The organism is Gardnerella sp. c10Ua_31, from assembly GCF_055700915.1.
On the sequence record NZ_JANUYG010000004.1, the window covers coordinates 1 to 57671 of the forward strand.

The 57671-nt window shown below is 43.5% G+C and carries 40 protein-coding genes and 1 riboswitch (1 of these 41 running past the window's edge); of the genes, 26 read left to right on the forward strand and 14 right to left on the reverse strand.

Annotated features, from left to right (window positions below):
- The first annotated feature begins 75 nt into the window (after positions 1-75).
- A riboswitch (TPP riboswitch) is annotated at positions 76-167 on the forward strand.
- From thiM to NYP55_RS06290, 7 genes are all read left to right on the forward strand, one after another.
- Positions 156-1673, forward strand: a complete 1518-nt coding sequence (gene thiM / locus NYP55_RS06260; protein WP_472781746.1) for a hydroxyethylthiazole kinase — start codon at positions 156-158, stop codon at positions 1671-1673. It overlaps the preceding riboswitch by 12 nt.
- Before the next feature lie 5 nt (positions 1674-1678).
- The gene (locus tag NYP55_RS06265; RefSeq protein WP_415680554.1) at positions 1679-3376 is read left to right on the forward strand and encodes a bifunctional hydroxymethylpyrimidine kinase/phosphomethylpyrimidine kinase; all 1698 of its coding nucleotides are present in this window, start codon (positions 1679-1681) and stop codon (positions 3374-3376) included.
- Between the two features lie 757 nt (positions 3377-4133).
- Positions 4134-5036, forward strand: a complete 903-nt coding sequence (locus tag NYP55_RS06270; RefSeq protein ID WP_004133305.1) for an efflux RND transporter periplasmic adaptor subunit — start codon at positions 4134-4136, stop codon at positions 5034-5036.
- A complete protein-coding gene (locus NYP55_RS06275) occupies positions 5033-5743 on the forward strand; it encodes an ABC transporter ATP-binding protein (RefSeq protein WP_004131316.1) in 711 nt (236 codons plus the stop codon). The genes NYP55_RS06270 and NYP55_RS06275 overlap by 4 nt, the downstream gene beginning before the upstream one ends.
- Entirely contained in the window at positions 5727-6938 is a 1212-nt protein-coding gene (locus tag NYP55_RS06280; RefSeq protein WP_101889841.1) for an ABC transporter permease, read from the forward strand. Before NYP55_RS06275 ends, NYP55_RS06280 begins: the two co-directional genes overlap by 17 nt.
- Before the next feature lie 27 nt (positions 6939-6965).
- Positions 6966-7490, forward strand: coding sequence for a hypothetical protein (locus NYP55_RS06285; RefSeq protein WP_004131320.1), 525 nt, complete (start codon positions 6966-6968; stop codon positions 7488-7490).
- 117 nt (positions 7491-7607) lie between these two features.
- Positions 7608-8009, forward strand: a complete 402-nt coding sequence (locus NYP55_RS06290) for a transcriptional regulator (RefSeq protein WP_004131321.1) — start codon at positions 7608-7610, stop codon at positions 8007-8009.
- Between the two features lie 181 nt (positions 8010-8190).
- Here the strand turns inward: NYP55_RS06290 and NYP55_RS06295 are convergent, their stop codons facing one another.
- The 4 genes from NYP55_RS06295 to NYP55_RS06310 all read right to left on the reverse strand — a co-directional run bounded on the left by NYP55_RS06295 (position 8191) and on the right by NYP55_RS06310 (position 12072).
- Positions 8191-8562, reverse strand: coding sequence for a hypothetical protein (locus tag NYP55_RS06295; protein ID WP_004133309.1), 372 nt, complete (start codon positions 8560-8562; stop codon positions 8191-8193).
- Positions 8563-8723: 161 nt separating this feature from the next.
- Complete coding sequence (locus NYP55_RS06300) at positions 8724-9884, reverse strand: hypothetical protein (RefSeq protein ID WP_004133315.1); 1161 nt, start codon at positions 9882-9884, stop codon at positions 8724-8726.
- Entirely contained in the window at positions 9881-10552 is a 672-nt protein-coding gene (locus tag NYP55_RS06305) for a response regulator transcription factor (protein WP_004131325.1), read from the reverse strand. Before NYP55_RS06305 ends, NYP55_RS06300 begins: the two co-directional genes overlap by 4 nt.
- 257 nt (positions 10553-10809) lie before the next feature.
- A complete protein-coding gene (locus NYP55_RS06310) occupies positions 10810-12072 on the reverse strand; it encodes an MFS transporter (protein WP_472781747.1) in 1263 nt (420 codons plus the stop codon).
- 290 nt (positions 12073-12362) lie between these two features.
- On the opposite strand from NYP55_RS06310, the gene NYP55_RS06315 reads away from it, so the two are divergent.
- From NYP55_RS06315 to NYP55_RS06340, 6 genes are all read left to right on the forward strand, one after another.
- Complete coding sequence (locus NYP55_RS06315) at positions 12363-12488, forward strand: hypothetical protein (RefSeq protein ID WP_004131337.1); 126 nt, start codon at positions 12363-12365, stop codon at positions 12486-12488.
- A 207-nt stretch (positions 12489-12695) separates the two neighbouring features.
- Positions 12696-13967 carry an ABC transporter substrate-binding protein gene (locus NYP55_RS06320; protein ID WP_004131339.1) on the forward strand — a complete coding sequence of 424 codons (1272 nt, stop codon included), beginning with the start codon at positions 12696-12698 and terminating at the stop codon, positions 13965-13967.
- A gap of 84 nt (positions 13968-14051) precedes the next feature.
- A complete protein-coding gene (locus NYP55_RS06325) occupies positions 14052-14957 on the forward strand; it encodes a carbohydrate ABC transporter permease (RefSeq protein WP_004118115.1) in 906 nt (301 codons plus the stop codon).
- A complete protein-coding gene (locus tag NYP55_RS06330) occupies positions 14957-15778 on the forward strand; it encodes a carbohydrate ABC transporter permease (protein ID WP_004112888.1) in 822 nt (273 codons plus the stop codon). The genes NYP55_RS06325 and NYP55_RS06330 overlap by 1 nt, the downstream gene beginning before the upstream one ends.
- A gap of 33 nt (positions 15779-15811) precedes the next feature.
- Positions 15812-17191: a glycoside hydrolase family 13 protein gene (locus NYP55_RS06335; protein ID WP_060785711.1), complete on the forward strand. Its 1380-nt coding sequence runs from the start codon at positions 15812-15814 to the stop codon at positions 17189-17191.
- A gap of 29 nt (positions 17192-17220) precedes the next feature.
- Positions 17221-18276 carry a LacI family DNA-binding transcriptional regulator gene (locus NYP55_RS06340; protein WP_004133320.1) on the forward strand — a complete coding sequence of 352 codons (1056 nt, stop codon included), beginning with the start codon at positions 17221-17223 and terminating at the stop codon, positions 18274-18276.
- A 145-nt stretch (positions 18277-18421) separates the two neighbouring features.
- On the opposite strand, the gene NYP55_RS06345 is transcribed toward NYP55_RS06340, so the two are convergent.
- Entirely contained in the window at positions 18422-19951 is a 1530-nt protein-coding gene (locus NYP55_RS06345) for an aminotransferase class I/II-fold pyridoxal phosphate-dependent enzyme (protein WP_081090809.1), read from the reverse strand.
- A gap of 297 nt (positions 19952-20248) precedes the next feature.
- Between NYP55_RS06345 and NYP55_RS06350 the strand changes: the two genes are divergently transcribed.
- The gene (locus tag NYP55_RS06350) at positions 20249-20515 is read left to right on the forward strand and encodes a hypothetical protein (RefSeq protein WP_016839851.1); all 267 of its coding nucleotides are present in this window, start codon (positions 20249-20251) and stop codon (positions 20513-20515) included.
- Positions 20516-20571: 56 nt separating this feature from the next.
- Here NYP55_RS06350 and NYP55_RS06355 read toward each other — a convergent pair whose 3' ends face one another.
- The gene (locus NYP55_RS06355) at positions 20572-21408 is read right to left on the reverse strand and encodes a nitroreductase family protein (RefSeq protein WP_004131346.1); all 837 of its coding nucleotides are present in this window, start codon (positions 21406-21408) and stop codon (positions 20572-20574) included.
- Between the two features lie 122 nt (positions 21409-21530).
- On the opposite strand from NYP55_RS06355, the gene NYP55_RS06360 reads away from it, so the two are divergent.
- Entirely contained in the window at positions 21531-22364 is an 834-nt protein-coding gene (locus tag NYP55_RS06360) for a histidine phosphatase family protein (RefSeq protein WP_472781748.1), read from the forward strand.
- Between the two features lie 152 nt (positions 22365-22516).
- Entirely contained in the window at positions 22517-23860 is a 1344-nt protein-coding gene (locus NYP55_RS06365) for an ABC transporter substrate-binding protein (RefSeq protein ID WP_004131351.1), read from the forward strand.
- 298 nt (positions 23861-24158) lie between these two features.
- On the opposite strand, the gene NYP55_RS06370 is transcribed toward NYP55_RS06365, so the two are convergent.
- Entirely contained in the window at positions 24159-25178 is a 1020-nt protein-coding gene (locus NYP55_RS06370; protein WP_004133324.1) for a LacI family DNA-binding transcriptional regulator, read from the reverse strand.
- Positions 25179-25522: 344 nt separating this feature from the next.
- Here NYP55_RS06370 and NYP55_RS06375 point away from each other — a divergent pair, with 344 nt between their 5' ends.
- The 3 genes from NYP55_RS06375 to NYP55_RS06385 all read left to right on the forward strand — a co-directional run bounded on the left by NYP55_RS06375 (position 25523) and on the right by NYP55_RS06385 (position 27983).
- Positions 25523-26377, forward strand: coding sequence for a carbohydrate ABC transporter permease (locus tag NYP55_RS06375; RefSeq protein ID WP_004131357.1), 855 nt, complete (start codon positions 25523-25525; stop codon positions 26375-26377).
- Entirely contained in the window at positions 26374-27207 is an 834-nt protein-coding gene (locus NYP55_RS06380) for a carbohydrate ABC transporter permease (RefSeq protein WP_004131359.1), read from the forward strand. Before NYP55_RS06375 ends, NYP55_RS06380 begins: the two co-directional genes overlap by 4 nt.
- A gap of 161 nt (positions 27208-27368) precedes the next feature.
- The gene (locus tag NYP55_RS06385; RefSeq protein WP_004131361.1) at positions 27369-27983 is read left to right on the forward strand and encodes a DUF624 domain-containing protein; all 615 of its coding nucleotides are present in this window, start codon (positions 27369-27371) and stop codon (positions 27981-27983) included.
- Positions 27984-28199: 216 nt separating this feature from the next.
- On the opposite strand, the gene malQ is transcribed toward NYP55_RS06385, so the two are convergent.
- The 6 genes from malQ to NYP55_RS06415 form a co-directional block, all read right to left on the reverse strand.
- The gene (gene malQ, locus NYP55_RS06390; protein ID WP_004133327.1) at positions 28200-30464 is read right to left on the reverse strand and encodes a 4-alpha-glucanotransferase; all 2265 of its coding nucleotides are present in this window, start codon (positions 30462-30464) and stop codon (positions 28200-28202) included.
- Between the two features lie 261 nt (positions 30465-30725).
- A complete protein-coding gene (locus tag NYP55_RS06395) occupies positions 30726-33608 on the reverse strand; it encodes a hypothetical protein (protein WP_102705117.1) in 2883 nt (960 codons plus the stop codon).
- A 419-nt stretch (positions 33609-34027) separates the two neighbouring features.
- A complete protein-coding gene (gene pulA / locus NYP55_RS06400; protein WP_415697339.1) occupies positions 34028-36025 on the reverse strand; it encodes a type I pullulanase in 1998 nt (665 codons plus the stop codon).
- 113 nt (positions 36026-36138) lie between these two features.
- Positions 36139-37059, reverse strand: a complete 921-nt coding sequence (locus NYP55_RS06405) for a sugar ABC transporter permease (protein WP_004131368.1) — start codon at positions 37057-37059, stop codon at positions 36139-36141.
- Positions 37056-38459, reverse strand: a complete 1404-nt coding sequence (locus NYP55_RS06410) for a carbohydrate ABC transporter permease (RefSeq protein ID WP_004131369.1) — start codon at positions 38457-38459, stop codon at positions 37056-37058. The genes NYP55_RS06405 and NYP55_RS06410 overlap by 4 nt, the downstream gene beginning before the upstream one ends.
- A gap of 159 nt (positions 38460-38618) precedes the next feature.
- Complete coding sequence (locus tag NYP55_RS06415; protein ID WP_016798848.1) at positions 38619-39848, reverse strand: extracellular solute-binding protein; 1230 nt, start codon at positions 39846-39848, stop codon at positions 38619-38621.
- Between the two features lie 489 nt (positions 39849-40337).
- On the opposite strand from NYP55_RS06415, the gene NYP55_RS06420 reads away from it, so the two are divergent.
- Entirely contained in the window at positions 40338-42035 is a 1698-nt protein-coding gene (locus tag NYP55_RS06420) for an alpha-amylase family glycosyl hydrolase (protein ID WP_472781749.1), read from the forward strand.
- A gap of 300 nt (positions 42036-42335) precedes the next feature.
- Complete coding sequence (locus NYP55_RS06425) at positions 42336-43109, forward strand: TraX family protein (RefSeq protein WP_174191410.1); 774 nt, start codon at positions 42336-42338, stop codon at positions 43107-43109.
- Here the strand turns inward: NYP55_RS06425 and NYP55_RS06430 are convergent.
- Positions 43093-44109, reverse strand: a complete 1017-nt coding sequence (locus tag NYP55_RS06430) for a LacI family DNA-binding transcriptional regulator (RefSeq protein ID WP_032840205.1) — start codon at positions 44107-44109, stop codon at positions 43093-43095. The genes NYP55_RS06425 and NYP55_RS06430 overlap by 17 nt on opposite strands.
- Positions 44110-44366: 257 nt before the next feature.
- On the opposite strand from NYP55_RS06430, the gene NYP55_RS06435 reads away from it, so the two are divergent.
- From NYP55_RS06435 to NYP55_RS06455, 5 genes are all read left to right on the forward strand, one after another.
- Positions 44367-45755 (forward strand): extracellular solute-binding protein, encoded by a 1389-nt coding sequence (locus tag NYP55_RS06435; RefSeq protein WP_128832155.1) that lies wholly within the window; start codon positions 44367-44369, stop codon positions 45753-45755.
- A gap of 70 nt (positions 45756-45825) precedes the next feature.
- Complete coding sequence (locus NYP55_RS06440) at positions 45826-46761, forward strand: carbohydrate ABC transporter permease (RefSeq protein ID WP_004113799.1); 936 nt, start codon at positions 45826-45828, stop codon at positions 46759-46761.
- Positions 46758-47591 carry a carbohydrate ABC transporter permease gene (locus tag NYP55_RS06445; RefSeq protein ID WP_004124111.1) on the forward strand — a complete coding sequence of 278 codons (834 nt, stop codon included), beginning with the start codon at positions 46758-46760 and terminating at the stop codon, positions 47589-47591. Before NYP55_RS06440 ends, NYP55_RS06445 begins: the two co-directional genes overlap by 4 nt.
- Positions 47592-47660: 69 nt before the next feature.
- Positions 47661-50429 carry a glycoside hydrolase family 31 protein gene (locus NYP55_RS06450; RefSeq protein ID WP_472781750.1) on the forward strand — a complete coding sequence of 923 codons (2769 nt, stop codon included), beginning with the start codon at positions 47661-47663 and terminating at the stop codon, positions 50427-50429.
- Positions 50430-51033: 604 nt separating this feature from the next.
- A protein-coding gene (locus tag NYP55_RS06455) for a peptidase (protein ID WP_472781751.1) crosses the window boundary here: on the forward strand, positions 51034-57671 show its 5' portion. The gene runs 589 nt beyond the window's last position; only the first 6638 of its 7227 coding nucleotides appear in the window; the start codon lies at positions 51034-51036; the stop codon falls past the right edge of the window.

Below are 57671 nucleotides of genomic sequence, written 5' to 3' on the forward strand. Positions count from 1 at the left end.
CTCTCGCGCTACGCTCTAAGCGAAAAGGTAGGTCGTCGCGCGCGTAAATAACGTCATAACGAACATATATAGTCAAATATGGGTTCGGGGTGCGCGAAAGCGCTGAGATTATACCCGTTGAACCTGATCTAGTTAGTACTAGCGAAGGGAAAATCATGACTACTGTGTCGTGCTCTAAAAATAGTGAATTCTCAACTAATGCTCGTTGCAAGCAATTCGTTCAAGATGTACGTGAATGCATCGAAGCTTTGCGCGCAAAAAATCCGCTAACACATTGCGTAACGAATAATGTTGTTCAAGAAATAACGGCAAACGTTCTGCTAGCTGCTGGTGCATCGCCAGCAATGGTCGTAGACGCAGAAGAAGCTGAAGTATTTGCTCAAATCGCATCTGGTGTATTAGTAAACATTGGAACGTATAGGCCAGTAGACAAAGAATCTATGGATGCTGCAATTCGCGGAGCTGTAAAAGCACACACTCCATGGGTTCTTGACCCAGTTGCAGTTGGCGGTTTAGCTCCACGCACGCAATACGCGCGCGAAATCGTTAAAAGTCATCCTACTGTAATTCGTGCAAATGCTTCCGAAATCTTAGGTTTAGCTGGAGAAGAAAGCGGCGGTAAGGGAGTAGACGCTGGAGACTCCGTTGATTCAGCAGTTGCAGCTGCTAAGAAGCTAGTTAAACTCTATGGCTCGGTAGTGGCTATTTCTGGCGAAAAAGACGCTATTTATGGTCACGGATGCTCGGCACGAGTCTCGGGCGGTCACGAGATAATGACGAAAGTAGTCGGAACGGGCTGCTCTCTTGGCGCATTGGTGGCAGCATACGTTGGAGCAAATCGAAATCGACCTTTTGCAGCAACAGTTGCCGCTCACGTGCACGCTGCTGCAGCAGGAACTTGGGCAGCACAACGCTCAACATCGCCAGGTACATTTAGAACATTATGGATGGATGCGCTTATGGATTTGAGCGCAGACGAGATGCTGAAACTAGCGAATATTGAATTTGAACTCGACCCTGTTGATTGGTCTTTATACTTTATAACAGACCCAAAGATGAGCAATCGAGCAGAAGAAGATATTGCAGTTGATTGCGTTAAAGGCGGAGCAAGCGTAGTTCAATTGCGCGATAAGTACGCAAATAGCGAAACTTTTAATAATAAAGCTCAAAGCTTGCGAGACAAAATGCTTGCTAATGGTTGCGGAAACGTGCCGATTTTTGTTGACGATCGTATAGATTGCGCTAAAAGCTTAGGACTCAACTTGCATGTTGGGCAAACAGATACGCCTTATATTGAAGCGCGTAAGTCTATTCCTGCAGAATGGATGGTTGGGCTTTCTATAGAAAAGTTAGAACAGTTAGATTACGTTTATAACGAATGTGCTAAAGAAAATGTGGCATTGCCTGATGTTATTGGAATAGGTCCGATTTGGCCTACTGCCACTAAGCCAGACACTGCTCCTGCTTTAGGTGTTGAAGGAGTAGAAAAGATTGCTAAACGCGCTAAAGAACTCGGCATTAGTACGCTCGGAATTGGCGGCGTTAACGAAAATACGGTATTCCCTATTAAAAGCACTTCAATAGATGGTTTATGCGTAGTATCTGCTCTAATGCTTGCGCAAAATCCTTGCGAAGAAGCGCGCAAATTACGCGATGCTATTACGAAGGAATAAAAATAATGAATAATCAATTTTCGCAAGCTCAAGCACCTTTGCAATCAATTTCTAAATTATATGATTCAAGCCTAAGGCCATCTTCTTTGCCATTTTTAGAAGACCCGATTATTCCACGCGTACTAAGTATTGCTGGAACTGATCCAACAGGCGGAGCTGGAATCCAAGCTGATCTAAAGTCAATCACGGCATCACATGGATTTGGAATGTGTGTAACAACTAATTTGGTTGCTCAAAACACTTGCGGTGTGCGCGAAGTTTATACTCCTCCAACCGACTTTTTGCAAGCGCAACTAGAAGCAGTATTTGATGACGTAACTATTGATGCTGTAAAAATCGGCATGCTTGGAGACAAATCATATATTAGCCTAGTTCAAAATTGGCTTAAAAATCATCCTGTTCCTGTTGTTGTGTTAGATCCAGTTATGGTAGCAACTTCGGGAGATAGGCTGCTTGAAAAGTCTGCAGAAGATGCAATGCGCGAGTTTGCGCCTCTTGCGGATGTTATTACGCCAAACATACCTGAACTCGCAGTATTATGCGATAAACAGCCTGCATCCAATTTTGAAGAAGCTTATGCTCAAGCAAGCGAGTGGAGTGCAAAAAACAATACTATTGTTATTGTTAAAGGCGGCCACTTAACAAGCGAAGATGCTGGAAATACTGTTGTGTTCCCAGATGGTCACAGAGTGCACGTTCCTTGCCCTAGAGTTGATACAACAACAACGCATGGCACTGGCTGCTCGCTATCTTCTTCTCTAGCTACGCGCATAGGATTAGCGTTGCGAGAAGGAAAGAAGCTAAGCGATTACAGTACTGTAGCGAATGCTTTAGCGTGGTCGTCAAGATGGCTTAACGAAGCTATTGCTTGCGGTAAAGATTTGCATGTTGGAAAAGGTCATGGGCCTGTGAACCATGCGGCTCGTAATTATCGTTTGGAATTAGATTCTTCGTCAACTCCTTGGGAGCATATGCAAGCGAATGGCTTAGATGGATTAACTCCGCAAAGCGTAGTCGTAAAAGCTCATAGCAAGGCTAGAAAGCCAAATGTGGAGCCGTGTGGTCCTTGGACTCAAGCGTTATGGGATGCTAGTGCAGATGTTGATAACAACATTATGAAAATGCCATTTATTGAGGCTTTAGGCAATGGAACGCTTGACTCTGACTTGTTTGCTTTCTACATAAGTCAAGATTCTGAATACTTGAAGCGTTATTCGCGCGCGCTAGCTGCTGTTGGAGCTAAAACGCCAGATAATGAGGCTAGAGTGCATTGGGCTACGGGCGCAGCTATGTGCATAGAAGCGGAATCGCAGTTGCACAGAGATTGGCTTGGAAGCAGAAATATAAGCATTGATGCGCCTTGCTCGCCAGTAACATTAGCTTACGTAAATCACTTACTTGCTTCTACAATGGCAGAAGACTACGTGATTGGAGCTGCATCCATATTGCCATGCTATTGGCTTTATGAAGAAGTGGGGCAAATTTTAGTCAAAAATAATACTCCTGAAAACCCATATCATGATTGGATTTCAATGTATTCTTCTCATGATTTTGAGTCAGGTGTAAGAATGGCGGTTAAATTTGTTGAGAGAGCTTTTGAAGAAGCTGGCCCACAGGCTCGAATTCTTGCTGCTCAAGCATATATGACTTCATGCATTTACGAGTATGAATTCTTTAATCAAGCTCATAGAGCATTGAGGTAGATGGTTTGATAGCTTGATAACTTGATAGCGCTGATGCGTTGACTTCGTCTTTATTAACAAAATCTAGAAGATTTGAAGACGTGTCAAAGCGTCAGCGCATTTTTGTAATACGCATGTCTATTACTGTGCTATGTCTGTTATTGTTGATTTTCTGAGTAGCGCAAATGTGCAGGCGATTTGCTTAAGACTTAAATCGTGAGTAGTAAAAAGTTACCTAAATTCGCTAGCACTATCTTCCTATTTTTTCTATCTTATTATCTTCCTATCTTGCAAAACCCAAAGTACTTTGGAAAATATCAGATAGAATTGCCAAATATGCCCTATTTTCACTAATTCTATCTTGCAAAACCCAAAGTACTTTGGAAAATATCAGATAGAAGTGTGTGCATTGCGGTTATGGATCTATTCGATTTTTTGCTTAACGAGGATAGCCTTAAGCGGTGATTTAATAGAGTGATATTAGATCTCTGAGCAAGTCAATCACTCAGTAACGTATAAACTCTATGCAAAATAGATTATTCTCTGGTATTACGCAAGCTTCAAGAATCATAAATAAAAATCATCATTTAGTATGATGCAAACTCTTTACGGCGATTATAGGCTATTAACCAAAAGCTGAAATTCTAAATAAAGTGGTAATCATGAAAGCGTTAATTGTAGCGTTACCGAGCACTTTATTTATTTTGGATTAGTTTGAGAGGCTCGTTTCAACGCATTCTATGCGTTTACGAGTTTGGTGAGTAAGGAGCTTTGTGTTATGCGTAAGTTTACGAAAGTATTCTTGTTGGCTGCTCTGCCGGCGTGTTTGCTTACTGCATGCGCTGGTAGAGCAGTTGATGATAGTCAACAGCAGGCATCACATGATTCAGTTCCACTTATTTCAGTCAAAAAACAGCCTTTAACACAAGTTGTGTCGGGTAAAGCAACAATAGAACAATCGTCTACCTTTGTTATCACTGCTGTAAGTAGAGGGAATTTTTCTCCATCGGTAAAAGCAGGAAGTGCTGTAAAAGCTGGAAGTATTTTAGGCTACAATGCTGGTAACAAAGTTATTGCTCCCGTAGACGCTAAAGTTGTGTCAGTAGCTGAATCATCTGCGGACATGCCTAAATCTTTCCCGCTATTCACTCTTAAATATGAAGGTTTTTCAATAAGCCTTAACGCAAAAGCTTTACTTCGTTCTGCAGATATTGCAGATGTTAAAGGTCGCTTCCAAGTTGAAGACGGTGTTGGACCAACCAATTGTTTGCAAATAGTACAAAGCGGTGGAACTTCTACCGATGTTGCAGCCTCGGGTAGTAGCAAGAATGATAATGCTGATTCAACTCAAACAGATGAGTCGAGTGCGCAAAGTAAACCCAGTGTATCGTCAAAAGTTTTAACGTGTTTAATAGATAAAAGCGCAGAAGTAGAATCAGGTCAAAATGCGACTCTTGTTTTTAATGGCAAGCATAAACAATCGGTTCTAACTCTGCCTGTTAGTGCGGTTGCTGGAAGAGTCCAAAAAGGCTTAGTCTCATACAAGAAAGGCGATAAATGGGAGCGTAAAGAAGTTGGTCTTGGAATCAGTGACGGCGCTAATATTGAAATTACGTCTGGTTTGCATGAGGGTGATGTTGTAGCAGGTGTTTCTCCTGATCTCATTCCAGGAGTGCAATGATTATGGAGAACAATCCTGTTCCACTGGTTGAATTACAAGATGTGTCAGCGCGTGTAAAACTAGGCAATGGCGAATGGCTTACCACTGTCAACTCTGTTTCTATGCTACTTAACCAAGGTGAAACATATGCGGTAGTTGGCAGGTCTGGATCTGGCAAAACGAGTCTTATTTCTATTATTGGATTTTTGAATAAAAATTTTACTGGAAAATATTATTATTCTGGCAAGTCAATCCAAAAGTGTAGTGATAGTACAGTATCGCATATGCGCGCTAGAAATATTGGTTTTGTTTTTCAAAACTATTCGCTTATTAAGCATTTAAGCATTAGAGAAAATGTTGAGTTGCCGCTTTTATACGCAGGACTACAACAAAGCAAGCAGACAAGAAGAAAAACGATAGAAGAAGCATTATGTGCTGTTGGATTGCAAGATAAACTAAACGAATACCCTGGAAGGCTATCAGGCGGTGAACAGCAGAGAGTCGCGATAGCGCGTGCCTTAGTTACTAATCCCGAATTACTTATTTGCGATGAGCCAACTGGCGCGCTCGATAGTAGTACGGGAGAAAAAGTGCTTCAAGTGTTGCATGATCGTGTTCAAGAATCTGGAACAACATTACTATTAGTCACTCATGATATGAAAGTGGCTCGTTCTTGCTCTCACATTTTTACTATGGAAGGCGGTGTTCTTTATGATTATGCTGCTTAAAGATTTGCGCCTGTCTCCTATGAGATCCTTCCTCACAGGTTTTTCAATGTTTATTGGCATCATTGCCGTTATTGCGTCAGTGCTTATCGGCACGGTTGGTAAGGACTATCTTATTGCAACTAACGAACAGCTAAACGGTCGTAGACCAACATACGAGATTACTTTTTCAGCACAAAATTTTGACGAATATTCAGTATTTAACAAATTCTTAAATCGCATTGAATCCGCAAACCGTAACGCTAACGTTATGCTACAACCAAACACTGGACTACTGTTTAGCGCTTCTATGCCAGCCTCGAAGAGTGTAAAAATAAGCAAAGAATATAAGACCAGCAATCTTCAATATGTTGATGCTGTTTACACTACGGCAGGATACAACAAAGTTTATAACTTACCTATTGTAAGTGGAAGATGGTTTAGTAATAGCGATAAAAGCAACGCATTAGAAATGGTAGTAAACCAATCTGCTAGCAAAAGATACAAGATCGGTGAAGTAGCATTTATTACTTCTCGCAAAACAACACAAATGAGTCCTATAAGGATTGTTGGAGTCGTGAACGATGGCGTAGACTCAGCAAAAGTATACGTGAATATTCTAGGATTATTACGTTACGCTCCAACTCTTTGGGAATATTCTGGAAAAGAAGCTCAAGGCTCAATCTACTGGTTGAATAAAGAAAATCGTTCTCAAAAATCAATTAAATCTTATGTTTCAGATGCTCTTTATGACTGTTGTGGTGGACAAGTAAACGAAATTAGAAGACATGATAATAGTGATGATTACGAGAATGTTATAACAGTATTGCAATTAAGTTTTGCTATCGTAGCAGCATTATTGCTTTTTGTTTCCGCGTTAGGTTTAATCAATATTGGTTTAGCATCGTTGGAACAGCGCACACATGAACTGCTTATACGTAGAGCCTTGGGTGCTACTAGATGGTCGATTGCTTCACTCGTGTTAGGCAGTGCGATTATTTTAGCACTAATAGTTTCGATTGCTGCCGTCGCTGTTTCTTTTGGTCTTGTGTCTATAGCATCAAGTTTTTGGGATGCATCAAGTCCAGTTAGTCCGCCAGTTTACCCATATGAAGCTGCTATTGGAGCTGTTATTGCGGCTTTTATAACAGCACTTGCTGGAAGTGTGGTGCCGGCAATAAAAGCATCGCGTTTACAGCCAGCATTAGCATTGCGTTAATTTTCAAAAAATAAGAAAGAAGGAATAATGAATAATCATACTATTGGTAAAGCAACTCTTATTGTTGGTGTGCTTAGTGCGATTCTTATGTTTAATGCGTGTGGAGGAGTAGGCAACAATAATGCGAGCGGTATGGGTGGCGCGCGCTCGCAAAATAGTTCACCTAGAGAGACTGTTGATTTTGCTCATATAGAGAAGGAATATCAGGAGTCCGTTGCAAAGCTTAGTTGGCCTGAAAAATATAAAGCTCCTGCAAACTTGGTTGGAGAAGAAAAAGACGCTCAGTTCCAGAGTGGATATGGCGATACGCAAGCATCTAATTATTATCAGTGTGCTTGGGAGCGGCAATGGTTAGACACGTATGCTAGTAATGAACAAGCGGCAAGTAAAGCTTTGCGTGAGCTCGAAAAAGTGCCTAGCATGCCGTTTATGGGTCCAGACCGTTGTGATGATGCAACGAGAAACTTTTTCAAAGAGCACATGCGTAAAGCAAAACTAGGAGATCCGTCAGGATTCCAACAGGATGTGCAAACTAATTGTCCTGTGATGTAATTGCATTTGTATAACTTCATTGTGCTGATTTTGTATGCAATGCCTATTTACTTAATTGATAAATAGGCATATACTTATGTGTGTGAAGCGAAAAGAGTTGGAGAAAAGACTTAATCAATGAGTGCTACTGAGCATGATGATGCAACGACTTGTTTACAAATGGTGACCGCTATAGCTCGCAGATGCGATGGCTGGTGGGCTATAGAAGTGTCAGAAATACCAGGATTATTTACTCAAGTACGTAGACTTGATCAGGTTGCAGCAATGGTAAAAGACGCTGCTGCAACTTTAAATGTTAAAGTCAATGGCGTGAAAGTAACTCCGAAACTTAGTGAGCAAGATGAGCTTATGCTTCAGCGCATGTTAGATGCAAAATCTGCAGCTATAAAAACTCAAGAAGAAGCGTCTATGCTTATGCGTGAAACGGTCCGCTTATTAAGGAATCAGGGATTGACGGTTCGTGATGTTGCAGAGCTTACGGGAGTTACTCCGCAGCGAATAAGTTCGCTTAAAGCTTAGTAACTTAATGCAATGTGGTTGGGGCTATGCGCAAGTCAATCACTCAGTAACATATAAACTCTATGCAAAACAAATCATTAACAGATAAATAATCAAAGGCCAAGTCGTAGGATACATTGCTACAGCTTGGCCTTTGAAAATTGTGATATGTTTTTATATTAAAATTCGCAGTCTAATGCTTTTACTTATTTTTGGCTATGCCAAGAGCTTTTGAACTTTCATCCTTATCAAGGCCTATAAATAGAAGAACAATTATACCAATAATCAGCGGAACATAACCGTATCCAGATCCGTGGATTATGCCGAATATTTCCATAAGCCCATTTGCTATTACGGCTAGTGAAGATACTATAAAATATAGTTGCGCGCACCACGGTTTTTTAATGAGAAATATGGTTGCAAGACCAAATAATCCAGCGATAATTTGAGGCACTCCCCATAGATAATCATTACGCATTACAATCAGCGCAATTCCGCTAGCAAGAAATACGCCATTGGCTATTGTCCAAAATACGGACGGAATTTGTGCTTTTGTATCTTCTAAATTACTCATATTCTTCTCCTTCTAATACAAGAAAATAATTGTGTATATAAAACCTTTACAATTTATAAATTAATGTCGCGCTAAAAGGTAAACAATATCTTGTATATGAAAACCTTTACAAATAATTACTAATTAAAACTACTCAAGATTCATTAATCTTTTAAACTGAATCAGTAAAGTATACTATTTATACGGTTATGTTCATTTTTGAAAGGGATAACTGCATTACATTCCCAATACTTGCCAAAGGCTCGAAAATAAAGTGAACCGCCTAAATGCTTTAGGGTATCGCGATGAAGCAGAAGCCCTTTTTGAGATACTGCGCGAATCACATCTTTACTTTTCTTGCCCAAAAATCGAACATTGAACTGTTTTATAACAATTTGTTTTTCGCGTATCGAAATTCTGATGTAATAAACTAAAGAAGCATATTTTCGAATGTTCAAATATAGTTCTTCGATTAATTCAATAACTTCACAGATGATTTCATCGCTAATGTCTTCAGGAATATCGTTACTAGATATATTGCATATGGATCTTCCTTTTAATCCACATGATTCATTGATTGAGTCGTTCATTTGTAGCGTATCTTCAATGCGCTGAATGAACTCGCTTCGAGCATCATGCTTAGCAGTATTTCCACGTAGAATGTCGATAATATTATGACCTTCTTCAAAAGCCTGATCTGCCAAATCATTTATTTCTTCAATAGCTTCTCGTTGCTTTTTAGAAATAGACTTGTCAAGTAATGCTATTTTACTTTGTAGTGCAATATCTGCAATCTTATTAGTTAATTTATCGTGCATTCGCACAGCCAAATTAAGATTATTAATTGTTTGCCTATCTTTTTCATAAAGAACCATTTTTTGGTGATAAATGCGCAAAATAATACCAGTGCAAACGCAAAATATATTTATTAAAAGGTAAGCAATAAGATACTTGAAAGACAAAGTTGATAGGTATCGGTATGCAACGTAGTGTAATGCATCTATTACTAAGAATAAAGGTAGTGTAAATTGAATCGGATATAAATATGAAATAAAAACAAATGATATGATGAGCCCGAAAGTTACTGGTGGAAGATTCAGACTAGGAATAACAAGAATGCTGAGGTGCACAAAAATATAGCACATGCTCATAAAATGCGGGAGCAAGCAAAGGAACAGATTCATAGCAGCAAGAATCATGTAAACTATAACAAGTTGTATTGTGCTATTGTCGCTATTTGAGTAAATATATGCATCCATTGCGCTCGATAAACATCCCAATAGTAAAAATGTTTTATTGTCAATAAGCTTTTCTCGCAAACGACGCATTAAGAAAATAATCATTGTGTATCATTTCCTAAATATTCATCATGCAGCCATGTGGTAATAAGTTGTGAACGATTCGTCACATTCAACTTTTTGAACACGCGACGAAGGATAGTTTCCACAGTACAAGTTTCAACAAATAAACGTTTAGCGATTTGCGCATTGGTCATGCCTTTACTGCACAACTTTACAATTTCAGTCTCATGATCCGTTAAAGCAAGGCGTCCCTTTTTTGGCTTATTTTGCAAACGTTGAAATGCTGTCATCGTGTCGTCAAAATGAAGATCGCCTATTATTTGCGGCTTGAACGCGCCTTGGATAATACTGCTAAGCATAGCGCAAATAGTTTCTGGGTGGTTTTTCCCAACAATGCCTTGCGCGCCTGCTGCCGATGCTTTTAATGCATAATCGTTGATAGGAAATGAAGTTATAGCAATTATTATTGGGAGCGAGTGTCTTCTTCGCAATTCGTATAATATTTTAATTCCCGAAACCCCAGACATATACATGTCAATTAGCAGCACGTCTGGGCATCGATTTTGACAAAACTGAATTGCTTGATCGGCACATGTTGACAACCAGCAAATATTGCAGGACGGAACAACCTGTTCAATATATGTTTTTAGGCCGTGTAGACAAAAACAATCATCATCAACAATGCCAACAGTAATATGCTTTGCTATCATATTGCTCCTTTAGAAAAGCATTATTTAAGTAATAATAATACTTGAATTTGTATGATGAATATCTTGTCTAGGAAAACCTTTACAAAGGGAATCTTATAAAGGCAGGCGCTGAGAGCTTACGGGGGTTACTCCGCAGCGAATAAGTTCGCTTAAAGCTTAGTGATTCAAAGCAATGTGGTTGAGGCTTGGCAATGGCTGAGTGAATAATGCCGTGTGCATTTGTATAGCTTTATTGCGCTTTCGCGCTAAATAGCTTGTTATATGCTTCTTTTTACCCATGTTGATGGTGTCCAATAATCTTTGGTAAGCATTGATGGGTATGTTTGTTTACGAGCTTGAATAATCCATAAGGCTATACCTGTTGAAACAAGTATTACGCCAGCTGCAATCATTATGAATAATGATGAATTTAGATTTCCCCATGCTAGTACGCTTGCATACCCTACGATAATGCCGCATTGCTCCATAATAGAAGTAAAAGTAGTAGTTGCGCCGAGAATGCGTGTTGGTATGCCGTCGAGAAGAGCTGTTTGCCCATAGACAATAGTGGCGTCAAAAATAATACCTGCAATGAAAGCAGAGCAAAGAAAAAGAGCAATCCAATTATTAAGTGCGAAAATAAGTAAAGGAATAGAGAGGAATCCAGGTAGTAAAATAGAGTATAAAATCTCATAGTGCAGCACAATATATTTGCATAATAGCGAACCTACAATCATGCCAATGTTAAATATGCTGACTATTGTTCCCCACGTGGATGCCGAATGAAAAAGTGTGAGACAATGGTGTGCTCCCATTAGTCTGAATGCAGCAAGCCATGATCCCGATTGTAATGCGGATACTATTCCTAAGACTATTAACCATGGTGTAGATTTCATATAGTGTAGAGAGGCTGCAAAACCAGCAGTTTTATTGCTTCCTGTCTTCGTATTGTTTGCACTATTTTGTGCTTGCTGGTTTAGATTAACTAACAGTAGAGGTAGCGCCGCTAATATCATCACAATAGCAATGCTCGTAAAGAAAATGAGCGGATTGCATCTATCAACAAATATGCCAGTAATCGCTGGTGCAGCAAGCCTGCTGAGATTAATCCACATACGCATACTTGCTAAAAACTTGGTTTTTTCGCCAGTTGGTACGCTATATGCCATTAATACTTTTTGATTAGGTGAAGAAAATGCAGTAAAGAACCCGAATATTATGCCGAGTAGTGTAACCGTAATAGCAATAAGATTATGCTGTGCGACTAAAGCGAAACCGTATCCAGTACACAACAAGGCAAAGCAGAACGTTAGCGCTATAAACAATCTAGTTGGTGGATATTTATCTGCAATAATGCCGCCAAGCGGTGCTGCTATGCAGGTCATAAGTGCTACGGACACTGCGTTAAGCGCTGCGTGAGATAAGTCGACATGTATTAAAAGATATAGGCTTACGCCAAATCTACAGCTTGTTAAAAGAAAAGCATTAAGCGATAAAACGGCAATAATAAGAGTTGTGCGAATTCGTGCCGAAGCGTTCATTTCCTTCTCTTTTTTCTTTCATGTTATGAATGTCTTTCATATTCTGAATAATATATGCCTTTTGATATACACCTTTTTCTGGACTGTGAGTGAAATGAGTGTTATAGGCAGGGGTTGCGGCTACTGGCGATAGTAGGAGAGGAAGTTAGAGAGTTTGCCCATTGCATCGCGAAGCGTTTGCAAGCGCGGCAAGTAGATAACGTGTAATTATTTTAAGGGATTGACGTTTGTTTAACAATGTAGTAAATTGATTTACAAGAGTTTAGCATTGCAGTTCAAAGGAGACTGAAATGGAAAGAATACCTAAAGGTAAAAAGTTCCAATTTAAGGCATTGCTTGATGACAAACAGTGGGTATTTAAAGATAATGTCTTCGGAGTTGGAGGGGAGGAGGTAGAAACAAGCGTGCATTTTTGATTTGGTGTCTGTGTGAACATGACATGTAGATTTATATGAGCCAGTGTTTGCGGCAATTAAAAAACTGTTTGCTTGTTATGTAGTCATACAACAAAGAATAAAAAAATTACTAGTTTGTTTTCTGATGCTTTAGAGAATAGTTCGTCACCCATTTTCTAAATGCAAAATGAGTGCAAGTTAACATATGCAGATAAAAAGAAGGTTACAATGAAGAAACTTACAAAAATATGTGCATTAATCGGTGCTGCTGCAATGATTATTAGCGCAGGTGCGTGTGGTAGTGCAAAATCATCCGACGCTAATGGCTCAACACAGCTTACCATTTGGCATTATTGGGATGGCGCTAATGCCGATACCTTTGATGCAATGGTGAAGGATTTTAATGCTTCGCATAAAAATATTAAGATTAAGACTGCGAGCGTTCCGAATTCTGATTTTATGACGAAGCTTCGTGCATCGGCTTCGTCGAAGAGTTTGCCAGATATTTCTATAAGTGATTTGGTATGGGTGCCACAGATTGCAAAAATGGGCAATTTGACTGATCTTTCTAAGGTTATCAGCTCGAAAACGCTCGATGATGTGACTCCTGCATTGATTGACTATGGTCATATTGACGGCAAACAAGTTTCTGTGCCAGTTACTGCCAATAATCTTGCGTACATGTACAACAAGGACGTTTATAAAGCAGCTGGGTTAGATCCTAACAAACCACCACAAACATGGGATGAGTTGAAGAAAGTTGCCGAGACAATCAAGGAAAAGACAGGCAAGCCAGGGTATGATTTGCTTACTCAAGCAGGAGATAACGGCGAAGGTTTAACTTGGAACTTCCAGGTCAACTTGTGGCAAGCTGGCGGCGAATTCTTGACGAAGGATAATTCTAAGGCTGCATTCAATACGCCAGAAGGCAAGAAGGCTATGAACTTCTGGATGGATCTTATCAAGAGCGGCGTGAGCCCATATGCTAAGTGGGGCGAATTTGAAAAGGGCAAGGGTGGTTCTGCTCAGGAAGGTAGCTGGATGGTTGGCATCTGGGCGCCAGATCCACCATTTGATTTCGGTGTAGCAAAAGCCCCTCATCCAAAGGATGGCAAGGAAGCGACTAATCTCGGTGGTGAACAAGCAATCGTCTTCCATAATTCTGACGCTCGTGCCAAGGCTGCTGGCGAATTCTTGAACTGGTTCTTGCAGCCAGAACAGGTGATCAAGTGGTCGCAAAAGACTGGCATGCTTCCTGTAACGAAGAGTGTTGCAAAGTCTGATAAGTATTTGGATTGGGTTAAGAAGGAACAGCCTCGTTTAATTCCGTTTGTGGAACAAATGGAGATTGCTCATACACGTCCAAATACGCCATTGTATCCAAAGATTTCCTTTGAATTTGCAAAGGCTGTGGAGAAGGCTTTCGCTGGAGAGCAGAGTGTTGACGAAGCGCTTGCGAATGCTGAAAAGGCAGTAAACGACGTGATTGCCAAAGGCTGATTGCATAAATACTGTGCCGATAGCTGGGCCGAATGAAATAAAGTTGGCTCAGCTATCGGAGTTCTTTGCATCAAGGAGTGTGTAATGAAAAAACGTCATTTTCTCAAGTCTGCGCACAGGCATTACCAGAAAGATCAGGTAATTTGTGCTGCGGTATTCTTGTTGCCAGCAGTGCTTATTATTGGTGGTTTCGTGCTGTACCCTGTGTTGTCTGCTGTATATATTTCACTAACATCGTGGGATGGGTTCTCTCCAGAAAAGAAATTTATTGGCTTGGGAAACTATGTTCGTCTTTTCCAAGATCCTGAGTTTTTCAACAGCTTAATGGTAACGGTTATTTATGCTGCTGGTGTATGCGTATTAAGTGTGTTGACTGGATTGTTGCTTGCGCTTTTGCTTGATGCGCCTATACGAGGTAGGAGTATTTATCGTAGTATTTACTTCCTTCCAGTGGTTACATCTTCTGTGGCTGCAGCCATTGTGTGGAAATATATGCTCGATCCTTCTGGATTCGTGAACAGTGTGTTGATGAAATTCAATATACATGGACCAGATTGGTTACAAAATCGCTGGCTTGCGCTTATTGCATTAATTCTTTTGACCGTGTGGAAAAATATTGGTTTTAACGCTATTTTGTATTTAACTGCGTTACAAGCATTGCCAAAAAGCGTGTATGAAGCGGCTGCATTAGATGGAGCTACTGGGTGGCAAAAATTATGGAAGATTACTTTCCCATTGCTATCTCCAATGACGTTTTTTGTAGTAGTTCAGGCATTAGTAACGAGCTTCCAATCTTTCGACCTTGCATACATGCTCACTGGTGGCGGTCCTCGCGGAGGAACGGAAGTGCTTGGCATGATGATGTATCGTGATGCGTTCAAGCTCGGTGATTTTGGCTATGGAACAGCAATAGCGTTCATTACGCTTGCGCTAGTGCTAGGCGTGACGATGATTCAATGGAAAGTTTCTGGAGCACAAGGAGAAGAATAATGAAATCATCATTATGGTCGCGTTTGGCGCGTCATGCGATTCTGATTTTAGGTTCAGCAACAGTAATCATTCCATTTTTGTGGATGTTCACTACTTCTTTGCAAATGCGTGCTGAAACATACACGAATACTTCAATTTTTCCTACATCATGGCATTGGGAAAACTATATTCACGCTTGGCAAGCGGCACCGTTTGCGCAATATTATTGGAATACGCTATTGATGACGGTAGGGATTGTTGTAGGACATTTAATATTTGATGCCTTTGCCGCCTACGCTTTTGCGCGATTAGAATTTCCTTTGAAGAAAACAATATTCATTCTGCTGCTTTCTGCATTGATGATTCCTAATTTTGTGATTGTTATTCCGTCTTATGAGATAGTCGCTAATTTGGGATGGGTTGATACGCTGTATGCTTTGATTGTTCCTAGACTTGCAGATGTGTTTGGCATTATTTTACTTCGCCAATATTTTGCAACAATTCCTCGAGAGCTTGATGAGGCAGCGCGCATTGACGGTTGTGGCAGGTTTGGAATATTCTTCAAAGTAATCGTTCCATTGTCGTCTCCAGCGTTTGCGACGCTTGGTATTTTTAGTTTTCTCTTTGCGTGGAATGATTTCCTTTGGCCGTTATTAGTTACGAATACGGATGAAACTCGTACAATTCAGATTGGTTTAGCATCCTTCGTAGGGCGTTACGGAACCTCTTGGAATTATTTGATGGCAGGAACTTTGACTGCAACAATACCAAGTATTATTGTGTTCCTTTTCTTCCAACGTGCGCTTGTTAGAGGAATTGCCAATACTGGTATGAAAGATTAGAAATTGTAGAAAAATTAAGGATGGGGTTTTATTATGTCTATACCACAGTGGTTGCCTGATGCAAGATTTTATCAGATTTTTCCTGATCGCTTCTATCGTTGTGAAGGCTACGGTATGCTAACTGAAGGTCATGTGCCGCTTGACTCATGGGATGCTGAGCCTACGCGTGAGAATTTCTTAGGTGGTAATATTGCTGGAATTACAGAAAAACTTGATTATATTCATGATTTAGGGTGCAATGCGCTCTATTTGAATCCAATTTTTTCTGCTGCAACAAATCATCGTTATGATGCAAACGATTATTTTAAAATCGATCCACTTTTAGGAACTCTTGAAGATTTCCATACATTGGTAGATGAAGCGCATAAGCGGAATATACGTATAGTACTAGATGCAGTTTTAAATCATTGTGGTAAAACTCATTGGATGTTTCAAGATGTTGTTAAAAATGAAGAGAATTCAGAATATGTTAATTATTTTTCAGTGAAAAACTTTCCAGTTAAGTCATTGCCTGTACCTAATTATAAAACCTGTTCTGGTTGTGAATATCTACCGAAGTGGAATGTGTTTAATCCAAAGGTGCGTGAGCATCATTTTAATGTTGCGAGATATTGGATTGATCAAGGTATCGACGGTTATCGTCTTGACGTTCCATATTTTATTTATCCAGAATTTTGGCAGGATTTTAGGCAAGTTGTTAAAGCAAAAAATTCAGAATTATGTTTGATAGCTGAAGAATGGAGAGACCCCGCTCAATGGCTGCAAGGAGACACTACCGATAGCACAATGAATTATACTCTGCGTGATTTAGTTTTAGGTTTTACTGCAACGAAGCGGTTCAATGCATACGATTTTGTTAACGGTATTAACCGTTTGCAGGAGCGCATACCGTATGGATATCACCATGGGATGATGAATTTGTTGGGTAGTCACGATACTGAGCGTGTTTTAACTGCGCATCAAAATAATACTAAGGATTGCATAGCTGCCTACTGTTGCATGTTTGCCTGCGAAGGTGCTCCGATGATTTATTACGGTGATGAACTTGGTATGGTTGGCGATAATGATCCTGGGTGCCGTTCTGGTATGCAGTGGGATAGTCTTGATACAAATGCTGAAATATTCCGTACAATTGTTCAATTAAATGCATTGCGGCGTGATCATATTGCGTTGCGAAGGGGTACGCAAAGTTGTTACGCTGTTGATGAAGATACTGTCATTATTTCGCGAGATCATAAGGAAGAATCTCTTTTGATGATTATTTCACGTAGTAATTTATTAGAGTATAATTCATCGAAGCTACCTCAACAATTGCAAAATCATAATTGGCGAATTATAAATGGTGTAACTGTTGGAGATAGTTGGCGCCCTAATAAAGATAATTCTATGATCGTATTGCAGGCTCAACAGTAAAAATAATGTAGAAGTAAGAAGTGTGAAGCATGGGAAAGAAAATTACAATGCAGGATATTGCTGATGCAGCGCGTGTCTCTAAATCTGCTGTCTCCTTTGCGTATAATACTCCTGATCGCTTATCGTCAGAAACTGTAGAACACATATTTTCAGTTGCAAAGGAACTAGGATATGTGCGTAATCCTGTTGCTTATATGCTGAGAACTCAAAAGACAAATAGTTTGGGATTGTTACTACCGCAGCAATTAGGGCGAGTGCTAGAAAATCCATACTATTCGGAATTTATTCAGGGTATTGGGCAAATCTGTGAGCGAGAGGGATTGACGCTTCTTTTAGTGCCTCCACTTCGTAATTCTATGTTAAAAGCAATTCCTTATGCTGCCGTTGACGGTTTTATAGTAACTGGTTTAGAAGAAGATCGTGGTGAAGTTGAAGCTCTTATGCAGCAAGGAAAGCCATTTGTGATTGTTGACAGTGAAGTACATAGCCAGGCTCCGAGTATCAATATTGATGAGTCGCGCGCTATGAAAGAATTAACTGGGCATCTTATTTCATTGGGTCATCGCAATTTTGTGGTGATTTCTCCAGAATCAGGCAATGATGATGGGTATCTTTCTTGGCATGGAACAATTCGTCGCCGTATTGATGGTGTGATTTCTGCTTTAGAAGAGAATGGAATAGCTCCACTGGTCGATAAGAAAAATGTTATTGAAGTGCCATGTACTCGTACTGGAGGAGAAGAAGCTTTTGCGCAAATAAAACAAAATAATTCTGTATTACCAACTGCATTCATTTGTTTTAGTGATGTTATTGCGTTTGGAGTAATGGACGCTGCTAGACAGTCTGGTTTGCAAATTCCACGCGATATTTCTGTTACAGGATTTGATGATATAGATGAGTCTGCATGTAGTAATCCACCGTTGACAACAGTTAAACAGCCTGTTACAGCTAAAGGACGTTTAGCTGCTGAATATATAGTAGAAACTTTGAATGCTGGGTATGAACGCGCATCATCCCGTCACGTATGTCTACCTATTACTGTGCTGCTGCGTGAGTCGATTGGCCCAGTAGCATCTATAAGATAACAGGTTGCTTAGTAAATACTTTGATTCCTTCCTCCTATGAAAAATATAGTGCTACGTTAAATTTTTTTAGCGTGGCACTATATTCATAATTTCTGGAATAGTGCCAGAAATAGTCATATTTTTTGTTTATGTAAAAATTATGATTCTACTGGCGATAGTAGGAGAGGAAGCTGGAGAGTTTACTCATTGCGTCGCGAAGCGTTTGCAAGCGCGGCAAGTAGACTACGCGGAAGTAGCCTGGAGTCTGCCAATTAAAGCCTTTTCCATGCACAATCAGCAACTTCTGATCGCGCAGCAAATCAAGCGCAAACTGCTCGTCGTCGTGAATGTTGTAGCGAGCAGGATCGAGCTTTACAAACATGTAGAAAGCAGCGTCTGGCCGCTCAACGCTTACGCCGTCCATCTCCTGAAGCGCGTTATAGCAGTACTCGCGCTGCTCGTACACGCGTCCGCCTGGCTCCAAATACTTTTCAACACTTTGGTATCCGCCCAAAGCAGTCTGAATAATTGACTGTGCAGGAACGTTCGAGCACAAGCGCATATTAGACAGCATGTTAAGACCCATAATGTAGTCGCGAGCCTTGGACTTATCTCCCGAAAGACTCATCCAACCAATACGGAAGCCAGCAATCATATGCGACTTAGAAAGTCCGCTAAAAGTTACGCAGAACACGTCTGGAGCAAGAGAAGCAATCGAAATATGCTTCTTGCCGTCCATAACAAGACGGTCGTAAATCTCGTCTGCAAAAATAATCAAATTAAACTCGCGCGCAACCTTAACAATCTCTTCCAAAACTTCGCGACTATACAGCACGCCCGTAGGATTATTCGGGTTAATAATCACGATTGCTTTAGTACGAGGCGTGATTTTAGAGCGAATATCGGCAATATCTGGGTACCAATGCGACTTTTCATCACACATGTAGTGCACAGGAGTGCCGCCAGCCAGGCTAGCGCACGCAGTCCACAGCGGATAGTCTGGGCTTGGTATAAGAATCTCGTCGCCGCAATCAAGCAACGCTTGCATAGAAAGATTAATCAGCTCGGAAACGCCGTTGCCAGTATAAATATCTTCCATTTGCACTCCTGGAATGCCCTTAAGCTGATCATATTGCATAATCGCTTTGCGTGCAGAGAAAAGTCCGCGGCTATCCGAGTAGCCTTCGCAGTCAATAAGCTGCTGTTGCATATCGTAAATCACTTCGTCTGGAGCGCGGAAGCCAAAAGGCGCAGGATTTCCAATGTTGAGCTTTAAAATATGCGTTCCATTTGCTTCCATACGGTTTGCTTCTTCTACAACAGGGCCGCGAACGTCGTAGAGCACGTGCTCAAGTTTGGTGGATTTGTTGAAGTTTCTATTTTTGAGTGCTTCAGAAAGCTCATCTTCTGTTAATGGGCGATTTTCCTCGTGCTGATCGCTGCAATCTGCTTGCGACTTTTGCGCGGTTTTTGCGCAGGAATGCCCACCTTTGATTCCGTCGTCGCTAATTCCAAGAATTTGTGCAAGCATATCTCGCACGTCTTTGCGAGGTTCAGTTTTGCCGCTTAAATATTGACTTAACTGGCTTTTGCCAAGTTTATGGCCGTTTTTTGCTGCAAGCTCGATTACATCAATCTGCTTGTATCCCTTGATTTTCATGGCCTTTTTAAGGTCGTTTGCAAAATTCTGTGCCATAATCCGTCTTCCTTTATGCCATCTTATAGAAGCTCATAAAATCAGCGTTCGTAAATTGAACAAATTTACAACAAAGTTCAAAATATAAGCTATAAATTGAACTTTGAGGCGATTAAAAGACAATTTTACGCGTCAAAACTCATTTCGCAAGCCTAAAATTGAATTTATTTTGAATTTTGACCAAATTCTGGCTGAGCAATAATTAAGAATTGAACTAAAAAGACATTAAATTGAACTTATTTTGATTTGCTGGAATATGATTGTTTGCGAATCAACGCAGTTTATTGCGGTGATACTATGGGTTACATGTATTTCTTTACTCCGCGCAGATGTGAATCTACTCAAAAAATAATGTATGCCAACAAAGGGCAGGCTCTTATGGCAGCGGATAAAAGTTTTACGGAACGCGGAGCAAAGCTGTGGGTTTATAAATGTGATTATTGTGGAAGTTGGCATTTAACGCATTCAAATCCTGCGATTCGTAAGTATTGTGATATGCGCTCGCGGTTTGAAACAACCAAACCTAAGTCTAGAAAACGCGGATATAAGCCGCGTCTTCGTTAAATAATTATTGCTTAGTAATTAATGCTTAAAAATCAATAAATCAGAAAGTCAATAAATCAGTACTTAAAAGTAAATCCTTGCGCATTAAGCTGCGATTCGCAACTATGGTTTTTAGCTCCAGAATCTACAGCAAGCTTTGTGATTTGTGCGCTGAATGCGTCCACTGGCCTATCTGCATTACGCAAATCGTAGTATTTATGCACTCTTTCGTCGAAGTCTGCAAGTTTTTCAATCACAACTTCATCGCTGCTAGGGTATTCATTTTCAAAGAATTGCATACTCGAGTCCATGCGCGGCTTTAATTCTGGCCCTTGGTCTGGCTTGCCAATTGCAAGCCCAAGAACTGGATACGTGTATTTTGGCAACTTCAAAAGTTCAATTAAATCTGGAATATTATTCAAAATTGAACCAAGGATTACGCAACCGAGTCCAAGCGATTCTGCGGCTGTTTCCATTGCGTGTAGTGCAAGAACGGCGTCGTTTTGCGATTGCGAGAATCTGTAGCCTGTTTTAAGAGTAAAATCGCTTCCGTCTGCATCAATGCCGTTTTTGCGCGCTATAGCGGCATTTCTGTGCTGGTCAATAATAAAAACATACAAAAGTGGCGCTGTTGCTATGTAAGTTTGATTTCCAAGTTTAGAAAGTTTTTGTTTAAGATCTTTGCTAGTGATTTTGATTGCAGACCAATCGTTCAAAAACTGGCTGCAAGCTGCGCGCTGTGCTGCTGCTTCCAATGTTTTTGCAACATCTTCGCTAATTGGCTCATTTTTGAAAGCTCGTATAGATCTGCGATTAAGAAGCGTTTGAATAGTTTGATTTGCGTATGCGTTCTGCGCATTATTTTGCTTGCTGTTTTGCTCGCTGTTCTGTGCGTTGCTTTTAGTTGACGTCATATTTTTATGTTAATGGTAACGAAATACCAATTAGAAATTGGCATGTAGAAGTGTTATAAAAGTGTTATAAATGTACGAGTGAACAAGTTGGCAGCGAAGCCGCTTGATAAATGCTTGCGTTAATGCACCAAGCGCAAGCTAAGAATGGTGGTGCTAAGGCGGCGTTGGATATGCTGAACGGTTTGAACAATATTGACATTAAAGTTAATGGCGATTTGTGCACAACGGATGCAACAGATACAACGGATTCGTACGCGATTCAAGATGTTCCAGCAACATGTTCGGGAGCGCCCGAAGGGCGACTAGTGCTTTTGCGCCACGGCCAAACTGCTTGGAGTGAATCTGGCCAGCATACAGGTAGAACCGATATTCCACTAACACAAGTTGGCCGCAATCAAGCTATAAGCGCAGGCGCCAGGATTCGTCAAGCTTTTCCAAACGGTTTTAGCGAGGATTGCCAGTTTGTAAGCCCGCTTATTCGTGCGCGTCTTACAGCTCAACTAGCAGGATTTTCGCATTGCACGCCGCTAGAATATGCTGCCGAGTGGGATTACGGCTGTGCAGAGGGGCGCACTCGAAAAGATGTGTCCGCTCTAAGCGGCGTTGAGTCATGGGATGTTTGGAAGGATGGCCCTAAAGCTCTTCCAGATTTTATGTCGGATTCTTGCCAAGAGATTCTTCCAAGTGGCGAAACAGTAAAAGTCGTGCGTTCTAATGGCGAATCTTTACAAGAAGTTTCTAATCGTACTCAAAAAATAATCGACTCTGTTTTTCCAAAACTTAAAAGCGGCAAGGATGTGATTATTGTAGCTCACGCGCACATTCTTAGGATTTTAGCAACCAGATGGCTTGGTGTAGATGCACAGCAGGCGCGCTTACTTAGACTAGACACCGCGCATTACAGCGCTCTTGGAACTTATAAGGGCGATCGTGTAATCGTTCGCTGGAATTGCTGATTTTTGCTTGCTTTAGATATACGACACGCCACCATATCAACGCTGCTATCGTTTGCAATATTTTTGCATTTGAGGCATAATAAAAAATGTCGAAAGGGCACCTAGGGGTGCGGCGGCCAAAAGGTAGGCCGACGGCATAGGAGAAAGGTTCGATGATGAATCGTACAATTAAGTCAACAATTGCGCTTGTAGCTTGCTCCGCAATGGCATTCGGTGCGCTCGCTGCATGCGGTTCTAGCTCTTCGGATTCTTCCGATAAGGGCAAGGTTTACTTCCTTAACTTTAAGCCAGAATCTGCTGATCAGTGGAAGGAAGTTGCTAAGGAATACACCAAGAAGACTGGTATTCCTGTAAAGGTTCAGAACGCTGCTTCTGGCACTTACGAGCAGTCCCTTAAGAGCGAAATCAGCAAGGGCAACGAAGCGCCTACACTGTTCCAGGTGAATGGCCCTGTTGGCTACGCAAGCTGGAAGGATTACACTGCAGATCTTAAGGATACCGAGCTTTACAAGCAGCTTCAAAACAAGGATATTGCTCTTAAGGATGGAGACAAGGTTGTTGGCGTTCCATACGCAATGGAAACTTACGGCTTGATTTACAACAAGGCTTTGTTAAAGAAGTACACGGAGCTTAAGGATGCTAAGGTAAAGTCTGCTGAAGAGATTAACTCCTTCGATAAGCTCAAGGCTGTTGCAGACGATATTCAGGCTCGTAAGGGTGAGCTTGGTGTTGATGGTGCATTCACTTCTGCTGGCTTCGATTCCAGCTCTGATTGGCGCTTTAAGACTCACCTTGCAAACATTCCTCTGTACTACGAGTTCAAGGCAGACAAGGTTACCAAGCAGCCAGCAAAGATTAAGGGCACGTTCCTTGATGGCTACAAGAAGATCTTTGATCTTTACATTACTGATTCCACAACTCCTGCAACTCAGCTCAGCTCTAAGACTGGCGAGGATGCAAACTCCGAGTTCTCTCTTGGTAAGGCTGTGTTCTATCAGAATGGTACTTGGGCTTGGACCGACTTGCAGAAGGCTGGCATGAAGGCCGAAGACCTTGGCATGCTCCCAATCTACATTGGTGCTAAGGGCGAAGAGAAGCAAGGCTTGGCTACTGGCTCCGAGAACTATTGGTGCATTAACGAGAAGACTTCGGATGCCAACAAGAAGGCAACCAAGGACTTCTTGAAGTGGGTTCTTACCTCTGATTACGGCAAGGAAGCTATGTCTAAGAAGATGGGCTTCACCACTCCGTTCAAGAGCTTTGCAGATATGAAGTCTGAGAATCCTTTGACTGCTGCTGCTGTTGAAGACGCTCAGTCTGGCAAGACTCCTGTAAGCTGGAACTTCACTATGATGCCATCTGACAACTGGAAGAACGATCTTGGCTCCGCTTTGCTTGAGTATGCTCAGGGCACTGGCAAGTGGGATAAGGTTAAGAGCGCCTTCGTTGACAATTGGGCTAAGGAAGTTGCTCAAGCTCACGAAGATCAGGATTAATCCGATTAATCCTAAGAATTGGGTTAAAACTGGATTATTAAATTCATAATTTAATATGTCATTTTTGTAATTGCATTAGCACAGTGCATTAGTGACAAGTAAAAGAGCTTCAAGCCTAATGGTTTGAGGCTCTTTTTATTTTAAGAATTATCTTTAGTAAGTTGTGGCTTTAGTGAGATGCGTCCTGAGTTAGGTGTGGCTTGAGTGAGATATAGCTTGAGTTAGGTATGGATCGAGTTAGATATAGCTTTATTGGAAGAATGACCTTAGTCTAATAGTCTTAAGTCTAAGAATGGTCTTAATTGTTTTCAAGCTGACTTGTGCTTGACCTAACTATAAGCTGTGCTGGAATGGTAATATATTTGCATTCTTCGCTTAAATAATCGCCATTAATCAAAGACAAAGTTATTTTTGCTGCGTCTACTGCCATTTCTGCAGGGTCTTGACGAATAGTCGTAAGCCCTGTTTCTCTAGCGTAAAAACTATCGTCAAAACCAATAATTGAAACGTCTCCAGGTGTGCTGTATCCGCTTCTAGAAAGCTGGAACATAAGCGGAATTGCTATTCCGTCTTCTTGGCATGCAATCGCCGTAGGAACATTTACGTTACTTAAAAGGGAAGAGACGATTGAGCTTATTCTATCTAATCCTTCGGGTGCAACGATTTCTGTAGGCGTAATGCCGTTGATTTTGCATTCGTCAATAAAAGAGTGGTAGCGCTGCAAAACGCTAAAATGCAGTGAGATATCGCGGTTTGTGCGAATGTAGGCAATGTTTTTGTGCCCTAGTCCAATAAGATGACGTGCCATAAGTCGCGCGCCTTGATCGTCGTCTATGTTAATCGTTGCGTCAAAATCGCAATCCATAGGATTTAAGCAGTTTATACCTAAGACTGGCACGCCAGTGGCCTTTAGAGAAGCTACTTCCGACTTGTTTACGTCGAAGGAGCAAACGATTACAGCGTCTGCGTTTCTGCGAGTTGGCAGCATGCTAAAGAACTCTGCGCGCTCTTGGCTGCTGGATATTTGGAAGATTGAAAGGTCGTAGCCTGCTGGGTGAAGAACTTGATTTAGGCCTTGTATAATCGACGCGCTAAACCATAGCCGAATGCTGTCGCTAAGAAGAAGTGCAACTCTTAGTGTTTTGCCAGATTTTAGTGCCGCTGCGGATCTAGATATTGAAAAGTTTAGTTTTTCGGCAATAGCTAATACTTTGTTGCGCGTTGCTGCGGAAACCAAGTCTGGGCGCGTAAAAGATCTAGAAACAGTGGATACAGATACATGCGCCTGGTTGGCAACGTCTTGAATATTAGCTGGCATTTGAACTCCTTTATTCGCACAGCAAAATGTTTACTCAATATCTTCATTAATATTGTTAAAACATATGCAACGCTAGTATATGAGCAGTGTTGCATATGAGAATTTTCACGTGCTTATTTGCGCTCATTACACAAACGTTTGCAATACGAACAATAATAGCAGGTTTTGCCGTAAAATCGCCAAAAATAGGGATTTTTTTCACATTTGATTTTTGCCTTCTTAAGTGGCGACATGCAAAAAATGACAACGTTTGACATTGTGGTTGCATGTAGTAAGATAAAAGTATTGGTTCGAGCGCGGCCGCTCGCACAGGCGCGTACTCAAGGAGGAGAAAGTGACGAATCATGATTAATATGAGTGGAAAAGCAATACGCAAATGGTGGGCGTTATTCGCTCTGCCAACGTTTGCTGCATTTGTAATTGGCTTCTTAGTGCCATTTGTAATGGGCGTGTATCTTAGCTTTACTAAGTTCCATACTGTTACTGACGGAAAGTTTGTTGGAATCCGCAATTATCGCAAGGCTTTGCGCGACCCACACTTCCTTCATTCGCTAGTATTTACAACAGCTTTTACGGTTGTAACAACAATTGTTATTAATGTTATTGCATTCGCAATCGCTTACATGCTTACAAAAAAGTTTAAAGGCTCCAACCTATTCCGTACGGTATTCTTTATGCCGAATTTGATTGGTGGCATTGTTCTGGGCTACGTTTGGCAGGTAGTGCTTAATGGCATCTTGGGCTACTTTGGCCGTGCTATTACGTATTCTGCAACGTACGGATTCTGGGGCATGGTTCTTTTGATATGCTGGCAGCAAATCGGCTACATGATGATTATTTACATTGCTGGCTTACAAGCGCTTCCAGGAGACGTTATTGAGGCAGCTGCCGTTGATGGTGCAAGCCCAACGCAGACGCTGTTTAAGATTACAATCCCGCTTATGATGCCGTCTATTACGGTTTGCACGTTCTTAACGGTTACAAACGGATTCAAGCTATTCGATCAGAACTTGGCGTTGACTAATGGTGCTCCTTCTAGAAAGTCGGAGATGCTTGCATTAAACATCTTCAACACATTCTATGGAAGACTCAATGGTGAAGGCGTCGGTCAGGCAAAGGCAGTTATATTCTTCATTATTGTTGCCGTTATTGCCTTGATTCAGAACAGGTTGACAACTTCTAAGGAGGTGGCAGCATGAACGAGAAGACTAAGCATCCTGCGCTTTGGACCACGCTTTTTGCTGTAGTGAGTTTGCTGTGGATTTTCCCAATCGCGTTAGTGTTTATGAACTCCTTTAAGTCAAAGGTGTATATTGCTAGCGAGCCATTTTCGCTTACTCCAAAGTCGTTTATTGGTTTTGATAACTACGTTCTTGGCATTAACCGCACGAATTTGTTGATGAGCTTCTGGTGGACAATTGTTGTAACGATTGGCGCTGTGGCTTTGATTCTGCTTTGCACTTCTATGTGTGCTTGGTGGATTGTGCGCGTAAACAATTGGGCTGCAAAGCTTCTTTACGTGTTGTTCTTGTTCAACATGATTGTGCCATTCCAGATGGTTATGTTCACGCTTTCCAACATCACTACAAAGCTTGGATTGAACACTCCTTGGGGCTTGTGGATAATCTACCTTGGATTCGGCGCAGGTTTGGCTGTGTTTATTTTCACAGGCGTTGTAAAGGGCATTCCTCAAGAGTTGGAAGAGTCTGCAATGATTGATGGCGCTTCTGTGCCACGCATATTCTTCCAGATTATTGTGCCGATTATGAGGCCTGCAATTATATCCGTTTCTATCTTGCAAACAATGTGGATTTGGAACGACTTCCTTCTTCCATACCTCACTTTGGATTTGAACAAGTACAAGACGGTTTCTATTGCAGTTCAATATTTGAAGGGCGGCTATGGCTCTGTTGAAATGGGTGCAATGATGGGCTGCCTGGTTATGGCAATTGTTCCAATAATAGTCTTCTACCTAATCTGCCAGAAGTACATAATTAAAGGTGTTATGGCAGGTGCGGTAAAGGGCTGAGGTTTTTTCTCCTTCGAATCTCGGCACGCATGATGGTGGTTGCAAGTGTTTGCAGCCACCATCATTTGTGTTTAAGCGTATCTTTGTGTTTAAGCGTATCTTATAGTGTATTGTTATTTTAGATTTGTTTAAGTTTGCTTAATTAGGCGGGAGTAGTTGTAATGATCTCTTTTGGAAGCCCTGATTCTAAGTTCGCTCAAGGAATGGAATCGTTTGCAGATGCGGTCTGGCTTACTGTTCTAATGATTATTACCAGCATTCCGCTTGTAACGGTTGGAGCGTCTATTACGGCCGCTCACGAGACAGCTAGACGTATTGAGCGTGGCGAGGCGCACACAACAGCAATCTACTTTAAGTCGTTTAAGAATAATTTTGTTAAGGCAACTATTATTTGGGCTATTTTAGGGCCACTTTTAGTTGTAATTATATGGTCTTGGATTTTTTTGCAACTTACTCCGCTTTTAATAATAAAGTTTGCGATTAGCATTTTGTGGATTCTTGTTGCGCAGTGGGTGTTTGCATTGCAAGCGCGCTTTGAAAACTCGATTGGCAGAACTCTTATTAATTCGCTGATTTTTGGCGTTAGCTACGCTAGCACAACGCTTATAATGTTTTTGCTTGATTGCGTATTCTTTGCGCTTTTGTACCTTTCGCTAAGGTATTTTTTGCAAGGATTACCGCTGTTGCTTTTGCTTGGGTGGGGGTCTTTAATTATGCTCCACACGCCGCTTTTGGAGCGCGTGTTTGCTAAGTACGTTGCGGCTAATACGCAGTGAGGCGAACATCGCCATAGATGCTCGCCTCACTTAGGACATCAAAAACATAGCGCGTAAGCCGTGTCTACAGGCGACCTACGCGCTATGCGAGAGAGAAAGAAGTTACTACATGAGTAACAATCAATATTTATTATACTCTTGATTCAAGTGTTTGCAAGTATTTTTAACCTTTCTTTTTACATTTTTTGGTGGTAATTTTACAGTTATTTGTGCTTGTTAGCTAATTTTTTCGCCTCGCATAATGGCGGCCATATTGAGTACGCGCTGAGACTTAAAAACGTCGTCTGTATGAACAACGTTTCCATCTTTATCTGCAAGAGGAATACGCCAATTTGGATACTCAGTACTGGTTCCAGGCTGATTTTGCGAACGCTTTTCGCCAACTGCGTCAACAAGCGCCACTTGCAAAAGCAAAGATGGGGAAGTGCGCATAATCGCGTGCATGGCCTCTACAATCTCTTGCACATGGTCTTCTACATGCTCGGCAGCGTCCTTGCTAATCCATCCACCATCCAAAAGCATCTTCATCATGGCGTCTCGCTCTGCGCTAGCAGCCTTTTGGAAGCTTTCTACGGAATCGGTAAGCAAGTGCAGCTCTTCGCGAATCTTAACGTGCTCAAACGCAAGATAGCCTGCTGTAGGAGGCATGTCGTGAGTAGTAACAGATGCCAAAGCGTATTCGCGGTATGTAGAAGGATCTGCAAATATGATTTCCTTCTTTCCAGCCTTTTTAGCGGCTTTTTCGGCTTCGTCATTGTGCGTAAACCATTCAACAACAGTTCCAAGAATGCCATGCGAAGCAAGCACCTTAGAAACGTACGCTGGAACAGTGCCAAGGTCTTCGCCGATCACCAATCCGCCTGCGCGAGTGGCCTCAATACTAAGAACTGCAAGCATTGCGTCCACATTGTAGTAAACGTAAGCACCGTTCTTTGCGCCTTGGCCGCGCGGAATCCACCACAAGCGGAAAAGACCAAGCACATGGTCAATGCGAACTGCGCCAGCATGCAAGAACACGTTGTGAACCATGTCTCGGTATGCAATGTAGCCAGTTTCGTCTAAGTAATTAGGGTCAAATGGCGGCTGACCCCAATCCTGACCCTGCTGGTTGTAGAAGTCTGGAGGCGCGCCAACGCTAACGCCATTAGCAAAGCGCTCTGGGCTCCACCACACGTCTGCGCCGTATCCGTGTACGCCAACAGCCATGTCTTGCATAAGTCCAATCGCCATTCCAGCGGCTTTAGCTTCTGCGTGAGCGGCGGCAACTTGCTCATCTGCAATCCATTGCAGCCAGCGGTGGAACTCAAGCAAATCAGCGTGCTCGCGTCTAAGCATGTCGATTTGAGGCGTGCCTTTGCCAGTTGTATCAAACCAAAGATTATCTCCCCAAGGAGCACCCCAAACTTCAAAAGCTACACACCAAGTAGCAAAAGCGTCTAAGTCTTCTCCAGAGCGCGCCTTAAAGTCTGCGAAATCCTGCTCGCGCTCGGCGCTTCTAGGCTGCTTAAAAATAATCTTTAAGGCTGGAAGTTTCGCGTTCCACGCGGCGTTAATATCCATTGGATTTGGATTGTTGTTAAGCGCTTCCACGCCCTCGTGCAAAATCTCCACCTCTTTGCGCTGGCTATCGCTAAGCTGCGCGTACTCTGGAATATCTTGCGGACGAATGTATGTAACATTTAAGAACCTGCGCGATTCTGGCAAGTAAGGAGAAGGCTCCAAAGGTGCCACTGGTGCGCACGCGTGAATTGGGTTTATAAGCATAAAGTCGGCTTTGCCAATGCTGCCAGCGTCTTTAAGCAGTCTGCGCAAGTCGCCATAATCGCCAACGCCCCAAGATTCCTTTGAGCGAACGGAATAAAGCTGAGTCATGTATCCCCAACGATGGCGTTCCTTAACGCTTTGCGGAAGTGGGATTTTTGCTGGCGCGCAAATTAGAGTTGATTGCGCGTGTGCAACAGTTTTGCCATTTTTACCTTCGACTTTTGCAAGAAGAGTGTGGTAGCCCATTGGCAAGTCTTGCGGAAGTTCAAGAGTTAATCCGTCTTCTTTGCTTGTTTCAAAGTTGTTAAGAGGCTCCTCGTATTGCGAACCATCTTCTAGCGTAAGCGTTATATGGATTTTTTCTGGGCTACTTGTAGCTTCTTCAGAGTGAATAGGAACAATCGTTTTTGTGCCAGTAAAGCATACCACGGTTGGTGGCAGCAGTTCGCTATCGCGCTTTTCTTGAACGTGCTTTAGCGAGTTCTCAATGCTTTCGCTTGTGGTTGCAGGGTAGCCCAACGCATCTAGCACGCCCACAAGTGCTTCGTCCGTAATTTCCGTATAGTCACCTAATTGGTCTATGTAGAAAGTTGCAACTCCGCATGCTTTTGCAAGTTTAATTAGTGGGCGAGCAAGCCTTTCTGCGCTTTCTTCTACGGGCACAGTCGTGGCAGCCTTTGTTTTGCCATTAGTTGTGCCATTGTCTGTTGTGCTCATGATGCTCCTTTGTTAATCGTGGCACATGTACGAGCATCGAATTGATTGCAAACGATGCTAAAGGGTGCGATTCTCAACACATCGCTGGATTGAGGCACGCTCTAGCTAACCATTATATTAAGTATTGATATCGTTTGCAATATTGGCGATTTTTGTGGTGACTTATGTGACTTGAGTATGCAAAAACCGCAGAAAGCTAAATGCCAACTGCGGTTTTTGTTATTTGCGATTATTCGCGCATATTTGCTACTTACTTGCTACTTACTTGCGACGGATTCGCATAAAGTGCCAACCAGCGCCGATTGCTGCGATTCCAGCAGTGATGCTGCCCACAACAGCTGCGATTAGCGTTGTGTTATTGCCTGCTGCGTGCTCACCGTTGTTTGCGGCAGCTGCCTGAGTGCTCTTATCGCTGTTATTGTCTTCGCTCTTAGAGTCTTCGTTTTTAGACTCCTCGCTCTTGGACTCATCGGATTCCTTCTGGCTTTCGGCTTTTGCGGAATCTTCGGATGCGTTCTTGTACTCTTCGCTCTTTGCTGCGCTTGCAGAGCTTGCTGCAGTAGCAGCAGAGGCGGCAGGAGCAGGAGCAACAGCAGCACGAGGCGTGCGTGCAGGAGTTTCTGCGGTTGCTTGCGACTTAGCAGTAGCATTTTCTACGAGTTCTTCTGCAGCTTTAGCGGTATTCGCAGGCTCCGTTTGATTTGCTGGAGCAGCACTGTGCTTAGGTGCGGATTGTGGCTCAACAGGAGCAGGCGCCGATTCCTTTGCCTCTGGAACAGATGGAGCTGGCTCTTTTGGTTCTGGAGCAGAAGGAGCCGCTTCCATAGAGCCTGCGCCTGGAACAACATTCAAATTGCCGCCGTTTTGCTGCGCGTGGCTTCCTGCAAAGTTTCCTTGAGCAGAGCTATCGCTATCCTTCGCGTTGTTTTTTGGCTTCTGATTCTGTGGATTTGTATCCGCTGGAGGCTCTGGCGGTGTAAGCGGAGCTGGCTTCTGAGTCTGTGGATTCAAAGCTTCCTCAGCCTTAGATAGCAACTGATTAGATGAGTCAATCTTTGATATGCTAGAGTTCATTGTTTGAATTCGACCGCCTAAGCTTTGCTCAACTAGACCAAATACACCAGTTGATGAAGCAAATTTTGCAGTGTATTCTGTTTGGACACTAGGTGGAAGATCTTTGATTGTCTCTTTAATCTTTTCCTTAATTTCTTCGGCTTGTTTCTTTATGTTAGCTATTTTTTCGCTTGTTTTATTTACTTTAGATATAACTTCTTGTGCCTGTGCCTTGGCTTTATTTAGCCTGTCTCTAGCTTCTTCAACAGCCTTTTTTGCTTCTTCGAACTTAGTTTCAAATTCTTTTAGCTGATTTGATAGTCGCTCAGAATCTGCTTGTGCTGTTTTAATATTTTCTTCAGCATTGTCTTTGTTTATTTTAGCGTTTTCAAGATTAGCAGTTTCGTCTAAAACATTTTTCTCTGCTTCTTGTGCTTTGCCTATTTCTTCCTGTAATTTGCGAGCAGATTCTTGAGCAGCATTAGTAAGCTCTTCTAGCTTAGACTTAGCAGTGTTTAATGATTCTTCTGCTTCTTGCTTAGAACCTTCTAACTCTTCTATAGTCTTCTTATACTCAGCTATTTCGGATTCTTTATCTAAAACTTCTTTAGCTAATTTTTCAGCTTCAGCCTTCTTTGCATTAGCATTTTTGCCAGCTGTTTTTGCGTCATCAGAAGCTTTTGTTAAAGAGTTTATCTCTGAAGTTAATTCTCTAATTGCAGAAGATAATTCGCTAATCTTTGCAGACTTGTCAGCTTCAGCAAGTTCTTTCTGAATCTTTTTGGCTTCTTCTGTAAGTTGTTCTGCGCGTTGCTGTTCTTGTTCTGCAGTCTTCTTTAGAGTATCTGCTTCATCTTGTGCTTGCTGTTTCTGTTCCGTTACTTTAGCTATTTTATCTATATTGTCGTTTTTGCCACGTTTTGTTTCTTCGTCATATTCTTTTAATCTATTATCTAATTCTTCAACTTTTTTTGTTTGTTGTTCATATGCGAGCTGTTTTTGGGCAGCAGTCTTCTTTGCTTCCTCAGCTTTGCTATTTTTCTCTTCAAGATTCTTCTTCAAAGTATCAATTTTTTCAGAATTATCTTTGTTATCTTTTTCTGCTGTAGCTAATTCTTTTTGTAATTGTTCAAGTTGTGGATTGAGCTTGTTAATTTTAGAGTCAGCTTCATTTCCAGCTGCTTCCTTTTGTTTTGCTTCCTTTTCAAGCTTTTCAGCTTCTGCATTAGTGGATTCAGACTTTTTCTGTGCTTCCTTTAAGGCAGATTCAAGTTCAGCCTTTTTAGACTGCTCTTGTTCTAGAGCTTTTGAAGTCTCATCGAAATCTGCTTGCTCATCTTTAACGACTTCATCTTGTTTGTCTTTTTTCTCTGAATTTATCTTATTTACTTGTTCGGCATTTTGTTTAGCAGCATCAGCCTCTGCCTTAACTCTTTTGGCATCTTCTACGGCTTTAGTCTTAGATTCAATTTCTTTTTCAGCAATAGACTTCTTCTGTTTTGCTTCTTCTATATCTTTTTCAGCTTTTTTAATGCCTTTTTCAGCATTTTTCTTATTTTCTATGGTTTCATTAACTTTGTTATTTGCAGCTTCTGCCTGAGTTTTAGCGTTTTCTATTTCTTGCGCTACTGCGTTAGTCTCATTATTTGTTTCACCAGAAGCTTTGTTTGCTTCAGATGCTTTATTTGCAAGTTCTTTGATCTGTTCGTCTGCTTGTGACTTAGCTGCCTTCTGAGCCTCAGTTAGCGAGTCGTTGCCAGTGCTAGCACCAGGATTGCCTTGAGTCTGACCTTGCTGTGGTTGGCCAGCAGCAGCGTTTTGAGTTTGATCTGCCTGAGTCTTTCCAGATTCATTACCAGCAACAGGCGAGTTAACGGTTTGTGGTTTAAAATCTTCTGGACCGTAAGACATAACATTGCTAACAGCATTAAAACCAGTGTCGGATATGCTTTCAACACGTGCTGCTGGATGATTGGACGTATCGGTTGTAGTCGTGTCTGCGGCGTTTGCTGCGTTTGCAATGCTTATACTTCCAATAAGAGCCAAAGAGCTAGCGCCTAAAGAGATAGCGGCTGCAATCTTAGCGTTCATATTTACCTCATTCTTCAAATCATTTAGGTTTGGGGGTGGGGATATTTGTTTAATTATCAAGTTGTAAGATCAAAGCGCTGCCATGCAATGTGTGCTTTAATAGCGTCTCTGTCTTGTTGCTGAACTTTCTCCTCTCCACCATCGCGAATATACGCAAGGGGGGTATAAAGTCTAAAAATGATTCTAGCAGAACAGCAGGAATAATTCGCACATTTTGGCAAGTTATAAGGAACAATTAAGGAAATTACAAGGTTTTGCCTTGAAATATTAGTATTCGACCAAATATTCGGCTAAGTATTTGAAAATATTAGTATTTAACTATAAACCCAAAAATAATCCCGACTTTGTTTCCAAATCACAAGAATAAGGGAACAAAATCGGGATAAAATGCGATTCGAGCGCTAAAAAAACTCGAGCAATCAAGCGCGCTTGTTGCTTAACACAACGAATGTACGTGGTGGAATATGAACTGCGCGCGGATCGCCATTATCGTCGCAAAGCATTGATGCGCGGCTGCCGGAAGCGCTGCCAATCCATCTATCAAAGTACTCGCTGGAGTCCAGCACACAGCGCCATTTTTTGCGGCTTGCGCAAAGCTCAGGCAAATCAACCGTTGCAGACGCATCTTTCATAGGATTAGCGCACACAATCAAGTCGCTTTCAATTTGTTCCGCAAGAACAGAATTATCGGATGCATTAAGACGAGTGTGCTGAGCATCGTAAAACTCCGCATTCTTAGCGCGAAGTTTTATAAGCGCGCTATACCACTCTACAAGTGGTTGGAATCGCTTAGCTCTAGACCAATCAAGCTGGTTCATAGCAACTCCGCGATTATAGGAGTTATCGCAACCATGCTTAGTGCGGCCAAACTCTTCGCCGCCAAGCATAAATGGCATTCCAGCGGAGCACAAAATTATGCCAGCGCTAAGAATGTTAGCGCTGAAGATGTCTGCAACGCTGTTTGGATCGCTTGCGTCAAAATCGCAGTTAGACGCATTGTCGCGCATAGAAATGCACAGCTTATCCCACAAAGTCAAATCGTCGTGAGCAGAAACATACTGCACAATCTGGCCAACACTCTTACCAGCACAAGGCATACCACGCCAGCCATTAAACGCATTGCGCACAGGATCTGCCGTCCAGAACTCGTTGCTATTTACATAGCCGCGGTCTCGATGATCCATAACATTGCCCTTAATCGTGTCACGAGACTCATCACTAAACCAGCCGATTCTAGAATCAAGGAAGTCGCGCCCAGCTTTATCTCCCATAGGGCAGTCATCGCCAACAGCTGCAGCATCCGCACCCCACGGCTCGCCATACATAAGAATATCTTTGCCGCCATCAAGCTTATCTAGTTCGGCACGAATCATATTCAAAGTTTGCGCATCCGTTAAGCCCATAAGGTCAAACCTAAAACCATCCACATGGTAGCAGCGCGCCCAATGCAAAATAGACTCAATCATAAAACGCCTAAACATTGGGTGGTTGGAAGACATTTCGTTGCCGCAGCCCGATCCGTTTGCAAATCCGCCATCTTCTTTACGTCTGCAGAAGTAGCCAGGAGCAACGCTTTCAAACGCGTTCGATGCTGCTTCAAACATGTGGTTATAAACAACATCCATCACTACGCGCATGCCATTCTTGTGCAAAGCGCCAATCATTGCCTTGCACTCGCGGATTCTTGCCGTTCCGTCATATGGGTTGCTGGAATACGCGCCTTCTGGCACGTTGTACGCGTGAGGATCGTAGCCCCAATTGTAAAGCGAATCAACACTTTTTCCATCTTTGCGTGCAGACGAAATCGCAACCTCATCCACAGTCGCAAAATCGTAGATTGGCATTAGTTGAACGTGAGTTACGCCAAGTTTTTTAAGATAGTCGATTCCAGTAGGGAAGTTGCTATCTGAATCTAAAGTTGTATGCGAATCTGTAAAAGCAAGATACTGACCGCGGTGTTCTGGCTTAAATCCGCCATTTGCATTGCTGCTAAAGTCTTCAACGTGCATCTCCCACACAACAGTTGCATGGCGCACAAATTCTGGCGATTTGTCTTTGTGCCACCCAGCAGGAGCCACGCGATCCTCGTCAATAACAAGGCTGCGCTCGCCATTTACGCCGCTAGCAATGCCCCATGGGTCGCTTGTGCGATTCACTTTTCCATCTGCAAAAGTAACAAGAAAGTCGTAGTAAACGCCATCTAGCCTTTGCAATATTGACGTTCTCCATGCTCCGTCGCGCAATGGCTTCAAATCGCGTGTTTTGAAAGGTTCGCTGTTGTTTCCTGTTTCAAAAAGTCTCAGTGTTACGCACGATGCTGTTGGCGCCCAAAGCGTAAATGTGGTCGATCTTTCGTTAAGCGAGAATCCGAGCTGCCCCGAATAAACTGGCCATTGTGTTGAAGGTGGGAACGTCATGAATATATCCTTTTGTATTTTATTAAATTATTTAGCATAAAATACGAAGGCCGAAACGCTTTTAACGCTCGACCCCCATATTTCACCAAACTCTACAATTAATGCAGAGCTTACTATCCCTTAACAGAGCCAGACATCGACTCTTCGTAGAATCGTTGCATAACAATGAACAGGATTGCGATTGGAATGGAAACGCACACAGCTCCAGCGGAGAATCGTGCGAACCAGTGATTAATGTATTCTCTCTGCAACATTTGGTACAAGCCCAAAGCCACAGTGTAATTATCTTGAGTACGAGCAATCGTCTTAACCAAAACGAAGTCAAGCCATGGACCCAAGAAGCTAACAATAGCTTGGAACACAATCATAGGCTTGCATATTGGAAGAATAATCTTATAGAATACTTGCCAAGTTGTGCAGCCATCCAAGTAGGCGGCCTCGTCCAAAGACTTTGGAATCGTATCCATGTAGCCCTTCATAACGTAGAAGCCCATGCCGCTACCGGCAGAGTATACGATAATCAAGGAGATAAGAACAACAGAGCCATTCGTTAATCCAAAAGCCTTCAAAATGAAGTAGATAGCGATAACTGCCATGATGCCTGGGAACATGCCAAGAATCAAAGCAATGTTCATAAATGTCTTACGTCCACGGAAGCGCAAACGAGACATGCAGAACGCTACTACAAGCACGAAGAACAGAGAGATAATGCACACGAAAATAGACACAATCAAGGTGTTCAAGAACATTCGTGGGAAGTCAAGAACTTCTCGCTCAGTAAACAGCTGAATGTAGTTGTTAAACGTGTACTTAGTTGGGAAGAACGTTGTCTGGTATGGAGCGGTGTTTTGGTTAAAGCTTTCCAAGAACACCCATACGATTGGCGCGAGCCAAATAATAGACATAATAATCAGGAAGATATGAGTGATGATATCTCCGATTATGCGGCGCACGCGCTGATCGCGCCAGAATGGAACGCTGCGTGTACTATGCACAGTTTGTTCGCTTTGCATAAGATCCTTCTTATTACTCACCGGAATCCCTCCTCATTCTTGTAGGAGCCAGAGTTGCGGTATGTTATCAAAGCAACAATCGCAAGCACAATGAATGTCATAATGCCGATTACCGCGCCCATGCTGTAGTTATCTTTATCAACCGTAAGCTTGTACAGCCATGTGATGAGCAAATCAGTCTTACCTGCCGAAGAGCCGATTGGTGTTGGCTCGCCGCCAGACAAGAGGTAAATAACGTTGAAGTTGTTAACATTGCCAGTGAACGTTGTAATTAAGTATGGAGTCATAACAAAGAAGATGTATGGCATAGTAACGTTCATAAAGCGCTGCCACCAGCTTGCGCCATCAAGTTCTGCTGCTTCGTAAAGCTCTGCTGGAACATTTTGCAAAATACCAGTGATTTGCATGATTGTGTAAGGAATACCAACCCAAAGGTTGATGAGAATAACGGTAACCCTTGCCCATGTAGCGTCCTGGAAGAATGGCAGTGGGGAATGAATCCATCCAGAAGAGATGAGAAGACGGTTAATAGCGCCATCTCTTTGCAGCATGCTGTGCATAACAAGCAAAGACACAAACTGTGGAACTGCGATTGTAAGCGAGAAGCAGATGCGCCACAAGCTCTTAAGGCGAGTAGTGCGCCTGTTAATAATCATTGCCATAAACATGCCAAAGAAGAAGTTCAAGAATGTAGCGAAGAAGGCCCAAACAAGGGTCCAAATCAAAACATCGAAGAAGATTCCAGCATTAATGGTTCCAGTTGTGTTTCCAAGAATCTTAACAAAGTTGTCTAAGCCAACCCAGTGGAACAGGAGCGTGTGATCACGGTCGTAATTTGTAAACGCCATTGAAATCATGAATGCTAATGGCAATACCGTAAACAGAACAATTCCAGCGGTTGGAAGAGTCATAAAACCAACGTGTGCGTGGCGATCTAGCAAAGACTCAACATCTTTTACAAAGGTTATAGGCTTTTCTCCGCGCTTTACAAAAGATTGAGCCTTGTATGCGCTACGCAAAGCCAAAGTAGCTAAATAAACTAAAACAATGATTGCTGCAATGCTCATAACGCCATACAGCAAAATCTCAACAGAATTATCTCCAGCAACGTAATGCCAGAAGCCGTTAATCTTTACTCTGCCTTGTTTTCTAGTGCCGAGTGTACCGAATTTTGGTAAATATTCCGCACCAGTTGTGGCCAAGAAGGCAAGAACTCCAGCCTCGCATAGAAGAAATACGAGACCTTTCACGTACTGTTTGCGAACGAAGTTACCAAAACCAAAGATAATTATCGAAACCCAAGACAGTGCGTCTGCGTGCTTTGCAGCCTCCTGTAGTGAGTATTGCGAAGGGGCCACAAATTCATCGGCAGAAGGTGCCTTCTTTCGCTTCCCTCGCTTGGTGGATGTCGTGCCAGTCATGACATGCCTTTCCGTAAAATTGTGGGGCTTATACAAGCAAAGAACGCCCCGCCCCGATTTATTAATCCTTAGGGGAGCGGGGCGTCCTTGCCGTGTTTTTCTAAATATTATTTTCTTTTAAAAGAATTTAATATTTAGAAAATAGTCATAAGTTATTACTTACTTCTTAAGAGCTTCCTCAAAGCCCTTCTGGAAGTCTGCAATCTTTGCAGCGGCGTTGCCGTCGTTGACTTCCTTGTTGGCCAATGCAGTACCGAAGGTCTTCATTGGATCCCAGAAGGCACCCATTTCTGGAACGGTTGGCTGCAAGACAGAAGTCTTAGCAATGGTGTTCATCTGAGCAACAGCGGCTGGGTTATCCTTAACGAGATCGCTCAAAGCCTTAGCAACTGGAATGTCGCCGTGAAGCTTGTACATCTGCTCCTGGGATTCCTTAGAGCCGAGGAATGCAGCGAACTTAGCGGCCATCTCTGGAGCCTTGGAGTTAGGGTTGTAAGCAACAGCCTTAGAGCCAGCGAAGGACTTCATCTGGTGCTCGCCATCTTCGGACTTAAACTTTGGAAGCTGAGCAGCAGCGTAGTTGTCGCCCAAAGCCTTCTTTACGTCGCCAGCATCCCAAGAGCCAGAGAAGTAAGCGTCAACAGTGTGGTTCTTAATGCCAGACAAGCCAGCGCCATCGCCATCCATTACAAAGTTCTTGTTCTGAATGAGCTTTGCAACATACTTAGTGATTTCGGCAGCCTTGTCACCAATCTTGATGCCAGCCTTGCCGTCGTTGCTCTTCTCACCGAAGAGGGTCATGTTGCCATCAAGGTAGAAGCCTGGAAGGTACCAAGCGTTGCTAATGTCGAAAGCAACCTTGCCCTTTTCGAGCATCTTATCGAGGGACTTAACGTCTTCGTCGGAGAACTTGGACTTATCGTAGTACATGAACCAAGTGTTGCCCATGTATGGAACGCCATAAAGCTTGCCATCTTGAGCGGTTACAGACTGGATGATGGTCTCATCGTTGTCTCCCTTAACCTGCTTTGCAGCATCGTCGCTCAACTCGCCAATTGCGTTTGCCTTTACCAAGTCGCCGAGCTGATCGTTAGGGAACAGGTAAACATCGGCAGCGGCCTTAGCGTCCTGCTTAACTGTCTTAGCAGCATCTGGTGGTGCAACAACAGCGTTCTTAAAAGTAACTTCTGGGTGATCCTTCTGGAAGGCTTTCTCCATAGCCTGAATCCAGCCGCCAGCCTTCTGATCTTCGGAAGAAGACCATACGGTGAGCTTTACTGGGTTCGACTTGCTGCTGGAGCCAGCGTTGGTGCTAGAACCGCATGCAGCAAATCCAAACATAGTGGCGATTGCGAGGCCTGCGCCCAGCACTTTCTTCATATTCGTCATCCTTGACCTCCTATATCATGCCAGCTTGGCATGTTCTTTGGTGGCATAGTAACAAATTTCATGTGACGCAACTTCGACGTTTCTCTGCGTTTTTGCAGCGTCACATTTGTTGTTGAAATCTGCTTATAAGCAATGTGTAGTATACACGTATATATTGTAGTTGGCAAATCATGTTGCGCGCTATTGGAAAAATTTCCGCTAAAGTTGTTTATTCTTGATAAAAAGTTATATTTTATTTTGTAAATCAGTAAATTTATCGGAATTTTATTATTGATTGTTTGACGCGAAGACAGGTCATGTCGCTCGCGCGGCGAAGACGTTCGCGCGCTTAGACCGCGTGCGAGTCGACGATTTTGAGCTCAGTCAAAGCGGAAAGTTTTCCTGATTTTGTTGCTCAAAATGGCAAAATCAACAACAAAATGCGGAAATGTGAATAGTAAAATAAAATTAGACAGGTCACGCCAACAAAACCAACAAAACGGGGGAAATATGCAAAACGAACATGCGCAATGGCTGCGCGACGCCGTATTCTACGAAATCTACCCACAAAGCTTTTACGATTCAAACGGCGACGGAATCGGCGATATTCCAGGCATAATAGAAAAACTCGACTACGTAAAATCGCTTGGTTGCAACGCAATCTGGCTAAATCCTTGCTACGATTCTCCATTTAAGGATGCAGGCTACGACGTGCGCGACTACAAAAAAGTGGCAGCGCGCTACGGCACAAACGAGGATTTGCAGCGTCTTTTTAGCGAAGCGCATAATCGCGGAATGCACATTTTGCTAGACCTTGTTCCAGGTCACACAAGCGAAGAGCACGAGTGGTTTAAGCAAAGCTCGCGCGCGCAAGAAAACGAGTTTAGCAAGCGATATATATGGACAGACAGTGCGTTTAGTGGCTATTCCATGCCGTTTATTGGCGGCGAAAGCGAGCGAGATGCCACGTATATTCTTAACTTCTTCAAATGCCAGCCAGCGCTAAATTACGGCTTTGCGCATAGAGATCGCGCGTGGCAATCCGCGCCAGATTCCGCGGAGGCGGCTCAAACGCGCGCTGCAATGGTTGATGTTATGCGATTCTGGCTTGCGCTCGGTGCGGATGGGTTCCGCGTTGATATGGCGGATTCGCTTGTAAAAAACGACGACAACAATGGCCCTGGAAGCCTTGGCAAAGACAACACGATTCGCGCATGGCAAGAAATGCTGGGCGCTGTAAAGGCCGAGTATCCGCAGGCTGCTTTTGTTTCGGAGTGGGGCAGGCCTCGTCAGGCGCTGACTGCTGGATTCGACATGGACTTCTATTTGAATTGGCGATGGGATGGGAATCCTAACGGTTATGCGCGCCTGGCTAGAGATGTGGATAATGCGCTAGACAGCAGCCCCGAGCACGACCACAGCTACTTTAATGCGCGCGGCGGCGGCAGCATTTGCCCATTCTTAGACGATTATTGCCCGCAGTATGAGGCTACTTGCAACGAGGGCTACTTTAGCTTTATAACGTGCAATCACGATACTCCGCGCCTGGCTCCGCGATTAAGCGAGCGCGAAAGGCGGATTGCGTTTGGCATGATTCTTACAATGCCAGGTGTGCCGTTTGTGTATTACGGCGACGAAATCGGCATGAAATACCGCGATATTCCTACAAAAGAGGGCGGTTATGCGCGCACGGGCACGCGTACGCCAATGCAGTGGGATGATTCTAAGAATTTTGGATTCTCCACGGCCGCAAAGTCGAAGTTGTACCTGCCTGTTGAGGCGCGCGCGGATGGAAGAACTTGCGCAAACTCGCGCAAGCAGGCCGTGCAAAGTGGCGAAATTCCAACGGTTTTGGGGCAGGAGCAGCATGGCGATTCGCTGCTTAACTGGGTGCGTGCGTTGATTGCTTTGCGTCACGAGTGCGCGGCGTTGCACGCGGATGCCACTTGGCGAGTGTTGCACGCGCCTGTGGATGGTCGCAGTTTTGCGTACGAGCGGTGCGCGGCTGTGTCGGATGGCGAATCCTCTACAGAACGAATCATTGTTGTTATGAATCCTGGATTAAACGAGGAGACGATTGCGCTTAGCGCGCTTGCAGGGCTTACGCCAGAGGCGATTTTGCAGCCGCGGCTTTCGATTGGGGCGGTTGCTTGCGATTCTTCCGCGCTTAAACTCGGCGGGCAATCCTTTGCCCTGTTTGCTTTATAGTGCGCTTCATTATTTGATGTTGCGCAAGCGATGTGACGGGTTTTGTACCAAATTTGGCCTAAATCACGTACAAAAAGCGGAACCAATTGACGCACTTTGTACCAAATTTGGCCTAAATCACGTACAAAGTGCGGAAAATATGTCGCGCAAACGCGCCACATAGATTTCGCGTTACATAGATTTAAGTCTGGGTTTGATACAATTGCAATGATTATGCAATGATTATGCAATGATGGCAAAAGCTATACGCACTTAACGTTATACGCACTTAACGCCACGCGTGCGAGCAAGAGGTGAATTATGGACGCGCTAAAACCAAAGATCCGCGCAGACAAGAACATAAAAATGGGGATTACGCTCAAAAAGTTCAAGCTGCTCGGCGCTGTAATGATGATGCTCAGCGCGTTCGGCACAACCGTGATTCCGCACCTTTTTGGCGGCCTTTCCGCATCCAACATGTGGAGCCTCACGGCTGCCGTAGTGTGCGAAGTTATAAGCTGGTCGGCTCTGCCGTGGTACGCGTGGCTGCTTGTTCGCGGATATCAAAACACGCATAACCTCAACCTTTACACGCTTCGTCTGCTTGTGCTGGCTCTTATTTGCGAGGTTCCGTACGACTTTGCAACCTTTGGATGCGCTTTCGATATGCGCTCGCAAAACCCAGTGTTTGGGCTTGTTATTGCGTTGTTTGTGCTTTCGGGAATCGACATGGTTCGCGCGCGTTTTAGTGGCGCGCAAAAAGTGGCGTCAATCGCAGTGATCCTGGTTGCAGGAATATTGTGGAATCTTTTCGGGAAAATCGGCTTTAGGCAGAATATTTTTTGGGGCGGAGCTTTACTTTTAGGATTTGTTCTTATCTTTAGATTCCTAGAAAACCACGAGATTCGCATGGAGCTGATTGCTGGCGCTTTCGGCGCTATGTCGCTTTTGGCGCCAGGCGTTGGCGTGGCTGTGTTGCATTATCGCAGTCCGTATGGCGACGGCCCTAAGCAAACTAAGCAATTCCGCTGGCTTATGTATGCGTGGTATCCGCTGATGCTTGTAATCGCAAGCGTGTTCACGATTCTGCTTTAGGTGCAGCCGTAGAATTTCTTATAATAAGTTGCACTGGAGCTGTAAGATGTCTTCGCGCTACAGCTTTACCTTCTATAAGAGATATCGCAATGTTCCCAGCTTGTTCTGCCATTGTTTTAGGATTTTGACGGATTGTGGTTAGTCCAGCCTCTTTTGCATAAGTGCCATTGTCGAATCCTATAATCGATAAATCTTCAGGCACGCGAATTCCTAGTTTTTGCAATCTAAACAGAAAGGGCATTGCTGTTGAATCCTGGTGGAAGCATATTGCAGTAGGCGGATTTTCTTGTGTAAAAAGCTCAGAAAGAGTTGCATCTATAGGGTCATCTTTTATGTCTATTGGCAGTACTTTCCCTTGCATTCCATCAATATTGTTGCACACGTTTTCAAAGCTTGTTATTCTTCTTGACGAGCTAAAGCGGAAAGATGAACAAAAATGCTCATACACGTATAAAAGACGCTTATGCCCTAATGTTGCTAAGTGTTGAATCGCAAGTTTTATACCCAGAGCATCGTCGATTCCGATTGATGCAGAAAGCACTTTAGAAGCTGTGCAGTTTATTCCAACAATTGGTACGTTTATGCGTTGTAATTGTTCGGCCTCGCTGCTGCTTATGTCAAATGACGATACGATTATTGCGTCTGTGTTTGCGCGTAAAGGCAGCTCTTTAAAGAAGTTTTTTCTTTGTTCAACTCCCTCTAAAAGGTGTATTACAAGGTCGTAGCCGTTTTTGTTAAGTACGCTATTTAATCCTTCTATAATTGCTGCGCTAAACCATTCGATTTTACTGCTTCCGATTAGTAGCGTTATGCGATACGATTTGCCTGTTTTAAGCTCTCCAGCGGTTCTAGAAACAGTGAAATCCATTTGTTCGGCTGCGCGCATGACTTTGGCGCGTGTAGATGCGGATACTTTTTCTGGATGTGCGAATGTTCTGGAGACGGTTGCAATCGATACTCCCGCCAGTGTTGCTACATCGCAAATACTAGTTTTTGACAAGTCGCACCTCTTTTAAGCGTTTTAGCTGCAGCGTTTTAACCGCATCTCTTGTAATTACCCTGCTTCTAGTTATCATAAATGAAAAGGTTTACATTTTTAGACACGCCGCCTAAAAAGTATTTATTCATGCAAAAATAGCCTAGTATTAAGGATTCAAAATGAAAACCTTTACATTTACATTTTTAATGTTTGACCGAGCTAAACGTAAAGCAATATTATAAAGTTACCCATCAATTTCACGAGGAAGTGGAGTAGTAATGAAAATTAAAAAAATATGCATATCCTGCATAGCAGTTTTAGGAATGATTTCTACGCTTGCCGCATGTGGGAATAATGGTGCAGCAGGAGTAACAGATACAAAGAAAGACAAAGGCCTAGCTGTTATGGGTCAAGCTTTAAAGTATGACCCAAATCATTTAGTAAATCAAGGAAAGCCAATCCAGCTTGAGTATTGGAGCTGGGGAGACGCGTCCACTGATCCAATTTACGACATGATTAAGGATTATCAAAAGATTTATCCAAATGTAAAGTTTAAGACTAAGAACGTTGCTTGGGATGATTACTGGACAAAGCTTCCGCTTGCTCTAAAGGGAACAAAGGGCCCAGCTTTGTTCAATATTCACAACTCCAAAGATGAGCTTATTCGCCCATATGCTGCCGATTACAAGATTGACAAGGCTGCTATGGAATCGGATTACGCAACGGCTAGTGCGCATGAAGATGCTAAAGGTAATGTAAAGTACATTGATTCCGTAATCAATACGGGAAATATCTACTACAATAAGAAGCTTTGGAAGGAAGCTGGCTTAACCGAGGCAGATATTCCTGCTACTTGGGATGAGTTGCGCGAAGTGGCAAAGAAACTCACTAAGTGGAACGGTTCCAAGATGGCACAGGCTGGATTCAACGTGAACGGCGATGCCTATGCTGCAATCAATCAAGGATTGAACTATCAGCGTGGCGAACTTGCTTTTGATGAAAGTGGCAAGAAACCTAATTTCGACAACAAAGTCACGCGTGAAAACATGAAGTTCTTGAAGAATTTGTACGACAAAGACAAGGTCATTTCTACCGACTTTGGTACAGATTACACTCAGAGCTTTGGAAACGGCCAATCTGGAATGGTTTACGCTTGGGGATGGCTTGAAGGTGTGCTAAAAGAAAAGTACCCAAATATTGAATATGGAGTCTTCCCAACTCCAACATTCACAAAAGAAAAGCCATTTGCGTACGATCGCTACAATGGAGAATCTACTCCAGGAATTAACGCTCACCAGTCAAAAGATCAGCAAGAGGTTGCTCAAGATTTTATTAAGTTCATTCTTGCTAACGATGCGTTTATTCGCTCGGCAGTAAAGCATTTGAACTCGTTCCCAGCAAAGAAGTCTTTGCAAAACGATCCTGAGATTCTAAAGGCTCCAGTAATGGCTGCGATTCAACCGCGTGCAGATCGCCTAATCTGGCCAGGAATCACGCCTTCTACTGTGGAAACAAGTAGCAAGGCTGCTTTCCAGAACGTTATGCAAAATGGTGAGTCTATTGATGATGCAATCAAAGAGGCTCAAGCAACAATGGTCAAAGATATGAAGAATTCTAAGTTTACGTCTGCAGAAAGCAAGTATGAGTTCTTCAAAGAGCACAAGTAAAAACAAAGCAGACTAGTTAGATAGTTGTAAATCGTAATTACTGTGCTCAGTAGGTAAGGCAAGGAAAATCATGAAACAAGTTAATCAGGATTCTCATTTGAGCAAAATGAGAAAACATAATGGTGGTATGTCAAAAATAAGCACTGCTCTTTCTCGAACCTTCTCCTTTCGGAATATAGCAGTAGTGTTTCTGATTGTTTATTTTGTGATTTTTCTTGCCTATCCAATATATAAGGCTTTTGCAGGCAGCTTTCATGAATGGAATCCGCTTGTTGGAACATACAATTGGGTTGGGCTGGATAATTTTAAGCAGATTTTAGTAGATAAGTTATTCTGGAAGTCCATTGCAAACACTGCAATCTTTACGTTTGTATCTGTTGTATTCCGCGTTATTCTTGGCATTGGTTTTGCAATGTTGTTAAGCTCCAAGCTTGTTAAGTGCAAAGATACTCTGCGAGGTCTTTTCTACATGCCAACAATTACGCCGTTGGTGGCAGTGAGCTTTGTGTGGATGTGGATGTTTGACCCGCAGTTTGGCATGATCGATAGGGTTACAGGCTTAAATATCAACTGGTTGCACAGTTCCACTTGGGCTATGCCAGCAATCATAATAATGACAATTTGGAAAGACTTTGGCTACGCAACGGTATTATATTTGGCTGGATTAATGAATCTGCCAAAAGATGTTTACGAAGCGGCAGAAATCGATGGCGCTAATAGCGTGCAAAAATTCTTTAGAATAACAGTTCCATTGCTAAAGCCAACAACACTTTTTATAGTAATCACATCTATGATTGGCTATATTCAAGCGTATGTTCAGATTCTTGTTATGACCAATGGCGGCCCAGGAACATCAACGTACACAATCAGCTACCTAATTTTTGATCAAGCGTTCCAAAAGTATAACTTTGGAATTGCATCTGCAATGAGCGTTATTCTGTTTATAATCACTGGAATCCTAACATTCATAATGTTTAAAGCGTCTAAGGATAGTGAGTTAGTATGAAAAAACAAAATCTTAAAAAGAGCATTATTGGATGGTTTCTAACAATATTCCTATTCTTATTGTCTTTCTTAACAATCGTGCCATTTATTTGGATGTTTGTATCTTCCTTTGCTCCAAATAGCGACATTGTGCGCATAGATGGTGGGTTGTTCCCAAAGCCGAGTACGTTTGGTAATTACGTTGGGATTCAAGAGAAATTCGACTTTTTGAGGCTATTCTTTAACTCATTGTTTATATCGGTAGTTAAAACGGTAATAGCCATTTACACGAGTGCCGTTCTTGGATATGTGTTTGCAAAAATGAGATTCCGTGGCAGAAATCTGCTTTTTGGAATAGTAATAAGCACGATGATGGTTCCTTGGGCGGTAACAATTATTCCTCAATACGACATGATGACTAGTTTTGGCTGGCAAGACACGTATCGCGCGCTTATAGTTCCAGGCTTAATAAGCGCATTCGGAATCTTTTTATTCCGTCAATCAATAAGCGGAATATCCGACGAACTGATTGAGGCTGCAAAACTGGATGGAGCTTCGGATTCTAGAATATTCCACAGAATAATCTTGCCAATGAGCCACAATACGATTGCTGCGCTCGCGATATTTACGTTCTTGTGGAATTGGGAAGACTATTTGTGGCCATTCCTTATGATTACAGACGAGAAAAAGCAGCTTCTTGCAGTTGGATTGAAGACTTTTAGTGGAAGATTTGGAACCGACTACGGCGGTTTGTTTGCTGCGGCATCGCTTGCTATTATTCCTGTAATAGTAGTGTACTTGGTGTTCCAAAAGCAGTTTATTGCTGGAATTTCAACTGGTAGCGGCAAGTAGAAAAGATAAGTAGAGAAGTCGCAAGTAGATGTTGCAAGTAGATGTTGCAAGTAGAAAAGGGCAAACCGAATGACTTTACAAGACGCACGCGGTGTTAAAGACGCGCACATTTTTTACGATTACGCTAAAAATCCGCTAGCTAAGGCAAAAGAATCGCAGGTTATAAGCGGCAAAAATTGGCGAATTACGTTAATCACGGATTCGCTTGTGCGCCTTGAGTGGAGCGAAAACGGCGGATTTGTAGACGCGCCTACGCAAACAGTTGTAAGGCGAAACTTCGAGGCTGGCACGCAGTTTGCCGCGGAAAAGTCGCAAGCAACCGAAGATGAGGAATCGCGCGCTTTTAATCCAAAATCTTCTAATCCAAAATATAGTGTAAAAAACTTAGAAAATGGCTGGATAGAAGTCGAAACCGAAAAACTGTTGATTTCGTACAACCAGCAGCCGTTTAGCAAAGAGGGCTTGAGCATTGTTGTGCGCGGAGTGCCAGGCTCGCAATTCAACACATGGCATTACGGCGACGAATGCCACGGCAATTTGCTCGGAACGGCGCGAACAGTGGACGAGGCGGATGGTGCCGTAAAGCTTGGAATGGGCGTAATATCTCGCGACGGGTGGGCCGTGTTAGACGATTCGCGCTCGGCACAAATCGCGTACGCGGCTGCTGTTGATGGAAAAGAAAACCCATACGGAGCATGGGTGGAGCCGCGCGCAAAGGCGAATGGCAGCGTGTCTGGAGAAAACTCTAAAGACCTATACTTCTTTGGCTACGGTCACAACTATATAGGCGCGATTCGCGACTTTTACAAGCTTACGGGCGCGCAGCCGCTTCTTCCGCGATTCGCACTAAGCAACTGGTGGAGCAGATACTACAGGTATAGCCAAGACGAATATTTGCAGCTGATGAGCCGATTTAAGCGCGAAGGCATACCATTTTCTACTGCAGTAATCGACATGGATTGGCACGTAACGGATGTGGACCCAAAGTATGGTTCGGGATGGACGGGCTACACGTGGAATCGTGATTTGTTCCCAGATCATCGCGCGTTTTTGCGCCGACTTGCCAGCGAAGGACTTACTGTAACGCTTAATTTGCATCCGCGAGACGGCGTGCGCGCGTTTGAAGAAGACTATGCGCAAGTTGCGCGCGATATGGGAATTGACCCTGCAGGCGGCAAGGCAGTTGAGTTTGACCTTACAAATCCGCGCTTTTTGCGAGCATACCTAAACATGCATCGGCGCATGGAGAACGAGGGCGTTGGGTTCTGGTGGATTGATTGGCAGCAGGGCGGAGTTACAAAGCAGGCTGGCTTGGATCCGCTTTGGATGCTTAACCACGTGCATTACCAGGATTCGGGGCGCGGCGGCGCGTGGCCGCTTACGTTCTCGCGCTATGCGGGGCCAGGCTCGCACCGCTACCCAGTGGGATTTTCGGGAGATAGCGTAACAACGTGGGATTCGCTGGCTTTCCAAACTTACTTTACTTCTACGGCGTCCAACATTGGCTACGGTTGGTGGAGCCACGATATTGGCGGACATATGCTTGGTGTGCGATGCGATGAGCTGGAGGCGCGCTGGTATGCGTTCGGCGCGTTTAGCCCGATTAATCGCCTTCACTCCAGCTGCTCGCCGTTTGCAGGCAAGGAGCCGTGGAACTTCCCTCGTGAAACTCGTGACGCGATGGTTAAAATGCTGCGACTTCGCGCGCAAATGCTGCCTTATTTGTATACGATGAACTATCGCGCGGCGGTTTGCGGAAGGCCGATTGTAGAGCCAATGTATTGGCAATCGCCAGAAACGCTTGCAGCGTACGAGATGCCGAATGAGTACCGTTTTGGTAGCCAACTTGTGGTTGCGCCAATCGTTAGCAAGGGGTGCGCGCAGGTTGAGCGCGGTTGCACTTCCGTTTGGCTTCCAGAAGGCGATTGGTACGATTTCTTTGACGGAAGGCGCTACGTTTCGCGCGGCGGTGCTGGCCGCAGATTTGAGGTTTGGCGAGGAATCGACCGCGTGCCAGCGTTTGCGCGCGCTGGGGCTATTGTGCCAATGCAAGTTTTGCCGAGTGAAGCGGATTGCGCAAGTAGCGAGCAGACGGCGGCGCATGTTAATAGCGTTGAAAATCCGCGATCTTTGCGCATTCTTGCATTCCCAGGCGATTGCGGCGAGTTTGTTATGCGCGAAGATAACGGCCGCTTTGAAGACGCGTGCGCTGGGAAAACTGCCGATACGCGCATGGAGCTTATTTGGCGAGACAGCAACGCGTCTACGCAATTTGTGATTGATGCAGCAAAAGGATGCGTTAGTGCCGTTTCTTCGCTGCCTTCTAAGCGCGATTGGAGCGTGGTATTTAAGGGCGTTGCTTGCCCAGACTTTGGCAAAATTCGCGTTTTTGTTGGGCAAAATCAGCTTGAATCTAAGGCTGTAGAAGTTTCATATGAAGGCGAAGAGGGCGACTTAAGCCTTAGCGTTTCTGTTTGCGATGTGCCTGTTGGCGATTGCGTGCGCGTGATTGTGGATGGCGGACTGTGCATTGCGCAAGACCCTAAGATTGGCGATTGCTACAGGTTGCTTTTACAAGCGCAAATGCCGTACCGCGGCAAGGAGATTGCTTTTGATGCGATTCGCCAGGCTGATGGCAGCGCGAGTGCTATAAGTGAGCTTTGCGCGCTTGAGTACACTAGCGAGAGCGATTTTGAGCGCTACCAGCAAAGCGTTGACTTGACTAACGCGCATGCGCCGCAGCACCCAGAGGTTGCTAAGTGGGCGCAATGGAAGTGCACGCTGCCTGATTCGGTTAAGCGCGCACTTGAGGAGATTTTAATTCGCAGCACGCTTTGATTGATCTTGGTGTTGCGCGCTCCTTGTTTGGTGTTGCGCGAGGTTTGAGTATTTCTCTCCTCGCAGGCGCGACGACCTACCTTTTCGCTTAGAGCGTAGCGCGAAAAGGTAATTCGGAGCGCTGAGCCGCTTAGCGTAGAAGCACACCGTGCTTCTACGGCGGCGAAGACGTTCGCGCGCTTAGACCGCGCGAACGACACGACCTGTCCTGTAGTGTGTTTGTACTGAATTTCGTCGTTTTTTAATACAAACGCACTACATAAAACTGGAGTTGTCTTATATACAAATGTTTAGATAATTAAGCTAAAAATGGCGTTTGGCGTGTTGAAATCGCCAGCGTTTTCTAAAAAATCATCTCGCAAAAACCCTTGAAATAAAAGGCCTGGGGGGGGGGTATGTATCCCCAAAAGCTATAAACATTTGTTTATGTAGTGTCAAAAATATTCTCTAAATGTTATAATGACTTGTTAAAGATTGCTACTCCTTTATAGTTGCACGCTATTGAAAATTAAATAACTACCTTTAGAGCTTATGACTTTTTGTCACTCATGGTTAGAGCGTTCAAAACTTTTTGACTATTTGTTCTAATAGAAAGAAGAGGAAAATGACTACAAAATCTGGTAAGCACGCCAACAAGATTGCAAAGAATGCATTTGATTCTGCAGCTAACAATGGTGTTACAAAGGCTGTTGATATGCGCAAAGTGGCCGCTCTTTCGGCTGGAGCTGCTGGCGTGATTGCTGGCGCGGCGATTGCTTTTGGTGCCACTCCTGCAATGGCAGCGGATGCTACTTCTGCGCCTGTTGATACTTCTACGTCTGCAAATGCGCAGGATTTAACTGCTAAGAAGGATGATTCTAAGAAGCAGGCTGGTGAGACTAATCAGAATAAGCAGACTGAGGTTAAGAAGCAGGATAATCAGACTGTAGTAAACGCTGATAATACTGAAGGTAAGACTGATAAGCAGGCTGCAGATAGCACTCCTGCACCTAGTAGCACTCCTGCAGGAGCTCTAGCTGGCCCAAATTATGGCCAGGTGCGTGAAGCTGACCCTGCACCAGCTCCAAAAGTTAACAGCACAATCGAACTTTCACAAGATAAAAAAGACACGCTTCCTAACTTGTACGCATGGGGATCTTCTGACAATGTGTATATTGAAAAAGGGCAAAATCAAAAAGTAACCTTTAAATTTGCAAAACCTTCTGACGGTAGCACCATTACTAAGGTAGCTATCTTCCCATCTGATACTAACGGCGTAGAAAATGCTAAATCTAGAGGATTTCTTGAGTATTATTCTGCTGATGCAAACGCGCACCAGTCATACTCTGGTACGTACGATTTTAATGTGAATAATGATGGCTCCGCTACTCTTGCCATGACTAAGCTGTATAGAGACGGAGGCCTTAATGGCGCACAAGGTTATGCTGCAAACCGCTGCATTTATGTGTATGGTACAAAAGACGGGCAGGAAGTCTTGCTGTACAAAACGAATATTGCGCGTGCAGCAACACTTGTTCCGCCTAAAACAGCTGGCTCAATTGTTTTGAAGTATAACGAAGAGCTTACTGCACAGCAAATTCAAGATAAGCTTAAGGCTGCCTTAGATGCTCCTACCGAAGCCACTGGTAAAAAATCAATTCGCGAGCAAATAACCGCAGCAAGTACATCTAGAGGCGTGGGTGGACGCACTGGAGAGAATGGCGCATTTGTTCAGACGCCAGATACCGCTGATAAAAAGGTGGTTATTACTGACAATCAGGCGTATGACACTAAGCAAGTAGAAACCATTAACACAGTAACGTCGAAGCAAGGCGACAAAGTAACCACTTATAAAACTGGTGCTCAAAAACTCGATACATACCTCATCTCTGATTTGGGCTACAAGTCTGACGTGCTGCCTCTTACGGTTGCTCGCTACGATACGCGCATCGATAAGCCAACCGTTGAAGATTTGTCTAAAGTGTCCGATGAAGTAAAAACCGAGATTAAAAAGAAGCTTGCGCGCCTTAATAACGTGCCAGAAGACAAGGTGACCATTGGCGCTGACGGCACATTTACCATCAACTTCGACGGCGTGGATCCAAACGACGCTCCTAAGATTGCTTTGCGTGACCTTGTGTTGAAGAAGCTTGAAGAAAAGGATGTTACTGTTCCAACTGGCGATAAGGCAGTCTTTGTTGCTAATCCACTTGGGTACTCCAATGTCGAACTTGACCGAATTAAAACAGCTATTTTTGAAGCTAATAAAGGCAATAAAGAGCTTGGTCTTACCAGCACAGATCAGATTTCGCTTTCCTACATTACAGGTGACCTTACTGGCGCAGGCGATGCTAATAAAGGCCGTTCAAACGGCTTACAAGAAAATAATATTAGTGTAACTATTAAAACTGATAAGGCAGTTGCCGAGTTTACTTCAGACATAACCAAAGATAAACTCACGCGCCTTCCAGATATCCGTAAGGATTACACCGTTGAGCTGGTAAAGAATAAGCTCGATGGTCGCGATAGCGATGAGGGCTTCTCTTGGAGTGATGATAAACACACAACACTCATCTATCGTTATGACCCAACCAAGACTCAAGCATTCACCGCTCCTGAGATTTTGAAACTCATCAAAGCCACGCCTAAGGGGCAGAATACAGGCTTGCGCGACCTTACGGGCGGCGAAGTGCTTGGCCACGAAGGTGCGAACGGCAAGCCGCGCAAATCTCATGTGTATTATGTAATCGATAATAACGGCGAGCCAACTACCGAGTTAACCCTTGGTATGATGAGTGGGCCGTATTGGATAGGTAATCCACAAGTTGCCAATTCCGATGTGAATATGGGTAACGAAGAGTCGAAGGTGGGCCAGTATACCTGGGATACAGAGGCTGGTTCTGTAACTGTTGCTTCTAAGCAGAACAAAGTTTTTAAGACGCGCTTGTTTGTTGCACCATATACTTTGACGTACTATCGCGGCGTATATACAAATCCGTATCAAAAGGATCCTAACAACACGCCTAAGGCAATCAACATTATCTTTGTGCCGCAGACGAATCATAAGACGAGCGATTTGCAGAAGTCGATTGGCGAGCACGCTACAACTCAGGTTGAAGGCAAGGATATTCCAACTGATTCTAAGTACTACAACGCGTCTGACAAAGTGAAGAAAGACTACGAAGATGCGTTGAAGGTTGCTAAACAAACGCTTGAAAAAGTTGGTAAAACAGCTGACGCTGATTTAACCGAAGATCTTAAAGCTGAGGTTGATAATGCAACCATTAAGCTGGATAAAGCTCGCAAAGCCCTTGATGGTGACGCTACCAAGAAGGAAGAGCTGAACAAGTCGATTGAAGCCAATGGTAAGGCTCAAGAAGGCGCTACTGCTGCAACTCCTGGTACGGTAACTACGGACAGGTATAAGAACGTTACTGAACCAGACTTTAAGACACCTGATGGCAAGGCTGATACCAAGAAGAATGAAGCAGCTAAGAAAGCCAAGGAAGATTACGACAAGGCTCTTGAAGACGCTAAGGCATTAAATGCTGACGACAACGCCGCGCAAAAGGATGTTGATGCTGCCAAGGCTAAGCTTGATGCTGCGCGCGAAAAGCTTAACGAATTTAGCACTAACAAAGATAAGCTTAACGCTGCTATTGCTGAGCATGGTCAGGTAAACACGGGCGATGCAAAGAAGACTGGTGACGAAAAGCTCAAGACTGCCGACCCAACCTACCAGAACTCTACTCCTGAGCAGCGCAAAGCCTACGATGACGCTGTAAAGAAGGCAAACGAGCTTTCTAAGGATCCAAACGCTTCTCAAAAGGACGTTAACGAGGCGATTACGGCTCTTGAGGCTGCTAAGAAGGCACTTGACGCTAAAGCTACGGATAAGTCGCAGCTGATAGCTGCCGAAAAGCTCAGTTTCGATAATCCTGATAAAACTGACGCAAGCAAGCAGAGCACCTTCTATAAGAATGCTAAGGCCAAGGCTGATGCTAATGATCAGGCTGCTACAACTGCCATTAATAACTATGACACTGCGTTAGCTAAGGCACGTGAGGTTCTTAAGAACGATAAAGCAACTCAAAAAGAAGTTAATGATGCTAAGGATGCATTAACTAAGGCTGAAAAAGCATTGCATGATGGTTATGCAACCGACCCTGACGAACTTACGAAAGTTCTTGCGGATAACTTTAGCGGCTACTTAATGCCTGCATACTTTAACGCTTTCGATAAGGCGCAAGCTGGCGACGAAGACGCCAAGAAAGCGTTCAAGGACTACAACGATGCTTATCAAAAAGCTAAGGAGCTTAAGGAAAATCTAGAAAAAGCTAAGACTGGTGGAAAGGCTCCAACTCAAACACAGATTAATGAAGCCAAGACAGCTCTTGAAGAAGCACGTAAAGTCATCGACAAGTATGCAACTAATACCAGCAGGCTTTCGGCGGCTGCATTTAATGATATTGCCATACAAAAGAACCCAGCATACAAGAATGTATCCGCAGATGATGCGAGCGAAGAAGCAAAAGAAGCTAAAAAGAAGTATGACGCCGCAGTAGAGAAACTGCACAAGGCGCTTGCTAACAAGCTGCCAAAGGATCCAGTTCCTGATAGTAATACCCCGAAGAAAGATGGCAATCTTAACGATAAGGACTACCTGAAAGACATTCAGGCGCACAAGAACGGCGAGCCTCTGGATAGGGATGTTGACGCTATCCTTAAGGAAATGAACGCTGCAGCGAAGGCGCTGGATAAGTTTGCAACTAAGACTGATGCTTTGCTTAAGTCTGTTAATGAGCATGACAATACCCAGCAGACGCCTGCATTCAAGAATGCAAATCAACCTGCTTTCAAGAATGATGACGGCACTGATAATGCTGATAAGAATAATGCTGCTAAGGCTGCTGTAGCTGCCTATGGTGACGCTCTTAATGCCGCAAAGGACTTGCTCAAGAAACCTGATGCAACGCAAAAGGAAGTCAATGATGCGTTGAAGAAGCTTGACGATGCCCGCAAAGAGCTTGACAAGTACAACACCGACACCGCCAAGCTCAAGGAGAGTGTTGACAAGCACGGCTCTACAGATGGCCCTGCAGCTACAGAAGGCACGCAAACTTCTGATGCGTATCGCAACGCGTCTGATCCTCACTTCATGAAGGAAGAGGGTGGCAAGCTTGTTCCTGATACTGACAAGAACACGAAGGCAGCAGAAGCTAAGAAGGCGTATGATGAAGCTCTGACAAAAGCTCAGGACCTTTTGAAGAAGCATGACGATAAAGATACTCCGCAAGACGCAAAGCCAACTCAAAAAGACATCAACGCCGCGCTTAAGGCTCTCGATGATGCTCGTACTGAGATTGAGAAGTACAAGACTGTTACTACTGATCTTGAGAAAGAAATTAACAAGTCTACTCCAGAGCATGCTGCTGCTACTGAAGGCGACTTCGAGAATACGCCAGAGTTCAAGAATGCTAAAGCTAAGACAAGCAATGGTGCGGAAAACGCAGATGTTACTGCTTACAAAGAGGCTCTCAAGAAGGCTCGCGATCTTGCAAAGGCTGCTAATCCTACAGATCCAGCTGCGACGAACAGTTCTCATCCAACGCAAAAGCAGATTAACGATGCGCTTGACGCACTTAAAGCGGCTAAGAAGCAGATTACTGACAACTATAAGACCAAGCTTGAGCCGTTGACTGCTGCCAAAGATTTTGCAGGTGGTGACTTCAAGAATACGCCTGAGTATAAGAATGCTGTTGCTAAGAAGGCTGCTGGTGACCAAGGTGCTACAGCTGCCTTGGGTAAAGATGGTGAGCAAACTGGCTTCGACAATGTTCTGAAGAAAGTTACCGAAAAGCTTAATGATGAAGATTGGAAGAAAAAAGCAACTCAAAAAGATGTAAACGCTCTGCTTAAACAGCTGCAAGAAGCTCAAGAGAAGATTGCTAAGGAGTACAAGACTGATGCAATTAAGCTTGAACGTGAAGTAGGCGATAAGGATCAAGACGGCAAGCCAGTTGTTCCTCCGTTTGAGTCATCGGTTGCGTACAAGAATGCGCTTGAAAAGGCGAAGACGGAAGAAGATAAAACTGGTAATGACTCCGCAACCAAGAAGCTGGAAGCTTACAACGAAAAGCTCAAGGCTGCGCAGGAACTCCTCAACAAGGTGAATAAACCAGATCCAAATGCAAAGCCTGAAGATCGCCCAACGCAGAAGCAGGTTGATGATGCTCTTGCAGCTTTGAAGCAAGCTAAGAAAGACATTGACGACAACTTCAAGACCAAAGTCGATAAGCTCCAAAATGAAGTTGAAGATAAGGATGATAAGGGTACGGCTAAGGATCCTACCTTCGAGAACACCACTGAGTATAAAAACCTTCAAGGAAAGATCAAAGGTGACAAGAAGCCTGATGACCTTGTAGCGTATGAGCAGGCTTTGGCAAAGGCTAAGGAACTCATCGACAAGAACGATGGCAAGGTCACGAAGGATGGACAGGAAGTTGACGTTCCAAAGGATCAGCTCCCAACTCAGAAGGAAGTTGACGAGGCTCAGAAGGCTCTTAAGGAAATCAAGGACAAGATTCTTGCTAACCACAAGACCAATCCTGTTGATCTTCAAAGAGAAGTTGATAAGTCTAAGAACGGCGACGACGATTCGCGCGCAGGTTTGTTCGAGAACACTCCAGAGTTCAAGAACGCCGATGCTAAGAAGGGTGCTGACGGCAACGACAATTCCGACATGGCGGACTATAAGAAGAAGCTCCAGGCTGCTAAGGATCTTCTCAATGCCTTCGATCTTGTTAATGGTGGCGTAAAGAAGCAGCTGCCAGAAGGCATGACTCAGGCTCCAACCCAAAAGCAGCTCGACGATGCTCTAGACGCCTTGAAAGCCGCCAAGAAGAAGATTACTGACGGCTACAAGACTGATCCTTCTAAGCTGAAGTCTGAAGCGGATGCTGATCCTGACTTCACCAAGACGCCTGAGTACGTAAACGCTCAAGCTAAGGGTGATGACGCATCTAAGAAGGATCTTGAGGCTTATAAGAAGGCGCTTGAGGATGCGAATAAGGTTCTTGGCGATAAGAATGCTACGCAGAAGCAGGTTGATGATGCTTTGAAGAAACTCCAGGATGCTAAGTCTAAGCTTACGGATGGCTACAAGACGGATAAGAACAAGCTCTACCAAGAGACGGGCAATGACCCTGAATTCCGCAAGTCGATTCCGTTCTTGATTGCAGATAGCAAGGATATAGCTGAGTA

Coding starts and splice junctions, on each gene's coding strand:
- thiM (WP_472781746.1), top strand. CDS start 156: ATGACTACTGTGTCGTGCTCTAAAAATAGTGAATTCTCAACTAATGCT.
- NYP55_RS06265 (WP_415680554.1), top strand. CDS start 1,679: ATGAATAATCAATTTTCGCAAGCTCAAGCACCTTTGCAATCAATTTCT.
- NYP55_RS06270 (WP_004133305.1), top strand. CDS start 4,134: ATGCGTAAGTTTACGAAAGTATTCTTGTTGGCTGCTCTGCCGGCGTGT.
- NYP55_RS06275 (WP_004131316.1), top strand. CDS start 5,033: ATGATTATGGAGAACAATCCTGTTCCACTGGTTGAATTACAAGATGTG.
- NYP55_RS06280 (WP_101889841.1), top strand. CDS start 5,727: ATGATTATGCTGCTTAAAGATTTGCGCCTGTCTCCTATGAGATCCTTC.
- NYP55_RS06285 (WP_004131320.1), top strand. CDS start 6,966: ATGAATAATCATACTATTGGTAAAGCAACTCTTATTGTTGGTGTGCTT.
- NYP55_RS06290 (WP_004131321.1), top strand. CDS start 7,608: ATGAGTGCTACTGAGCATGATGATGCAACGACTTGTTTACAAATGGTG.
- NYP55_RS06295 (WP_004133309.1), bottom strand. CDS start 8,562: ATGAGTAATTTAGAAGATACAAAAGCACAAATTCCGTCCGTATTTTGG.
- NYP55_RS06300 (WP_004133315.1), bottom strand. CDS start 9,884: ATGATTATTTTCTTAATGCGTCGTTTGCGAGAAAAGCTTATTGACAAT.
- NYP55_RS06305 (WP_004131325.1), bottom strand. CDS start 10,552: ATGATAGCAAAGCATATTACTGTTGGCATTGTTGATGATGATTGTTTT.
- NYP55_RS06310 (WP_472781747.1), bottom strand. CDS start 12,072: ATGAACGCTTCGGCACGAATTCGCACAACTCTTATTATTGCCGTTTTA.
- NYP55_RS06315 (WP_004131337.1), top strand. CDS start 12,363: ATGGAAAGAATACCTAAAGGTAAAAAGTTCCAATTTAAGGCATTGCTT.
- NYP55_RS06320 (WP_004131339.1), top strand. CDS start 12,696: ATGAAGAAACTTACAAAAATATGTGCATTAATCGGTGCTGCTGCAATG.
- NYP55_RS06325 (WP_004118115.1), top strand. CDS start 14,052: ATGAAAAAACGTCATTTTCTCAAGTCTGCGCACAGGCATTACCAGAAA.
- NYP55_RS06330 (WP_004112888.1), top strand. CDS start 14,957: ATGAAATCATCATTATGGTCGCGTTTGGCGCGTCATGCGATTCTGATT.
- NYP55_RS06335 (WP_060785711.1), top strand. CDS start 15,812: ATGTCTATACCACAGTGGTTGCCTGATGCAAGATTTTATCAGATTTTT.
- NYP55_RS06340 (WP_004133320.1), top strand. CDS start 17,221: ATGGGAAAGAAAATTACAATGCAGGATATTGCTGATGCAGCGCGTGTC.
- NYP55_RS06345 (WP_081090809.1), bottom strand. CDS start 19,951: ATGGCACAGAATTTTGCAAACGACCTTAAAAAGGCCATGAAAATCAAG.
- NYP55_RS06350 (WP_016839851.1), top strand. CDS start 20,249: ATGGGTTACATGTATTTCTTTACTCCGCGCAGATGTGAATCTACTCAA.
- NYP55_RS06355 (WP_004131346.1), bottom strand. CDS start 21,408: ATGACGTCAACTAAAAGCAACGCACAGAACAGCGAGCAAAACAGCAAG.
- NYP55_RS06360 (WP_472781748.1), top strand. CDS start 21,531: ATGCACCAAGCGCAAGCTAAGAATGGTGGTGCTAAGGCGGCGTTGGAT.
- NYP55_RS06365 (WP_004131351.1), top strand. CDS start 22,517: ATGATGAATCGTACAATTAAGTCAACAATTGCGCTTGTAGCTTGCTCC.
- NYP55_RS06370 (WP_004133324.1), bottom strand. CDS start 25,178: ATGCCAGCTAATATTCAAGACGTTGCCAACCAGGCGCATGTATCTGTA.
- NYP55_RS06375 (WP_004131357.1), top strand. CDS start 25,523: ATGATTAATATGAGTGGAAAAGCAATACGCAAATGGTGGGCGTTATTC.
- NYP55_RS06380 (WP_004131359.1), top strand. CDS start 26,374: ATGAACGAGAAGACTAAGCATCCTGCGCTTTGGACCACGCTTTTTGCT.
- NYP55_RS06385 (WP_004131361.1), top strand. CDS start 27,369: ATGATCTCTTTTGGAAGCCCTGATTCTAAGTTCGCTCAAGGAATGGAA.
- malQ (WP_004133327.1), bottom strand. CDS start 30,464: ATGAGCACAACAGACAATGGCACAACTAATGGCAAAACAAAGGCTGCC.
- NYP55_RS06395 (WP_102705117.1), bottom strand. CDS start 33,608: ATGAACGCTAAGATTGCAGCCGCTATCTCTTTAGGCGCTAGCTCTTTG.
- pulA (WP_415697339.1), bottom strand. CDS start 36,025: ATGACGTTCCCACCTTCAACACAATGGCCAGTTTATTCGGGGCAGCTC.
- NYP55_RS06410 (WP_004131369.1), bottom strand. CDS start 38,459: ATGACTGGCACGACATCCACCAAGCGAGGGAAGCGAAAGAAGGCACCT.
- NYP55_RS06415 (WP_016798848.1), bottom strand. CDS start 39,848: ATGACGAATATGAAGAAAGTGCTGGGCGCAGGCCTCGCAATCGCCACT.
- NYP55_RS06420 (WP_472781749.1), top strand. CDS start 40,338: ATGCAAAACGAACATGCGCAATGGCTGCGCGACGCCGTATTCTACGAA.
- NYP55_RS06425 (WP_174191410.1), top strand. CDS start 42,336: ATGGACGCGCTAAAACCAAAGATCCGCGCAGACAAGAACATAAAAATG.
- NYP55_RS06435 (WP_128832155.1), top strand. CDS start 44,367: ATGAAAATTAAAAAAATATGCATATCCTGCATAGCAGTTTTAGGAATG.
- NYP55_RS06440 (WP_004113799.1), top strand. CDS start 45,826: ATGAAACAAGTTAATCAGGATTCTCATTTGAGCAAAATGAGAAAACAT.
- NYP55_RS06445 (WP_004124111.1), top strand. CDS start 46,758: ATGAAAAAACAAAATCTTAAAAAGAGCATTATTGGATGGTTTCTAACA.
- NYP55_RS06450 (WP_472781750.1), top strand. CDS start 47,661: ATGACTTTACAAGACGCACGCGGTGTTAAAGACGCGCACATTTTTTAC.